This is a genomic window from Labedella gwakjiensis (assembly GCF_003014675.1).
In the GTDB taxonomy this organism is placed as follows: Bacteria; Actinomycetota; Actinomycetes; order Actinomycetales; family Microbacteriaceae; genus Labedella; species Labedella gwakjiensis.
This window is the reverse complement of record NZ_PYAU01000001.1, coordinates 2,201,922-2,258,938: the sequence shown is the minus strand read 5'-3', so window position 1 is coordinate 2,258,938 and position 57,017 is coordinate 2,201,922. Positions and strand designations below refer to the sequence as shown.

The 57,017-nt window shown below is 70.3% G+C and carries 55 protein-coding genes (2 of these 55 cut by a window edge); 32 read left to right on the top strand and 23 right to left on the bottom strand.

The genetic code is table 11. From position 1 onward, the window contains the following. From CLV49_RS10715 to CLV49_RS18180, 10 genes are all read right to left on the bottom strand, one after another. Nucleotides 1-38: the start of an adenylosuccinate synthase gene (locus tag CLV49_RS10715; protein ID WP_106563536.1), read on the bottom strand. 1,249 nt of this gene lie to the left of the window's left edge; 38 of the gene's 1,287 nt are visible here — the first part of the coding sequence; it begins with the start codon at nucleotides 36-38; the stop codon falls past the left edge of the window. 58 nt (nucleotides 39-96) lie between these two features. Beyond that, a complete protein-coding gene (locus CLV49_RS10710; RefSeq protein ID WP_106563535.1) occupies nucleotides 97-579 on the bottom strand; it encodes a DUF3151 domain-containing protein in 483 nt (160 codons plus the stop codon). 172 nt (nucleotides 580-751) lie between these two features. Further along, nucleotides 752-1,705 carry an ABC transporter substrate-binding protein gene (locus CLV49_RS10705; protein WP_106563534.1) on the bottom strand — a complete coding sequence of 318 codons (954 nt, stop codon included), beginning with the start codon at nucleotides 1,703-1,705 and terminating at the stop codon, nucleotides 752-754. Nucleotides 1,706-1,715: 10 nt separating this feature from the next. Next, nucleotides 1,716-2,516 (bottom strand): ABC transporter permease, encoded by an 801-nt coding sequence (locus CLV49_RS10700; protein ID WP_106563533.1) that lies wholly within the window; start codon nucleotides 2,514-2,516, stop codon nucleotides 1,716-1,718. Next, nucleotides 2,513-3,184 (bottom strand): ABC transporter permease, encoded by a 672-nt coding sequence (locus CLV49_RS10695; RefSeq protein ID WP_106563532.1) that lies wholly within the window; start codon nucleotides 3,182-3,184, stop codon nucleotides 2,513-2,515. Before CLV49_RS10695 ends, CLV49_RS10700 begins: the two co-directional genes overlap by 4 nt. Next, nucleotides 3,181-4,029: an ABC transporter ATP-binding protein gene (locus CLV49_RS10690; protein WP_106563531.1), complete on the bottom strand. Its 849-nt coding sequence runs from the start codon at nucleotides 4,027-4,029 to the stop codon at nucleotides 3,181-3,183. Before CLV49_RS10690 ends, CLV49_RS10695 begins: the two co-directional genes overlap by 4 nt. Before the next feature lie 136 nt (nucleotides 4,030-4,165). Further along, nucleotides 4,166-4,831: a TrmH family RNA methyltransferase gene (locus CLV49_RS10685; RefSeq protein ID WP_106563530.1), complete on the bottom strand. Its 666-nt coding sequence runs from the start codon at nucleotides 4,829-4,831 to the stop codon at nucleotides 4,166-4,168. A gap of 90 nt (nucleotides 4,832-4,921) precedes the next feature. After that, a complete protein-coding gene (locus CLV49_RS10680) occupies nucleotides 4,922-5,698 on the bottom strand; it encodes a cutinase family protein (protein WP_158261953.1) in 777 nt (258 codons plus the stop codon). Between the two features lie 130 nt (nucleotides 5,699-5,828). Further along, complete coding sequence (locus tag CLV49_RS10675; protein WP_127054327.1) at nucleotides 5,829-6,590, bottom strand: hypothetical protein; 762 nt, start codon at nucleotides 6,588-6,590, stop codon at nucleotides 5,829-5,831. A 70-nt stretch (nucleotides 6,591-6,660) separates the two neighbouring features. Then, a complete protein-coding gene (locus CLV49_RS18180; protein WP_127054329.1) occupies nucleotides 6,661-7,554 on the bottom strand; it encodes a hypothetical protein in 894 nt (297 codons plus the stop codon). Between the two features lie 126 nt (nucleotides 7,555-7,680). Between CLV49_RS18180 and CLV49_RS10660 the strand changes: the two genes are divergently transcribed. The 3 genes from CLV49_RS10660 (at nucleotide 7,681) to CLV49_RS10650 (ending at nucleotide 14,943) form a co-directional block, all read left to right on the top strand. Then, nucleotides 7,681-8,802, top strand: a complete 1,122-nt coding sequence (locus CLV49_RS10660) for a hypothetical protein (protein WP_106563525.1) — start codon at nucleotides 7,681-7,683, stop codon at nucleotides 8,800-8,802. A 67-nt stretch (nucleotides 8,803-8,869) separates the two neighbouring features. Then, on the top strand, nucleotides 8,870-13,189 hold the full coding sequence (locus CLV49_RS10655; protein ID WP_158261952.1) for a type VII secretion EssC family protein: 4,320 nt from the start codon (nucleotides 8,870-8,872) through the stop codon (nucleotides 13,187-13,189). Nucleotides 13,190-13,440: 251 nt separating this feature from the next. Beyond that, nucleotides 13,441-14,943, top strand: a complete 1,503-nt coding sequence (locus tag CLV49_RS10650; RefSeq protein WP_243696610.1) for an MFS transporter — start codon at nucleotides 13,441-13,443, stop codon at nucleotides 14,941-14,943. A gap of 12 nt (nucleotides 14,944-14,955) precedes the next feature. Here the strand turns inward: CLV49_RS10650 and CLV49_RS10645 are convergent, their stop codons facing one another. Beyond that, a complete protein-coding gene (locus CLV49_RS10645) occupies nucleotides 14,956-16,200 on the bottom strand; it encodes an MFS transporter (RefSeq protein WP_106563523.1) in 1,245 nt (414 codons plus the stop codon). A gap of 93 nt (nucleotides 16,201-16,293) precedes the next feature. On the opposite strand from CLV49_RS10645, the gene CLV49_RS18350 reads away from it, so the two are divergent. The 9 genes from CLV49_RS18350 (at nucleotide 16,294) to CLV49_RS10600 (ending at nucleotide 24,793) form a co-directional block, all read left to right on the top strand. After that, nucleotides 16,294-17,022 (top strand): FHA domain-containing protein, encoded by a 729-nt coding sequence (locus tag CLV49_RS18350; protein WP_158261951.1) that lies wholly within the window; start codon nucleotides 16,294-16,296, stop codon nucleotides 17,020-17,022. Nucleotides 17,023-17,202: 180 nt separating this feature from the next. Beyond that, entirely contained in the window at nucleotides 17,203-17,496 is a 294-nt protein-coding gene (locus tag CLV49_RS10635) for a WXG100 family type VII secretion target (protein WP_106563521.1), read from the top strand. A 68-nt stretch (nucleotides 17,497-17,564) separates the two neighbouring features. Continuing rightward, nucleotides 17,565-18,098: a WXG100 family type VII secretion target gene (locus tag CLV49_RS10630; protein WP_106563520.1), complete on the top strand. Its 534-nt coding sequence runs from the start codon at nucleotides 17,565-17,567 to the stop codon at nucleotides 18,096-18,098. Further along, nucleotides 18,091-18,399 carry a hypothetical protein gene (locus tag CLV49_RS10625; RefSeq protein WP_106563519.1) on the top strand — a complete coding sequence of 103 codons (309 nt, stop codon included), beginning with the start codon at nucleotides 18,091-18,093 and terminating at the stop codon, nucleotides 18,397-18,399. Before CLV49_RS10630 ends, CLV49_RS10625 begins: the two co-directional genes overlap by 8 nt. Nucleotides 18,400-18,408: 9 nt before the next feature. Then, nucleotides 18,409-22,071, top strand: coding sequence for a GH-E family nuclease (locus CLV49_RS10620; RefSeq protein ID WP_106563518.1), 3,663 nt, complete (start codon nucleotides 18,409-18,411; stop codon nucleotides 22,069-22,071). A 91-nt stretch (nucleotides 22,072-22,162) separates the two neighbouring features. After that, entirely contained in the window at nucleotides 22,163-22,552 is a 390-nt protein-coding gene (locus tag CLV49_RS10615; protein WP_106563517.1) for an ankyrin repeat domain-containing protein, read from the top strand. Beyond that, nucleotides 22,549-23,403 (top strand): hypothetical protein, encoded by an 855-nt coding sequence (locus tag CLV49_RS18480; protein WP_208019795.1) that lies wholly within the window; start codon nucleotides 22,549-22,551, stop codon nucleotides 23,401-23,403. The genes CLV49_RS10615 and CLV49_RS18480 overlap by 4 nt, the downstream gene beginning before the upstream one ends. 138 nt (nucleotides 23,404-23,541) lie before the next feature. Then, nucleotides 23,542-24,132 (top strand): immunity protein Imm33 domain-containing protein, encoded by a 591-nt coding sequence (locus CLV49_RS10605; protein WP_127054331.1) that lies wholly within the window; start codon nucleotides 23,542-23,544, stop codon nucleotides 24,130-24,132. Between the two features lie 13 nt (nucleotides 24,133-24,145). Next, nucleotides 24,146-24,793 (top strand): hypothetical protein, encoded by a 648-nt coding sequence (locus CLV49_RS10600; protein WP_127054333.1) that lies wholly within the window; start codon nucleotides 24,146-24,148, stop codon nucleotides 24,791-24,793. A gap of 145 nt (nucleotides 24,794-24,938) precedes the next feature. Here CLV49_RS10600 and CLV49_RS10595 read toward each other — a convergent pair whose 3' ends face one another. Next, nucleotides 24,939-25,715, bottom strand: coding sequence for a hypothetical protein (locus tag CLV49_RS10595; RefSeq protein ID WP_106563514.1), 777 nt, complete (start codon nucleotides 25,713-25,715; stop codon nucleotides 24,939-24,941). Further along, nucleotides 25,712-26,368 (bottom strand): hypothetical protein, encoded by a 657-nt coding sequence (locus CLV49_RS10590; protein WP_106563513.1) that lies wholly within the window; start codon nucleotides 26,366-26,368, stop codon nucleotides 25,712-25,714. The genes CLV49_RS10595 and CLV49_RS10590 overlap by 4 nt, the downstream gene beginning before the upstream one ends. A gap of 113 nt (nucleotides 26,369-26,481) precedes the next feature. Here CLV49_RS10590 and CLV49_RS10585 point away from each other — a divergent pair, with 113 nt between their 5' ends. Further along, nucleotides 26,482-26,811 carry a hypothetical protein gene (locus CLV49_RS10585; protein ID WP_106563512.1) on the top strand — a complete coding sequence of 110 codons (330 nt, stop codon included), beginning with the start codon at nucleotides 26,482-26,484 and terminating at the stop codon, nucleotides 26,809-26,811. A gap of 86 nt (nucleotides 26,812-26,897) precedes the next feature. Then, nucleotides 26,898-27,698, top strand: coding sequence for an HAD-IIA family hydrolase (locus tag CLV49_RS10580; RefSeq protein ID WP_106563511.1), 801 nt, complete (start codon nucleotides 26,898-26,900; stop codon nucleotides 27,696-27,698). A gap of 60 nt (nucleotides 27,699-27,758) precedes the next feature. Here CLV49_RS10580 and CLV49_RS10575 read toward each other — a convergent pair whose 3' ends face one another. Continuing rightward, complete coding sequence (locus CLV49_RS10575; protein ID WP_106563510.1) at nucleotides 27,759-29,852, bottom strand: hypothetical protein; 2,094 nt, start codon at nucleotides 29,850-29,852, stop codon at nucleotides 27,759-27,761. Then, nucleotides 29,853-30,401 carry an orotate phosphoribosyltransferase gene (pyrE, locus tag CLV49_RS10570; protein WP_106563509.1) on the bottom strand — a complete coding sequence of 183 codons (549 nt, stop codon included), beginning with the start codon at nucleotides 30,399-30,401 and terminating at the stop codon, nucleotides 29,853-29,855. A gap of 379 nt (nucleotides 30,402-30,780) precedes the next feature. Between pyrE and CLV49_RS10565 the strand changes: the two genes are divergently transcribed. The 3 genes from CLV49_RS10565 to CLV49_RS10555 all read left to right on the top strand — a co-directional run bounded on the left by CLV49_RS10565 (nucleotide 30,781) and on the right by CLV49_RS10555 (nucleotide 32,919). Then, nucleotides 30,781-31,731: a LysR family transcriptional regulator gene (locus CLV49_RS10565; RefSeq protein ID WP_106563508.1), complete on the top strand. Its 951-nt coding sequence runs from the start codon at nucleotides 30,781-30,783 to the stop codon at nucleotides 31,729-31,731. 64 nt (nucleotides 31,732-31,795) lie between these two features. Further along, nucleotides 31,796-32,671 (top strand): exodeoxyribonuclease III, encoded by an 876-nt coding sequence (locus tag CLV49_RS10560; protein ID WP_106563507.1) that lies wholly within the window; start codon nucleotides 31,796-31,798, stop codon nucleotides 32,669-32,671. Continuing rightward, complete coding sequence (locus tag CLV49_RS10555; RefSeq protein WP_106563506.1) at nucleotides 32,671-32,919, top strand: zinc ribbon domain-containing protein; 249 nt, start codon at nucleotides 32,671-32,673, stop codon at nucleotides 32,917-32,919. Before CLV49_RS10560 ends, CLV49_RS10555 begins: the two co-directional genes overlap by 1 nt. 186 nt (nucleotides 32,920-33,105) lie before the next feature. On the opposite strand, the gene CLV49_RS10550 is transcribed toward CLV49_RS10555, so the two are convergent. Then, nucleotides 33,106-34,026 (bottom strand): AEC family transporter, encoded by a 921-nt coding sequence (locus CLV49_RS10550; protein ID WP_106563505.1) that lies wholly within the window; start codon nucleotides 34,024-34,026, stop codon nucleotides 33,106-33,108. Nucleotides 34,027-34,163: 137 nt separating this feature from the next. On the opposite strand from CLV49_RS10550, the gene CLV49_RS10545 reads away from it, so the two are divergent. Then, nucleotides 34,164-35,294: a Glu/Leu/Phe/Val dehydrogenase family protein gene (locus tag CLV49_RS10545; protein ID WP_243696611.1), complete on the top strand. Its 1,131-nt coding sequence runs from the start codon at nucleotides 34,164-34,166 to the stop codon at nucleotides 35,292-35,294. A gap of 85 nt (nucleotides 35,295-35,379) precedes the next feature. Here the strand turns inward: CLV49_RS10545 and CLV49_RS10540 are convergent, their stop codons facing one another. Then, nucleotides 35,380-37,008 carry a fibronectin type III domain-containing protein gene (locus tag CLV49_RS10540; protein WP_127054335.1) on the bottom strand — a complete coding sequence of 543 codons (1,629 nt, stop codon included), beginning with the start codon at nucleotides 37,006-37,008 and terminating at the stop codon, nucleotides 35,380-35,382. Nucleotides 37,009-37,358: 350 nt separating this feature from the next. On the opposite strand from CLV49_RS10540, the gene CLV49_RS10535 reads away from it, so the two are divergent. The 8 genes from CLV49_RS10535 to CLV49_RS10495 all read left to right on the top strand — a co-directional run bounded on the left by CLV49_RS10535 (nucleotide 37,359) and on the right by CLV49_RS10495 (nucleotide 45,597). Then, complete coding sequence (locus CLV49_RS10535) at nucleotides 37,359-38,228, top strand: ABC transporter ATP-binding protein (RefSeq protein WP_106563503.1); 870 nt, start codon at nucleotides 37,359-37,361, stop codon at nucleotides 38,226-38,228. An 87-nt stretch (nucleotides 38,229-38,315) separates the two neighbouring features. Further along, nucleotides 38,316-39,362: an aliphatic sulfonate ABC transporter substrate-binding protein gene (locus CLV49_RS10530; protein WP_106563502.1), complete on the top strand. Its 1,047-nt coding sequence runs from the start codon at nucleotides 38,316-38,318 to the stop codon at nucleotides 39,360-39,362. Nucleotides 39,363-39,424: 62 nt separating this feature from the next. Further along, nucleotides 39,425-40,303, top strand: coding sequence for an ABC transporter permease (locus CLV49_RS10525; RefSeq protein ID WP_106563501.1), 879 nt, complete (start codon nucleotides 39,425-39,427; stop codon nucleotides 40,301-40,303). A 225-nt stretch (nucleotides 40,304-40,528) separates the two neighbouring features. Further along, nucleotides 40,529-41,959, top strand: a complete 1,431-nt coding sequence (locus CLV49_RS10520) for a DUF6421 family protein (RefSeq protein WP_106563500.1) — start codon at nucleotides 40,529-40,531, stop codon at nucleotides 41,957-41,959. 116 nt (nucleotides 41,960-42,075) lie between these two features. After that, nucleotides 42,076-43,119 (top strand): Gfo/Idh/MocA family protein, encoded by a 1,044-nt coding sequence (locus CLV49_RS10515; RefSeq protein ID WP_208019796.1) that lies wholly within the window; start codon nucleotides 42,076-42,078, stop codon nucleotides 43,117-43,119. A gap of 68 nt (nucleotides 43,120-43,187) precedes the next feature. Next, nucleotides 43,188-43,505, top strand: coding sequence for a hypothetical protein (locus CLV49_RS10510; RefSeq protein WP_106563498.1), 318 nt, complete (start codon nucleotides 43,188-43,190; stop codon nucleotides 43,503-43,505). A 23-nt stretch (nucleotides 43,506-43,528) separates the two neighbouring features. Then, nucleotides 43,529-44,923 carry a sensor histidine kinase gene (locus CLV49_RS10500; protein ID WP_243696612.1) on the top strand — a complete coding sequence of 465 codons (1,395 nt, stop codon included), beginning with the start codon at nucleotides 43,529-43,531 and terminating at the stop codon, nucleotides 44,921-44,923. Between the two features lie 32 nt (nucleotides 44,924-44,955). Further along, entirely contained in the window at nucleotides 44,956-45,597 is a 642-nt protein-coding gene (locus tag CLV49_RS10495) for a response regulator (RefSeq protein WP_243696703.1), read from the top strand. Between the two features lie 42 nt (nucleotides 45,598-45,639). On the opposite strand, the gene CLV49_RS10490 is transcribed toward CLV49_RS10495, so the two are convergent. Further along, complete coding sequence (locus CLV49_RS10490) at nucleotides 45,640-46,059, bottom strand: NUDIX domain-containing protein (protein ID WP_106563497.1); 420 nt, start codon at nucleotides 46,057-46,059, stop codon at nucleotides 45,640-45,642. 187 nt (nucleotides 46,060-46,246) lie between these two features. Here CLV49_RS10490 and CLV49_RS10485 point away from each other — a divergent pair, with 187 nt between their 5' ends. Then, nucleotides 46,247-46,444 (top strand): hypothetical protein, encoded by a 198-nt coding sequence (locus tag CLV49_RS10485; protein ID WP_106563496.1) that lies wholly within the window; start codon nucleotides 46,247-46,249, stop codon nucleotides 46,442-46,444. A gap of 28 nt (nucleotides 46,445-46,472) precedes the next feature. On the opposite strand, the gene CLV49_RS10480 is transcribed toward CLV49_RS10485, so the two are convergent. Continuing rightward, entirely contained in the window at nucleotides 46,473-46,820 is a 348-nt protein-coding gene (locus CLV49_RS10480; protein ID WP_243696614.1) for a hypothetical protein, read from the bottom strand. Nucleotides 46,821-46,971: 151 nt separating this feature from the next. Between CLV49_RS10480 and CLV49_RS10475 the strand changes: the two genes are divergently transcribed. From CLV49_RS10475 to CLV49_RS10465, 3 genes are all read left to right on the top strand, one after another. Continuing rightward, nucleotides 46,972-47,856 carry an ABC transporter ATP-binding protein gene (locus CLV49_RS10475; RefSeq protein WP_106563495.1) on the top strand — a complete coding sequence of 295 codons (885 nt, stop codon included), beginning with the start codon at nucleotides 46,972-46,974 and terminating at the stop codon, nucleotides 47,854-47,856. Next, a complete protein-coding gene (locus CLV49_RS10470; RefSeq protein ID WP_106563494.1) occupies nucleotides 47,853-48,977 on the top strand; it encodes an ABC transporter permease in 1,125 nt (374 codons plus the stop codon). Before CLV49_RS10475 ends, CLV49_RS10470 begins: the two co-directional genes overlap by 4 nt. 107 nt (nucleotides 48,978-49,084) lie before the next feature. Beyond that, entirely contained in the window at nucleotides 49,085-50,161 is a 1,077-nt protein-coding gene (locus CLV49_RS10465) for a threonine aldolase family protein (RefSeq protein ID WP_243696615.1), read from the top strand. Here the strand turns inward: CLV49_RS10465 and CLV49_RS10460 are convergent. From CLV49_RS10460 to CLV49_RS10445, 4 genes are all read right to left on the bottom strand, one after another. Further along, on the bottom strand, nucleotides 50,158-50,646 hold the full coding sequence (locus CLV49_RS10460) for a hypothetical protein (RefSeq protein WP_127054337.1): 489 nt from the start codon (nucleotides 50,644-50,646) through the stop codon (nucleotides 50,158-50,160). The genes CLV49_RS10465 and CLV49_RS10460 overlap by 4 nt on opposite strands. A gap of 139 nt (nucleotides 50,647-50,785) precedes the next feature. Beyond that, nucleotides 50,786-51,106: a hypothetical protein gene (locus CLV49_RS10455; protein WP_106563491.1), complete on the bottom strand. Its 321-nt coding sequence runs from the start codon at nucleotides 51,104-51,106 to the stop codon at nucleotides 50,786-50,788. Nucleotides 51,107-51,359: 253 nt separating this feature from the next. Then, on the bottom strand, nucleotides 51,360-53,972 hold the full coding sequence (locus CLV49_RS10450) for a helix-turn-helix transcriptional regulator (RefSeq protein ID WP_106563490.1): 2,613 nt from the start codon (nucleotides 53,970-53,972) through the stop codon (nucleotides 51,360-51,362). 63 nt (nucleotides 53,973-54,035) lie between these two features. Further along, a complete protein-coding gene (locus CLV49_RS10445) occupies nucleotides 54,036-55,085 on the bottom strand; it encodes a zinc-dependent alcohol dehydrogenase family protein (protein ID WP_106563489.1) in 1,050 nt (349 codons plus the stop codon). Between the two features lie 153 nt (nucleotides 55,086-55,238). Between CLV49_RS10445 and CLV49_RS10440 the strand changes: the two genes are divergently transcribed. Together CLV49_RS10440 and acs are read left to right on the top strand one after the other, a co-directional pair. Next, a complete protein-coding gene (locus CLV49_RS10440) occupies nucleotides 55,239-55,646 on the top strand; it encodes a hypothetical protein (protein ID WP_106563488.1) in 408 nt (135 codons plus the stop codon). A 145-nt stretch (nucleotides 55,647-55,791) separates the two neighbouring features. Beyond that, nucleotides 55,792-57,017 carry the 5' portion of an acetate--CoA ligase gene (acs, locus tag CLV49_RS10435; RefSeq protein WP_106563487.1) on the top strand. The gene runs 817 nt beyond the window's last position, so only the first 1,226 of its 2,043 coding nucleotides appear in the window; its start codon is at nucleotides 55,792-55,794; its stop codon lies beyond the right edge, outside the window.

The window sequence follows — 57,017 nt, the reverse complement described above, 5'->3', positions numbered from 1 at the left end:
TCGCCCCACTGGGCGCCGACGATCACGATTCCTGGCATGCTCGATGCCCTTTCCTTCGGCCGGGCGGGTGCCCGGTCAGCTCACTGCGCCGCCCGGTCAGTCCAGGCCGCGGATGACGAACGCCTCGGTGGACGGAGACGGTTCGTCGCGGTTCTCGCCGAGCGACTCGATACGGGCGACGGCCGTCTCGTCGGCACCACGGAGGAACTCGTCGAGACGAGTGACCTCGTCCGTCTCGCCGATCGCTGCTGCCGCCTTGCGGAGCGCGTAGAGCGAGCGGAGGACGCCGCGATTGGGCTCGTGCGACCACGGGACGGGCCCCTGGCCGCGCCATCCCGCCTTGCGGAGGGAGTCGAGGCCGCGGTGGTAGCCGACCCGGGCGTAGGCGTACGCCTGGAGAGCGGACGCCGGGTGGAAGGTGTGCTCGGCGAGGAGCGCCCAGGCGAGGGACGACGTGGGGTGCGCGCGGACGACAGCTTCGATGTCGTCGATGGTGGACGCCGATGCGAGCGCGTCGACGACCTCGGGCTCGGCGGGGAGCCGCGTCTCAGGGATCCCCAACAGGTCGTGTCCAGTCACCCGTCCAGCCTACCGCTCACGCCTGCGCGCCACATCCGAGTGCGCGAGCCGCCCGATCCGTCGCCGAGGGCTCGGCGTGTTGACGGGTTGGGGAGCGGGCGCTGAGGGCTGTAGATACGAGTCGAGGGCGCCAGGTGTACCTGGCGCCCTCGCTCGGGAGTAGCCCTTTGGGTTACTGGAAGAGGCCCTTGTCGGCGAGCCAGTCGGTGGCGAGGGTGGCCGGCGCGGCCTTCTCGTCGCCCTGGTTGCGTCCGTTGAGCTCGATGAGGTCCTCGGTGGTGAGCTCGGCGGACACCGTGTTGAGGATCTCGGCGACCTCGTCGGTGGCCGAATCGGAGTTGATGAGCGGCACCACGTTCTGCGGCAGGATCATGTTCTCCGGGTCCTCCAGCGTCACGAACCCGTTGTCGGCGATGGCCGGCGTCGTCGAGTAGATGTTCGCGATGTCGACGGTCCCGTCGAGGAGCGCCTGCACCGTGAGCGGCCCGCCCGAGTCGCTGATCGGCTCGAACTGGATGTTGTCGGGCGAGACGCCGTAGATCTCCTGCAGACCGGTGGGTCCGTAGGGACGCTCGGCGAGCTCCGGGTTTCCGCCGATGACGAGCGGGCCGTCGACCTTGATGAGGTCGGCGAGACTCTCGAGACCGTACTGGTCCGCGAAGTCCTTCGTGACGTTGTAGCTGTCCTTGTCCTCGGCGGGGGCCTGGTCGAGAACCTCGTATCCGTCGGGCAGCACGTCGCCGAGAGCCGAGTACACCTCGTCGCTCGTGACGGCCTCGTTGCCCGCATCGTAGAACTGCAGGAGGTTGCCGGTGTAGTCGGGGACGAGGTCGATCGAGCCGTCGTCGAGGGCGGCGATGTACGCGTCGCGCTGACCGATCTGCATCGTGCGCTCGACCGTGTAGCCGTTGGCCTCGAGGGCCTGTGCGTAGATCTCGGCGATGATCTCGGACTCGGCGAAGCCGGCCGAACCGATCGCGATGGTCTGCGAGTCGCCGGACCCGCCGTCGTCGCTGCCACCGCCGCTGCCGGTGATGGGGTCGCCGTTGGAGCACGCGGCGAGCGTGAGGACCGCGCCGGCCGCGAGCAGACCGAGCGCGACGCCGTGACGTCGTTTCGTGAACATGGGTGATTCCTTACTGTGTGGGATGTTGCTGCATGTGATGGGCAGGAGGGGGAACGGGGTCCGACTCGTCTGACGACGATCCGGTGGGCGACGCATCGGGTTCGATGCGCGCGGCGCGGCCTGCGCCGTACGGAGCGGGCGATCCGCGGAGGATGCGGACGCCCTTCGGGACGGTCAGACGCTGGATGCCGGCGAAGACGCCCTCGAGCACGAGGGCGAGGACCGTCACGAGGATGGCGCCGGCGAAGACGGGCTCGAAGCGACGCAGGCTCAGGTTGTCGAAGATGTAGCGACCGAGCCCGCCGATCGGCAGGTATGCGGCGATCGTCGCCGTGGCGACCACCTGGAGCACGGCCGAGCGCAGCCCGCCGACGATGATCGGCAGTCCGAGGGGGATCTCCACGCGCGTGAGGATCTGCCACTCCGTCATCCCGACGGCTCTCGCCGCGTCGATCGTGCCGCGGTCGACGGATTCCACGCCCGCGTAGGCGCCCGCGAGGAGCGGCGGGATCGCGAGGATCACGAGGACGATGATGACGGGGGCGAGACCCACGCCGAGCCAGAGCGCGAAGAGCACCAGGAGCCCGAGCGTGGGAAGCGCGCGAAGTGCACCGGTGGTGCTCACGACGAGGAACGACAGTCGTCCGGTGTGGCCGATGAAGAGTCCGAGAGAGATCCCGATGACCGCCGCGATGAGGACGGCGATGCCCGTGATGGCGAGGTGCTCGAGGAGCCGGATGGGGATGCCGTTGTCGCCTGCCCAGTTCGCGGGGTCGGCGAGCCAGGCGAGGGCGCCGAGGAAGGAGTTCATGCCGTCGCCCTCCGTCCGCGCCCTTCACGCTGCCGCGCGACGTGCGCCCACGGCAGCAGGAGCCGTCCGATGAGCACGAGGATGAGGTCGAACACCACGGCGATGACGATGACCCCGACGATGCCCGTGAAGATCTCGGTGGGGAAGCGCCGGTTGAGGCCATTGAGGAAGAAGTAGCCGAGGCTCGAGACACCGATGAGCGAGCCGATCGACACGAGACTGACTGTGCTCGCCGACACCACGCGGAGCCCCGAGAGCAGCACCGGTCCCGCGAGCGGCAACTCGACCTCGAAGAAGCGGCGGATCGGCCCGTAGCCGACGGCGATCGACGACTGTCGGACGTCTCCCGACACGGCGTCGAATGCATCGGCCGCGGTGCGGACGAGGAGTGCGACGGCGTAGATGGTCATTGCGACGATCACGTTCACGGGGTCGAGGATGCGCGTGCCGAGGATGACGGGGAGCGAGATGAACAGGGCGATACCCGGGACCGTGTAGAGCAGTCCACCGGCCGTGAGGAGGATCGCCCTCGACGGCTTGTAGCGGTGCGCGATCCAGCCGAGCGGCACGGCGAGGAGGAATCCGAGCAGGATCGGCGGGACACTCAACGCGATGTGGTCGAGAGTCAGGCGCCAGATCTGGCTGAAGTTCGCGATGACCCAGGTCATTCGGCGGCCGACCCCGCTGCCGTGCCGGTGGAATCCTCCGTGAGCACTCCCGCCACGCGCCCCGTGCCGTCGACGAGCACACGCTCGCCGTGCTGACGATCGATGTGAAGCGCCCGCCGACCACGGTCGGCGCCGACGAAGCTCGCGACGAACTCGTCAGCCGGGTTCGCGAGGATCTCGGCCGGTGTGCCCGCCTGCGCGACGATGCCGCCGGTGCGCAGGATGACCACCTGGTCGCCGAGTAGGAACGCCTCGTCGATGTCGTGCGTGACGAAGACGATGGTCTTCGAGAGCTCGCGCTGGATGCGGAGGAGTTCCTGCTGGAGTTCGTCGCGCACGAGTGGGTCCACGGCGCCGAACGGCTCGTCCATCAGCAGGATGTTGGGGTCGACCGCGAGTCCACGAGCCACGCCCACGCGCTGCTGCTGACCGCCCGAGAGCTGGGCGGGGTAGCGGTTCGCGAGGGAGCGGTCGAGCCCGACCGTGTCGAGGAGCTCGAGGGCTCGGGCGTGCGCCGCAGCCTTCTTCGTGCCCTCGAGGATCGGCACCGTGGCGACGTTGTCGAGCACGGTGCGGTGGGGCAGGAGCCCCGAGTTCTGCATGACGTAGCCGATGCGACGCCGCAGCTTCACCGGCTCGAGCTTTGCCACGTCGTCGCCGTCGATGCTGATGCGTCCCGCCGTGGGGTCGACCATGCGGTTGATCATCCGGAGCAGCGTGGTCTTTCCGCTGCCGGACGACCCGACGAACACCGTGGTGGAGCGGGATGGGATGGTGAGTGTGAAGTCGTCGACGGCGAGTGAGCCGTCGGGGAATCTCTTCGAGACACCGTCGAAACTGATCATTCTTACCGGGCTCCCCTCGTGTGGATCGACGTCCGGTCTGGAGTACAGAGCCTAAGCACAACCACCGACACTGCGCCACGGGGTGCCGACATAGGACGCAACGCGCCTCCGGGTTTGGCATTCCCGATGCGGTGCGCTAAATAGGGCCGAGTGCGTGGGTCCTGATCCACTCGTGCATCACGATGGCGGCGGCCGCCGACGCGTTGATGGACCGAGTGGAGCCGAATTGCCGGATCTCGACGACCCGCTCGGAGGCGGCGACGGCCTCGTCGGAGAGCCCCGGGCCTTCCTGCCCGAAGAGGAGGATGCAGCGTTCGGGCAGCGGGACCTCGTCGATGGGGCGCGACCCCTCCACGTTGTCGACGCCGATGATCGGGATGCCCTGTTCGGCCGCCCAGGACACGAGCGCAGCCACATCCTCGTGGTGCACGACGTGCTGGTACCGGTCGGTCACCATCGCGCCGCGCTTGTTCCAGCGTCGGCGGCCCACGATGTGCACGGTCTCTGCGAGGAACGCATTGGCGCTCCGCACGATCGAGCCGATGTTCATGTCGTGCTGCCAATTCTCGATCGCCACGTGGAACGGGTGTCTGCGCGCGTCGAGGTCGGAGACGATGGCCTCCATCGACCAGTACCTGTACGCGTCGACGACGTTGCGGGTGTCGCCGCGCTCGAGGAGCTCCCGGTCGTAGCGGGGGTCGTCCGGCCAGTCCCCGATCCACGGCCCCACGCCGTGCGTGGTGTGCTCGGGGCTCGGGTTCTGCTCGGGGCTCGGGTTCTGCTCGTCGCTTGGGCGCTCCACCCGTCCACACTAGGCCCGATGGAATGCACGACGTCCGCCGCGTCGGAGGGGGTGCTCGGACGCGGCGGACGTCGTGGGTGCTGCGGGGTCCTAGCTGCGGCGCAGGACGCCGTAGCTCCAGTTCGCCGCGGCGGACGAGTTGTAGCCGTTGTGGATCGCGACAGACCGCTTGTTCATCGGCGCGGCCTGGCACGCCCAGTCGCCCGCTGCACACGTCGAGCGGATCCGGGATCGCGTCGCACCGTCGGCGTCCCTGAAGGTGTAGGTCCGGAGCACCGTCCGCTCTTTCGCGCTGCGCGGGATGATGCCGTTCGCCTTCCCCGAGCCGGGCGCGTTGTACGTCTGGCCCGCCACGTAGCTCGGGTCGCCGAAGACCGACGCAGAGACGACGAGGTTCTTGCCCGTCGCCGGGGTCAGCGCCACGAGCGTGTCGAGGACCACGTCCGCTCCCTGCGAGTGGCCGGCGAGCACGATCTTGGTCTTGCCGCCGCACGTCCTGTTGATGTAGCCGATCTCGGCTCTCAGCTTCTTGACGCCGGTGGCGACGCTGGTCGCGTAGGCGGAGGACGCCGGGTAGGCCAGGCTCTCGACGTAGATCGGGAAGCTCTTCTGCGTGCTGTAGTCCCGAGCGAGATTCGCGACGAGACCGTGCCCGCCGGACGCCCAGGCATTACCGCTCGCCGTCATCGCGCTCCCGGCGGGGGCGCCTGTGCCGCGGACACCGATGAAGACGGCTTTGGCCGCGCACGGATTCGTGACGGCTGCCGCCGTCGCGGGGGTGGCCGCCCCCGCGACGACGGTGAGGGCGATGGCGGCCGTGGCCGCGGCGAAGAGGGCGCGGCGGCCCCAGGAGCGTTGTGATGTCATGAGTGGACTTTCCCGGTACGAAGTGACGGATGGGCGCTCGGGTAGTCCACACGGTAGGTGCGGGGTCCCATCCGCCACGCGGAAACGTCGCCCACCTGTGGAGAACGTCGCTCGGGCCGCCGGTGGCGTCCTACGGGCAGGAGACGGCGATGTCCGTCGGCGCGGCGATCTGCGGGTCGGCCGACCAGTCGAACGCGACATCGATGTCACCACGCGGATCGGCGGCGACTAACTGCAGGGGCACGGCGGGGCCCGTCGTCGCGACCGTGAGCGAGCCGATCGGAGAGCCGCCGGCCCCGACGATGAACTCGAGGGACTCCGCGGCGGCGTCCGGTTCCACTGCGGGGTCGAGCGTGACGGAGTCCGAGTCGCCGAGGATCGACTCGACGAGCCCCGCCGGGGAGAGTGCGGGCGCCCACGCCGTGATTCGGCGATCGTCGGAGGCCAGGCACACGATGCCGCCGTCCGCCTCCGGCACCCCGAGGAGAGCGGCGAAGCCCGCATCGCCGGTCACGTAGGCGCGCCCGTCGACGACGACGGCTCGGAGGGACACATCGGCCGCGGTGATGTTCGCACGGAAGCGGGTGTCCGTCCCCTCGAAAACGACGTCGAGGCGCCGGGTGGTGCCACCGCCGTCCTCGTCCGGCCGCTCCTGGAAGGAGCCCGTCATCGCGACGGGCCCCGCGTCGCCCATCGCGGCGAGCACGGCCTCGACCACGTCCCCGCCGGACAGGTACTCGATGCCGTTGCGGTCGACGTCGGTGATGTCGACCTGCGAGAGGTCGACGTTGGTGGGCGTCGTCGTGGGCACCGGCTCGACGTCCGCGGTGCAGCCGGAGAGGGCGATGGCCGCGGCGACCACGGCAGCGACGAACGCCGGGCGCTTGCTCATCGCCACGTCCGCAGCTCCACGGCCGCAGCGACACGTCCGCGTCTACTCATCCGCGTCTACTCATTCGCGTCTACTCATCCGCGTCGGACACGCAGATGCTCGCCGCGCCCTGCGCGTCGAGGGCGTCAGCGCCGAGTGAGACGTCGCCGGTCACCGAGCTGGCGCGAACCACGAAGCACGAGTCGTCGTCGAAGTACTGGAACGTGCGGGATATCCACGCGTCCCGGCCGCGCACGAGCTGGGAGATGTCGGCGACCTCTCCCCCTCCGCCCACGACGTAGAGGTCGTACGGGGTGTTCGGTCCGCTCCACGACAGGGCGACGCCGCCACTGCCCGTTGTGATGTCGAGCCCGGACACGCGGGGCGGGCCGCCAGAGATGGCGGCGAGCACGATGAGCGTGCCACCCACACCGAGCGCGAGCACCGTCGTGATCATCGAGACGATGAAGGCCGGGTGCTTCCAGAGCTTCCGTACGGCCGGAGGGGCCTCGGTGATCTCGGGGAGCACGGTGGCACCCGAGACGAGACCGCGCTTGACGGGAGTGGAGGCCGGCGCCTCCCCCGCGTACAGCGAGGGCTGGCCGGCGTCCCACCCGAGACGCACGCTCTCCCCTCCTCTGGAGGGGTCGACGGGAATCGCGGCGGCCGGGGAGGCGGACGACGGGCCGACGGCAGGCGGGGACGAAGCGGGGAACGGAGCGGCCGGGGGCGCCTGGGCCGCGTCGACGAGCGGCGACGGAGTCCGACCCGCCGGCTGCGGCTCGGACGGCTCACGCGACGGAGCCCACGTCGCCTCGACCGCTGAGGGGATCGCGGACGCGGACACAACGACCTCCCGCTCGGGGTCCCATCCCATGGTCTCGCCGCTCACGGCGGTGGCCGGCGCATCGGTCGCGGAATTGCTCGACGGCGCGTTCTGAGCGTTCCGGCGATCCCGGCGGAACTGCGAAGCGGCGCTGTCCATGCATCCCCTCGGCCCACCGGGCGGCGACCGATCTGGTCGCCCCTGACTGTCCCGGCCGGACGGCACGACCTAGCATAGTGGCGACGGACCGCACTCCCCCGGTGGTCCGGAGGGGTGGATCGACGCATGAGCGACCAGGCGAGGACGCTGCCGCGGCTCGGCCGCGCGCTCTCCGTTCCTCTCCTCGTCTGGACCCTGCTCTCGGGCACTGCGCTCTCGGGCGCCTCTGCGACGACGGCGGTCGCGGCGGTCGATGCCGCCGCGGAGCCGAGCGGCATCACCGTCGTCGACATCCCCTACCGCTCGGAGATCGACGTGTCACCGGCCGAGGGGTGGACGATCGCCGACTGCGGCGCCATCACCGCCCCGGAGGGCGTCGGCATCACGTGCGAACCGACCACACTCACCTTCTCGGCCCCCGAGTTCGACCCGGAGTTCGAGCGGCAGGACGTACCGGTCACCCTCACGACCGGCCGCACAACGCTCGCGGTCGTCTATCGGGTGGGGCTCGCTCCTCCCGAACCACCGGCGATCGAGTCGCGCACCTACCCGACGCCCTTCGCTCAAGGATCCCGGGTGCTGATCCCCCTCTCCGATCTCGGCATCTCGTGCACGCTGTGCGGCGCCGAGAACGGGCCGAGGGTCGTCGCCGGGAGCGTGGAGCCCGCGAGCGCCGGCACCCTCGGTGTCACGTCGACCCACCTCGTCCTGGCCGCGGCCCCCGACTTCACCGGCGACGCCGAGCTCACCGTCCGAGCGGTCGACGACCTCGGACAGGAGTCGACGGACGCGACGCTCACGGTGTCGCTGTACGCGACGGGACCGTCGACCCTCGTCGCCCTGCACACCGTCGTGAGCGCGGGGCGCGAAGGCTCGACGGAGATCGATCTCGCCTCGCTCGTCGCGACGAACGGCGAGGACGACCCCGTCGTCTCCGGGTGCGGCGCCGCCGTGCTCGGAACGGTCGTCTGCCGCGGCGACGGCACGGCCGAGTTCCGCTCGTCCGGCGCTCCCGTCGACCAGTTCTCCTTCTCCGTCGTCACGAAGGACGGCGAGCAGGCAACCGGAAGCGTGACGCTCGTGACGGGTTCGCTCGCGACGGCCCCGCTGCCCGGCCCCGCCGACGCGCGCGGCCGGGGAGAGGCGCAGACCGTCGTCCCGGCACGCATCCCCGTCGAGGACGCCCCGGCGGACGAGACCAGTCCCTTCGACTCCCTCATCCGTCTGCTCGATCGGGCCGACGGATGATGCGGCGTCTCCCCCCTCCTCTCCTCACAGCCCACACGGATGGAGCACCCTCCCGATGACCCTGCGCTTGAGCGTCCAGAATCCCCACTCGGGCACCGCCGGCTCGTGGCTCCTGAAGGTGGACGAGTCCACGACCGTCGCCGAGATCGCCGAATCGCTGCAGATCGCGCCGGGCGAACTCGTGAACACGGCTCCCGATACGGCGATCGCGCAGGCCGGCGTGCTCAACGGCGCGCTTCTCACGGGCACATCGCTCCCCCGGGCGGACGCCGGCGATCTCCCCGCCGGCTGGCCGCGCCTCGAGGTCGTGGGCGGGCCGTTCTCGGGCGAGACGATCGCGCTGCGCCCCGGCGGTTCCCTCACGATCGGAAGCGGCGCGACCGCCGACGTGCGCATCGCCGACCCGTGGCTCGCCGAGCAGCACGCCACGATCACCCTCGACGCCGGCGACGGCGAACGCCGCGGCGCCCTCACCGCGTCCGTCTCCGCCGCTTCCCCCGTGTGGGTCAACGGGGAGGAACGCGCCGGCGCCGTGACGGTGGTCCCCGCCGACCTCGTGCAGATCGGCAGCGGCCTGTTCCGCATCGGCGTCGCCCCGGCCTCCGACGCGGACATCGCGCCCGACGGGCGGGGCATGCGCGCGTTCAACCGCCCCTCCCGCATCCAACCGCAGCGGCCCCAGCCGGCCGTGCAGCTGCCGGGTGACAAGCCAGAGGAGTCTGACGCGTCGCCGCTGCCGTGGCTGTCGGCGGTGATCCCCGTGATCCTCGGCGTCACGATGGCGTTCCTCTTCCAGCGTCCCGTCATGCTGCTCATGGCCGCGGCGTCGCCCGTGATGGTGATCGGCTCGTTCATCACGAACAAGCGTCTCCAGAAGCGGAAGGGCGAGCGCACCGAGGCGCAGTGGATCCAGGACGTGAAGGACACGAAGGCGCGCATCGACCTGCTCGTGAAGGAGCAGCGCCTCGACTCCTGGTACCGGCGTCCGGACCCCGTGATCGTGCGCGACATCGCGAACCGGCCGCTCTCGCGGCTGTGGGAGCGCCGCATCGGCGACCCGGACGCGCTCGAGGTGCGGCTCGGCGTCACCGAGGTGGACCTCGACGTCCGCTTCGAGGGCGGCTCCCAGAAGGACAGGGTCGCGGAGCGGAGGGTCGGCGTCTCGCCCGCTCCCGTCTCGGCGGACCTCGCCGCCGGGGTGGTCGGGATCGCCGGACCCGACGACGTGACGCGCTCGACGCTCCGTGCCATGCTCACGTCGCTCGCGGCGCTGCGCTCGCCGCGCGACCTGCAGCTCGTGGTGCTGTGCGACGCCGATGGCGCCTCCGAGTGGGGCTGGGCGCAGTGGCTCCCGCACCTCCAGCTCGGCGAGAGCGTCGTGTCCCTCATCGGCAACACCGACGACACGCGTCGCGAGCGCCTCCGAGAGGTCACGGCGATGCTCGACGCCCGCATGCGCGCCGGCAACCGGACAGCGTTCGACTCGCACGTCGTCGTCGTGATCGACGGCGCCCGCCGCTACCGCATGCTCCCGGGCATGGTGCAGCTGCTCGCGTCCGGAGCCACGTACGGGATCCACGTGATCGCGATCGACTCCGACCGGTCCCGCCTGCCGGAGGAGTGCGCGACCGTGGTCGCCGTCGATCCCGGCGACCACAGCCTCGCGCGGTTCGAGACGGACGACGTGTACTACCCGAGCGTCCTCCTCGACGGCGTGTCCCTCGGCAGCGCCGAGACCATCGCGCGCAACCTCTGCTCGATCGTGCACGTGAGCGGAGCGGGCGACGAGGGACTCCTCCCCACGAGCGTCCGATACACGGAGCTGCTCGGCGTGGACCTCGAGGATCCGAGCGTGCTCGTGAACCGCTGGACCGTGGCGCCGCGGCAGACGTACGTCGTCGTCGGGGCAGGGGCAGAGGGCGAGTTCGCGCTCGACATCGTGACGGACGGCCCGCACGCCCTCGTCGCCGGCACGACGGGTTCCGGAAAGTCGGAGTTCCTGCAGGCTCTCGTCGTCTCGCTCGCGATGGCGAACCGGCCGGACGCCCTCAACTTCGTCCTCGTCGACTACAAGGGCGGGTCGGCCTTCGCGGACTGCGAGCGGCTCCCCCACACGGTCGGCATGGTGACGAACCTCGACGCGCGCGAGACGGAGCGAGCGCTCGCCTCGCTCGATGCTGAGCTCAAGCGACGCGAGCGGGTGCTGCGCGATCTCGGTGCGAAGGACATCGACTCCGCCTGGTCGAAGGACGCCGACGCGGCGGCGCGCAACGGCCTCGCGCGCCTCATGATCGTGATCGACGAATTCGCCGAGCTCAAGACGGAGCTGCCCGACTTCATCAACGGGCTCGTGCGCATCGCGCGCGTCGGCCGCTCGCTCGGCGTCAACCTCGTGCTCGCGACGCAGCGGCCGTCCGGCGTCATCACGCCGGAGATGCAGTCGAACATCAACCTGCGCGTCGCCCTTCGCGTGACCGACCGGAGCGACTCGGCTGACGTTCTCGGCAGCGGCGAGGCCGCGCTCATCAGCGCATCCACCCCGGGACGCGGCTACGTGCGCACGGGCGCGGGCACCGCTCCCGTGTCGTTCCAGACGGCGCGCGTCGCGGGCATCCGCCCGGGAGTCCAGCGCAGCCGGAAGGTGCTGCCGCCGCACGCTCCCCTCGACTGGTCGACCCTCGGTTTCCCTCCGCGCTTCGCGTCCGACTCCGCGTCGCCGCAGGCGATCCTCGACCAGGACGACACCGACCTCCGCGCGCTCGTGAACCTCATCGGGGAGGCGAGCGCCACGATGGGCGTGAAGAAGAACCCGTCTCCGTGGCTCGTCCCGCTGCCGACGCTGCTCACGCTCGACCGATTCGCGTCCGAGTCGCGGGCCGACGGCGAGATCGTGCTGGGAACGGAGGACGTGCCGGCGCAGCAGACGCAGCGCACGCTCACCTGGAACGTCGCGACGGACTCGCACCTCCTCTTCTTCGGCGGTGCCCTCTCGGGCCGCACGAGCGCGCTGCGCACCGTGCTCGCGCAGGCGATCCAGAACTTCACGCCGGCCGATCTGCACCTCTACATCGCCGACTACGGCAACGGTGCCCTCCTTCCCTTCGCCGAGTCCCCGCACACCGGGGCCGTCGTGACGGCCCTCGAGCAGGGTCGCCTCCCGCGCCTCATGGCCCGGCTCGTGGAGGAGCTCGGCATCCGGCAGAACACCCTCTCGCGCTCGGGCGTCGGCAACATCGTGGAGCAGCGGCGCATCGTCGATCCGGCCGAGGCGCTGCCGTTCGCCCTCGTGGTGGTGGACGGGTGGGAACGACTCGCCTCGACGCTCTCGGCCGACGAGCTCATCGCGTTCCGCGAGCAGTTCATGCGTGTGCTGCGCGAGGGTCCGGCCGTGGGTATCCGTGTGATCGTGTCGGCGGACCGCAGCGTCTCGGGCGACAAGGTGTCGAGCTTCATCGACACGCAGTATGTGCTCCCCATGCGCGACGTGAACGACTACCGCGCAGCCGGGATCATGATCCGCGAGGTGCCGCCGAACATGCCGCCGGGCCGTGCCCTGTTCGGCCCGAACGGCACGGAGGCGCAGCTCGCGCTCATCAGCCGCGACTCCTCCGGCGAGGGGCAGACGGCGACGCTGCGCGCGATCGTGTCGCACGTGACCGAGCACTTCGCGGCGTTCCCCGAGCTCGCGGAGCTGCCGCAGCCGTTCCACGTCGACCCGCTGCCGTCGTACGTCGCCCTCTCGTCGGCGTACGCGCTGCCGCGGGCGGCGGGATGCGCGGCGGAGCTGCCCGTCGTGGGTGTGGGCGGCGACACGCTCTCCCGCTACACGCTCGACTGGCCCGACGACGGTGGCTTCGTCGTGGTGGGAGACCGCGGCACGGGGCGCTCGTCCACGCTCGCCGCGATCGTCCACCAGCTGGCGTGGTCGTCGGTCCCCGTCGCGGTGGTCGCGACGAAGGCGTCGAGCCTCACCGAGGTCGCTGCCGGGCACTCCGTGACCGTGCTGTCCGACACCTCCGCTGGCCCAGAGGCTGTTGCTGAGCTCGTGGCCGGCGCCGGGGGAAAGCCGCTGACGGTCGTCGTCGACGACGTGGAGACACTGCGCGATTCGCCCCTCGAACACGCGCTGATCGGCGCGAAGCGGGACGTCGTGTTCATCGTGGCGCTGACCACCGAGGCGGTGTCGAGCATCTTCGGAGGGCCGTACGTGGAGGCGAAGAAGGCGCGCCGCGGCATCGTCCTGTCGCCGTCGAACTCGATGACGGGAACGCAGGCGTTCGCGTCGCAGATCCCGAAGTTCATGCTCGGCAAGACCCCGGCGGGCGGCGGCGTGCTCTTCCGCGACGGTGAGTACACCCCGGTCCAGGTCCCCGACATCCGCGCCTGACCCTGCCCCCCTCCTCCCTCTCCCAAGACCCCAAAAAGATCGCGATACGGCACGAAATTCCACGCTGTATCGCGATCTTTTTGGGGTATGGGGAGGGGCGGGGGAGAGCGACGACGGTTACACGGCGACAGGGGATCGGGTAGAATCGGGGAGTCCGACGTCGAGTCGGAGTGGTCGAACCCCGCGGCGGAAGCCGCGTCGATCCGGGCTGGAAACCCCGTCACCGTCCAGCCCCATCGAAAGGTTCCCTCGTGTCCGTCGCGCCTCCGCAGCCCGCACACCCCTCCACCGGATCGTCGCCCACGGTCTCCGCCCGGGCAGGCCGCGCCGCCCGCCCCATCCACCGCTGGTGGATCCTCGTCATCCTGTCGCTCACGCAGCTCATCGTGGTGCTCGACGGCACGATCGTGAACATCGCGCTGCCCCAAGCGCAGATCAGCCTCGGTCTCAGCGACACCGAGCGCCAGTGGGTCATCACCGCCTACGCCCTCGCGTTCGGCGCGCTGCTCCTCCTCGGCGGCCGCATCGCCGACTACTGGGGGCGCAAGCGCACCTACCTCGTGGGCATGGTGGGCTTCGGCCTCGCGTCCGTGTGGGGCGGATTCGCCCAGGGCGGCCTCGACCTCATCGCCGCTCGTGGCGTGCAGGGTCTGTTCGCCGCGCTCATGGCACCGGCAGCCCTCGCGCTCCTCACGGTGACCTTCCCCGGCGGTCGCGACCGCAACACCGCGTTCGCGGTCTTCGGCTCGGTGGCCGGAGCGGGCGCGGCTGTCGGTCTCGTGCTCGGCGGTCTGCTCACCGAGTTCGCCGACTGGCGCTGGTGCCTCTGGGTGAACGCACCCGTGGTGCTCGTCGGCCTCATCGCCGGTTCCCTCCTCCTCACGGAGAGCAAGGCGGAAGGCGACAACCGCTACGACGTCCTCGGGACGATCACGGTCGTGGCGGGCCTCGGCAGCCTCGTCTACGGCTTCACCCTCGCGGAGAACGGCTGGGCGCGCGCCGACACGATCGGCTTCATCGCGGCCGGCGTCGGGTTCCTCGTGCTGTTCGTGTGGATCGAGTCCCGCGTCGCACAGCCGCTACTCCCCCTCCGGGTCGTGGCTCACCGCGTGCGCGGGGGCGCCTTCCTCCTGCAGGCCGTGGCCGGCAGCGTCATGATCGGCGCTCTCCTCTACCTCACGTTCCACCTGCAGATCGTGCTCGGCTTCGCCCCGCTCATCGCGGGTCTCGCGACCCTGCCCCTCACCGTCGCCATTGCGGCCGTCGCGCCGTTCGCGACGCGACTGCTGCCACGGATCGGCCCCCGCCCGCTCATGATCGCCGGTCCGATCGTGGGCGCCGTCGGGCTCCTGCTGCTCAGCCGCATCACTCCGGGCGGGTCGTACCTCGTCGAGGTGCTGCCGGGACTCGTCGTGCTCGGCATCGGTATGGGGCTGCTGTTCGTCCCGCTCCAGAACGTGGCGCTCTCGGGCGTCGAGCCGCACGACGCCGGCGCGGCGAGCGCCACGGCGAACGCGTCGATGCAGATCGGCGGGTCGCTCGGTCTGTCCATCTTCACGACCATCTACGCGACGGTGTCCGGCCATGCGACGGGCGCGACGTCGGCCGTGGATCTTGTGAACGGATACTCAGCCGCGTTCGTCGCGGCCGCCGTCGGGATGGTCATCGCCGCCGTCGTCGCGATCGTCTTCATCCGCGGCCCGAAGGAGCAGCTCCTCCCCTCCGGCGACCACGCCCCCATCCACGCCGGCTGACCCCGCTCTCGGTCAGGGTCGACGGGTCCAGTCGTCTTCGAGGAAGCGGGGGCGCGCGACGAGCGCCCCCGTCACCGTGATGGTGCAGACCGTGGCGACGAGGAAGACCATGGGCGCCGTCCACCCGTCCGTCGCCTCGTGCAGCACACCGAAGACGAGCGGGCCCACGGCGCCGACGAGATACCCGACCCCCTGCGTGAATCCGCTGAGCGCGACGGCACCGGCGCTCGACCGCGTCCGCAGGTTGATGAGCACGAGCGTCAACGGGAACAGCAGCGGTCCGGCGCCGGCGAGGGCCACCCACACCCACGTACCCGTCGCCGGCCACAGGATCAGCCCGAGGTACCCCGCGAGGTAGAAGGCGATCCCCGCAGCGATGAGCGGCACCACGCTCCGGAGACGTACGGCGAGGATCGGCACGATGATCGATGCCGGGAACCCGACCGCGGCGTACAACGCGAGGAGTGTGCCGGCCTCGGCATCCGATACTCCCGACTGGTCGACGAGCAGCTGCGGCAACCACGCGAAGAGGGCGTACACGTTGAGCGACGTGGTGCCGAAGAGCAGGGCCATCCCCCACGCGAGCGGTGAGCGGATGGTCCGACCGGCCGACGCGGGCGGCAGGGTCGCGATCGACGCGGTGTCGTCTGTCGGGGCGGCCGGCCGGCCGCGCCCCGCGCGCTCGCGCAGCAGAAGTCCGATCCAGGGCACGAGGGCGGCGACGGCGAACACCGACCACAGTCCGAGCGATATCCGCCATCCCGCAGCGTCCGCGACGGGCACCGCGACGAGCGGCGGTACGAGCGTCATGAGCGACATGACCGTCGCGTACACGCTCGTCATGAGACCGATGCGGTCGGGGAAGTACTTCTTGACGAGCGGTGGGAGCGCGACGTTCGCCACCCCCATCCCGGCGAAGGCGAGCGCGCTTCCGACCGCGAGGAGGAGGTACGACGGCGCCGCGGCACGCAGGAGGTGTCCAGCGAGGATCGCCACGAGCGGGAGCACGATGAGCATCTCGAGACGGAGTCGTCGCTGCAGCACGGGAGCGAGCAGCCCGAAGATCGCGAAGCAGAGCGGCGGCAGGGTGCCGAGGAGACCGAGACCCACGGAGTCGAGGGGGATGTCCTCGCTCACCGCCCCGACGATCGGCGACAGCGCCGCGACGGCGGTGCGGAGGTTCGCGGCGGCGATGACGACACCGAGGAGGACGAGGGTGCGACCGGCCCAGAGCGGGGCTGCGGGGGTCGACGTCACTCCCCGAGTCTACGAGCGGACCGGGTGCCGCACGGGCGTCTAGACTCGGAGTCGCCGAGCCTGCTCGCACACCGACCGGGGGTCTTTTCACACATGTCAGCGCGCTGTCAGTTCTGCGACGAGGAGTTGCGTCCCAACAGCATGTTCTGCGCGAACTGCGGTCAGCTCGTGGCGTCCGTCCCTCCGCCGTTCGGCGCACCCGCCGCCGCGCCCGCCGCGCCGCCGGCCCCTGCTCAGCCGCTCGCCGATGCTCCCGAGAAGAAGAAGCGCCGCATCGGCCGCGTCCCGCTGCCCGGTGCGTTCGGCGCCAAGGCCCCGGAGAACCGAGACGCCGTTGCGACGGACGGGCCTGCCGCGTCGTCGTCTCCGGCGCCCCCAGCCCCCACGGGCTCGGCCCCGGCCGCTCAACAGACGCCGAGCCCCGCACCCGGTCAGGCTCCCACGCCGCCGTCCGTGGCCGCGGCGGCGCAGCCGACTCCGTCGAACGCCCCGACGACCCTGCACGTGAAGCTCAGCACCGGTCGCACCCTCGCGATCGGAGCCCCCGCGATCGTCGGCCGGAACCCGGGTGTCGCGGCGACCGACGCACGGGTCGCGGCCGTCCAGGTGGACGACCCGTCGCGTTCCGTCTCCCGCGCGCACGTGCGTATCGAGCAGAGCGCACAGGGCCTCGCCGTCGTCGACCTCGGCTCGGCCAACGGCACCGAGGTCGAGCGCAGCGATCGGACCACACCGCTCGTCACCGGTCGCGCCGTCCCCCTGGCCGTCGGTGACCGCGTGTGGATGGGCGCCGACTTCTACTTCGACGTCATCGGATTCTGACCCGCCGGGTGCCCGGCACCCCCAGTGAGGGGCCGATGGGTACCTCTCCACCTTGTCGGTGTACGGGGTCCACCTTAGGCTCGACCCAGTTGGAGAAGCCGAACTGGCGGTGAGGGGCCCAACGCCTTCGTCGTCGCCGCGCCGGCACTCCCCCATCATTCGAGAACGTGGAGGATCGCCATGGCCGACATCAAGGTCACATCAGAATCGCTCGCCGGCGTCGCGGGCCAGCTGTCGTCCGGCTCGCAGTCGATCGAGTCGCAGCTGCAGAACCTCAAGGGCCTCGTCGACGGCCTCGTCGGCGGCGACTGGTCGGGAACGGCCTCGCAGAGCTTCAACGAGCTCTACAGCCAGTGGGACCAGTCGGCCCTGCAGCTGAAGGAGTCCCTCCAGGGCATCAGCGACCTGCTCAACCAGGCCTCGCTCACCTACGAGGACTCCGAGCAGTCCATCTCCGGTCTGTTCCGGGCCTGATCCGGTCGGGCGCGGACATCCTGGTCCGCGCCGTGCCCCTTCCCGTCACGAAAGCTGAGGACTGAGACATGGTGCAGTACCGCGTCCGAGCGAATTCGCTCGGCGAAGTGTCCACCCTTCTGGACAGCGTCGTCGCCACGTTCGACAGCAATCTCGCCACGGCGAGCGCGACCGTCTCGAGTGTCGCGGGAAGCACATGGCAGGGGGCCGACGCCGACAAGTTCGTCGAGCTCTGGGGCCAGTACGAGGAGGGCGCGCTGCTCGTCCGCGCGGCCCTCAGCGGCCTGGCCGGCCAGCTCCGCATGGCGGAGGCCGGGTACATCAGCAACGAGGCCGGGCTGTCCGGCGGGTTCGCCAACCGCCGCCAGTCGACGGTGAGCCAGGCCGGGGGCGCCTCGGCGTTCGCCCAGCGAGTCGCCGCATCGCAGAACTCGTCGGCGCCGCGCGAGGAGGCCGGGGCCGACGCCGAGCTGCAGTCGGAGGGCTACGCGTCCTTCGTGGGCGGCGGGATGATCGCGGCCAAGACCACCAACGGCAAGGGCGAGCCGACCACGTCCGCCACCGCGGACGGTGCCGAGGACGGGGAGTCGAGCGATGTCTGAGCAGCAGGTCGACCTCGCGTCCCTCCAGCAGCTGGTCACCCAGATGGAGACACTCGTCACGTATTGCGACGCCCTCAAGCAGGGCGCAGGCGGATTCGCGTACATGCTCCCCGCCGACTGGCAGGGTCCCGCCATGATGACGTTCCTCTCGAGCTTCGAGGCCTGGTCGGTGGGCGCCCAGGGCCTCAGTGACAGCGCAGCCGGCCTGCATGAGCTCGCCAAAGCCGTCCACACCGCGTACTCGACCACGGTCGAGAACCTCGACACCGCGTGGTCCGAGACCGCCGCGAGTCTGGCCTAGGGGGTCACCGTGTCCGTGTTCGTCCGCGTCACTCCGTCGCGCCTCGCGCTCGACGGCGACGATCTCTACCGCGTCGCCGTCAAGCTCGACTCCGCCGCCCGCACCGCCCAGTCGGCCCTCGCCGGCACCGGCGGCATGGCCGGCAACGAGGAGTCGGCCCAGGAGTTCATCGACGGCTACAACGACGGCGCCGTCAACACGCTCAACGCCGCCGGATCCTACGCCCAGGCGCTGCGAGCCCTCGACACGCTCCTCGGCGACACCGCCAACGCCTATAAGGACGCCGGCACGATCGGCACCCTCGAGCCCGTTCCCTCCCGCTCCCCGTCTGCGACCCCCGCCGCGGCCTCCACGTTCTCGGTCCCGAGCGCCAAGGCGCCCGGCCCGGAGGGGCCCCTCGGCGAGTTCGGCGAGTTCGTCATGGACGCCCTCGCCCAGATCGGCGTGGTCCTCCCCGACGCCGACACGGGCAAGCTCAGCGACGCCGCGTCGGCGTGGTCGGAGTTCAGCACGTCCATCTCGAGCGCGAAGAGCGAGCTCGAGGGCACGCTCACGAACCTGGCCTCGATGGACATCCCGCAAGCGGAGGACATCCGGGCCTCCCGCGACAAGATCGCCGACAAGCTCGACCAGATCGCGAAGGCCGCCGGCACCGGCGAGGGGCTCAGCTTCGTCTGCTCGGAGCAGCAGAAGGCCGTCGACAAGATGTGGGAGGAGATCGCGTGGTTCCTCGGCCAGATGGCCGCGGAGATCGCCGTCGACCTCGGACTCGGCGCCCTCCTCTCGATCGCCACGGGAGGCCTCGGCGCCCCGGCCGTCGTCGCGAAGATCGCCGTGACCGTCATGAAGTGGGTCCTCAAGATCGCCGAGCTCGTGAAGAAGCTCGTGACGCTCACGCGGATGAACGCCATGGCCGCCAAGATCCTCCTCAGGGCTCTCGCCGAGGGCACGCAGAGCGCGATCGCCACCGTCACCGTCCAGGCCGCCGTGAACGTGGCGAGCCCGGAGCGCGCCCAGAACCTCCTCACCGTCGGCCTCGGCTCGTTCGCGGGCGGCGGCATCAGCGGTCGCGTCGGCGACGGCGGTGCGCACATCCTCCGCGTCGGTTCCCGTTCCGGCACCACCCGCGTGGCCATGAACACCGCCCTCGGCGCCGGAGAGGGGGCCGTCGACGGCCTCACGGACGGTCTCGTCCAGTCCGGTGTCGGCGGCGTGCCGTTCGACCCGATCTCGTCAGCCGGCCTCGGAGCCCTCATCGGCGGCGTGGCTCGCCCCGTCGGCGGCGGCACGCGGCCGGGCTCCCCCTCGACCGGCGGTGGCAACACCTCGAGCCCGAGCACCGTCGACGTGCCCGCCTCGAGCACCCCCGATTCCCCCACCGGCCCGTCCGGTGCGGACGCGCCGAGCGCCCCCGACATGAACACTCCGGCGGCCCCGCAGGGCAGCGGCGGCGCTCCGTCGAGCTCAGCCCCCGCTGCCGGCGGCGGCACGAGCCCCGACGCTCCAGACGCCCCCATCGTGGACGGCGCGGGCGACGCCTCGACATCGGTCGACTCCTCGACCTCCGTCGACATCCCCGCGGGCGACGCCCCCGACGGTACCGGCGTGGACATCAGCTCCACCGCCGACGGGCCGAGCGTTCCCGACGTGTCCTCCCCGTCGAGCGACGGCGGAACGCCGTCCATGCCGGACTCGACGCCGTCCACCCCTGATGCGTCCACGCCGGACGCTTCGACGCCGGACGCTTCCACACCGGATACGACGCCCTCCACACCGGACACGAGCACGCCGTCGACTCCGGACACGAGCGCCCCCTCGACGCCGGACTCGAGCACGCCGTCCACGCCCGACACGAGCACCCCGTCCACCCCGGACGCGACGCCGTCGACTCCGGACGCGAGCACTCCCTCGACGCCCGACGCGACCCCGTCGACACCCGACACGAGCTCCCCGTCCACCCCGGACGCGAGCACTCCGGACACGACCACCCCGGACACGACTCCGTCGACCCCGGACTCCACGCCGGGCAACGGGTCCCCGTCGTCCGCGCCGGCGGCCGGAGCCGCTGTGGCCGGTGGCGCGTCGGCCACGCCGTCCTCCCCCTCGACGAGCACCCCCGACGCGAACACCGCTGTCGATACGAGTGCCTTCGAGTCCGCCGTCGCCGCCGACGCGGCGACCCCGGACGCCGAGACTCCCGACTCCAACACGCCGGAGTCGGACGCGGCGAACCCCGACCAGACGGTCGACCCCGATGTGCTCGACGCCGGCGATGCCGCTGCGGCGGGAGCCGTTGCGGCCGGAGCCGCCGGCGTGGTCGGTCTGCACGCCGGCGCGAGCGGCGGGAAGGCCCCGAGCACCCCGACGTCGCCGACCGGCCCCGCCTCGCCTGCGACCCCGTCCGCACCGTCGTCGAACGCACCCTCATCCCCGAGCTCGAACACCCCGTCGTCGCCGACGCCCGACGCGAACACGCCGGCCGCTCCCGGGACGCCCGACGCGACCTCCCCCGACGCGAACACGCCGGAGACTCCGGAGGGCAGCAACTCGACCGAGCGGACCACCGCGGAGATCGACACGGCCCTCGCCGAGATCAACCCGAACTTCGATCCGTTCGATCCCGCCAACGGCTACGCGACGAACTGCGGCAACACCTCGGCGATCCTCAACGATTTCCTCAACGGGAACCCGTCGAGCGAGGCCCCCACCGGCACGCTCGGTGTCCCCGAGATGGAAGCGCGCACCGGAAACCCGCAGACGCCGATGACCCCGGACCAGATCGCGGACTCCCTCCGCGAGATGGGCGCCGGATCCCACTGCGTCGTCGGCATCGACCGCTCCACGGGAGACGGCCACTGGTTCAACGCCTACTTCGACGGCGACACGGTGTGGTCCATCGACGCCCAGACAGGAACCCGCTCCGCCTGGCCCCCGAACGAGCCCAATGCCACCAACTGGGACGCCTCGATCCGCCCGGAGGACGTCGCCGACCCGAAGACGCCGGAGGCAGATGCGTCGTCAGGCGATACTCCGTCGACCGACTCACCCGTCACCTCACCTCCGTCGCCCGACAAGGCTGGCCAGGACGGCGCGGATGCCAGCACTCGGGGCACGGCCGATGGCTCCACGAGCCGTTTCGACCCTTCCATCGTGGAGACCCTCTCACCGGAATCGCAGGCGATCATCTCTGCGGTCGAAGCCGAGGGCCGACAGGATTTCCGTTCGGACGAGTTGGACGCCCTACACGCGGACCCTGCGGTTCGAGACGCGGTCGACGCCAACCCGGATGTCAAGCGACGAGTGAAGCTGCGCGTGCAGGTGGCGCGAGACATCATCGCGGGGGCCGATCGAAACCGGGAGGGGGACTTCGTCACACAGCCGAACGACACGGTCGTCCCCTGCCGACGCTATCCCGATGGGACGCCCATGCGATTCGACCCCGAGACGGGAAAGCTCGTGCCGCCGGGCACGCCGGGAATGACCATGCCGGTCCGACGCGCCTTCGATTTCGGCCACATCCCCGACCACCAGTGGCGTGACACCCGCATCATCGCGACGCTCGAGAACGGGTGGAGTCGCCGCGACATCCTCGAGTACGAGAATGAGGAAAGCCACTATCGGATCGAGGACTTCAGGGAGAATCGAAGCAACCGTTACAACCGAACTCCGTGACCCACTCCGAGGAGAGCCCCTGATGCCCGAAAAGCCGTCGAGACCATACCTCGGACCCGTATCCATCGGCGACCTCCAAGGAATCCGTGACGTGGCGGCCCAGGGAGTCGAGATCAATGGTGCGATGAACATCGGCAAGCCACGGCACGACTACTCGCCCCTCACCCTTGCGATCGAGCGCGGCGACCTCGACAGTGTAAAGACCCTCCTCGAGGTCGGCGCGGACCCCGATCGTGTCGACCCCATGGGCCGAACGCCCCTCCGGGCCGCGCTGACGACGGTGACGCTCGGCACCGGACCCTCGGTCGAGGCGATCTGTCTCGCCCTCATCGCGGCTGGAGCAACCGTCACCCCCGACGTCGTGACTCGCGCGCACGATTCTTTCAACTGGATGGGCGAATCGATGTACTCGGATCAGTTCCTCGCCCGCTTGACCGAGCTCGGAACGACATCCACGACAACGAGTGAGGACTCCGAATGACCCGCCCCATCCTCGACCACGTCCGTTCGTTCTTCCCCGACGGTGTGATCACTCAGCCTGTCGGCGATGTCGACGGGATCACGCTGCACCTCATCATCTCCACGAGCCCCGCGGTGAACCTCGTCTTCACGGACGGGCTCGCCGCCCGCGTCGAGGCACTCGTGCCGCAGGAGATCGCAGTGTTCGCCCTCCCGGGGCAATGGCGGCAGGCAGCCGAACTCGTGAGCGCGACCGCCGTCAATCTGCTCGAACGAGGGAGCGGGCTGAACCTCGGGGACATCATCGCCTCCCCCACCCCCATCGTCGAGGGGACGGCCATCGGCGGGGTGCTCGCGTCGACGAACCCGTTCCTCGATGACGGTTTCGACGTCGAACCCGATGAGGACGGCGGGTACAGCCGGCAGATCGTCACTCTGTTCCCGCTCACCGTTCCCGAGGCGGCCGAGCTGCGGGGCCGTTCTGACGACGACGCGGTCGAGGAGTTTTTGGAGCGACTCGACGCGGCGGGGATCGATGAGACCGACCTGACCAGGCCGGCCGCTGGCGACGCTGGTCCGTCCGCCGTAGGCGACGAGCTGCCTCCCGTCGCCCCCGACATCGACCGGCTCACGGCGGTCGCGACCGGCTACTTCGCCCTCCTCGCACCGAATGCCGAGCTGCGCACCATCCCCCTCGAGAACGGCGCGGGCATCTGCGTCGTGCACACCGTCCGCGGCGGCGGCAAGATCTACGTCGCACCGGACGAGAGCGTGCTCTTCGTGGGCTCGGCGCTGGACTTCGACGCCGGCCTCGCCGCGTTCCTCGCCGGAACCCGCACCCCGCCGGAGAAGTTCGTCCGACCAACGTCCTGACGCGGCACGCCACCACGTGATCTCCCGGTCCCGGCTCTGGCAGGCTCAGCAGAGCAACGGCAGGCAGCCGAACGGAATCAACCGGGGAGAGAGGCCGACATGCTCGAGACGGTGACGATCGAAATCGACAGAGCTCGGGTGAGCGGAACGGCCGCGAACGAGTTGTCCGCCGAGGTCGCTGGGATACTCGAGGCCTTCCGCCCGTATCGTGCGGAATTCCGTGACGGGCTGAGCATCCGGATCGGGTGGGGGCCCTTCGTCCTCCGCCGAGACGCGAACGACGTCTACACGGTGGTCGCCCCTCAATACGACGAGCGGCCGATCGACGGCGTCACCGACGATCTGACCCTCGCGCTGCGGACCCTCGTCGGCCAGACCCTCGTTCTGTCCCGGGCGGGGATCACCGAGCCTGTCCCGACGAGCTTCGATCAGGACCTCATCATCGCAAACCGGGCGAAGGGCGCCGCGCGCTGGGCGCTCGCGCGGACCGAGCCCCGCCCGCATGACAGTGGCTGGTACATCGACGTCTACCCCACTCCGCCCGGCTCGGAGGCACTCGCCCCAAGCGAGATGACCCGCTACCCCGCCGCGCAACTGCTCCAGATGAAGAAGCATGCGGTCCGGGCGCTGTTCCTTCCGCCAGGCGTTGCCGCGGTCGTCAGCGACGACGGCGTGGAGGTCATCTTCCGCGAGGGCGACTTCTCCATCCTCGCTCAGGGACCGCTGTGAGGGGCGTGCGCGAATGACGAGCCCCAAGCGGGTGACGATCAATCACCGCATAGCCGGAGCGGACGTCCGCGCGACGATCCGAGAGGACATGGTCCCCCTCGCAGTGGCCGCGCTTCAGCGTTTCGAGCACGACGCGATCGCGGACGGCGCCGTCGTCGACCTGGGGTGGGCACCCATCCGGCTCCGTGAGGACGGCCTCGGCTTCGTGGCCGTCGCACCGGACTTCCGGTCGATGTTCCCGCGACGGCGCATCACCGAAGACCTGACGGACGTGCTGTGGATCCGAGCGATGCAGGACGACTTCCACGAGCGCAGCGGCATCCCGCGTGGCCCTCGGACGAACTTCGACAACTCCATCTACGCGATCGAGGGCGCATGGCGGGCCGACACCGTCTGCCTCCGCCGGGAGGAGCTCGACGGCTCCCCGTTCTCGGGATGGCTCGTCGACGTGGTTGTCCCGCCACAGCCCGCGTCGGATGTGGACTCGGGACACATCGCGAAGGCCTACACGGTGTTCCTCGAGCGGCCGGCCCTTCTCGCGACCGTCAACCTGCCGCCGGGATTCGTCGTCGCCGCGGACAAGAACTCCGTACTCGCCGTGCACGATGAGTCAGGTCGGATCGTCTACGACGGCCCGTTCTCGGAATCCACCCTTCCCTGACCATGCCGATGAGGGGATTGGGAGGCTGTCGCCGGTGCGACATCCTTCTTCGGTCTCCGCGTCAGTGGGTTCGGCCACGCTCCCACGTCTGTCGAGACACCAGGAACGAGACTGAGCCCAGATGATCGATTTCGTTCAGGGCCGACTACGCCGTCGGGAACGTCGGGTCGACCAGGCGGCCGAGCGTCTGGAGGTAGTCGGCTGCCGACCGCGGGTGGTGCACGGGAACGCCGTTCATGAGCGCGCCCACGACGATGGCCTCGAGGAGCTGACGGACACCGGCCTCGTCGAGGAACGAATCCATGATGATCGCGATGTCGCCGGGACGGGTCGGGGACGACTTCGGCCCCCACAACCGCACGAAACCACGTGCGTTCTCGTGGCTGATTCGCGCCTGCACGGCCGAACCGTCGCGGAGGGCGATGGTGAGACCGCGCGAGCCGTTGCCCGCCTTCTGCGAGAGTCGGGCGCCCCAGCCGATGATCGGAATGCTCGCGCTGGCCTGCGCGCGAGCAGTGGAGTCGTACTCGATGACCCCGACCACCTCGTTCCAGGCGATCGGACCCACGAGGCCGAAGGACACACCGGCGCCCGACACCCGCGCGAGTGTGCCGTTGCCGACGGCCAACCGGCGCATCCCACGTCCCACGTTCAGGATCGTCGGGAGCGTCGCGAACATCACGACCAGCCCGAAGACGCCGAGCACGATGAGGAGCCGGGTGGCCGCGCCGCCGAAGATCAGGAGTAGGAGGCAGAGCAGGAGGCTCACGCCTCCGACGATGGCGAGCACGGTCGCGGTTCGGCGGTTGCGCGTCAGCACGGCGTCGGCCGCCGCGCGGTCGTAGACGGCGTCGTAGTGGTTCCCGGCCTCGAACGCGCGAGCCCAGTGCTGGAGCTCCGCGGGGACGGCCGCGGCGCTCACGACGCGGGCGGGGTCGACCGAGACGAGGTGCCCGGGACGGCCGGCGGTGACGCCTTCTCGTCGAGGCCCTTCGCGAGCGCCGCCTTCAGCGCGTCGTACGACGCCCCCTCGAAGGCGATCGGCTCGGAGTAGGTGAGGTCCTTGCCGTTCTTCCCCTCGTGGAGGACGAGCGTGCCGAACCCGATGCGGTCGGCGTCGGCCGTCCAGAACTCGATGTCCACGTCCGCGTGCGACGGCGGCTTGGGCAGCGGCGTGAACGCCGAGGGGTCGCCCGTCCGGAACCGCGCGTCGAGGTCGGTGAAGAGCTGGCGCCCGCCGGAGAGGCCGCGCCAGTGGCGCTTCCGCAGCGGTGTCCCCGACGGGGCGAGGCTCCACACCTTCCCCCAGCGGATGGCCGCGAACACGCACGCCGCCGCCACGAGCACGAGGAGGATCGGGGAGACGAGGAGGCCGATCCGCTGACCGGCGACGAAGCGCACCGACCCGGTCGCGTCGGCGGCCTGATCCTGCAGCTCTCCGAAGTTCAACGCCCGGTAGACGAGCGCGACGAGGGCCGCCACGGCGAGCACGAGGAAGATGATCGTCCGCGGCCACGACCGACCGCGACGGAATCGCTCCGGATAGCGGGCGAACCCCTTGTCGAATGCGGCCATGACCTGTCCCCTCGGCGTCGATCCGGGACCGTCGTCCCGACGGTCGATTCTACGGGAGGGGCGGGGGCGGGCCGATAGGCTCGGAGCACGCCGACAGATCCGTGGAGGGGCCCATGACCGACGTACTCGCCGACCGCTGCGAACAGCTGCGCCAGACCGTGCTCGAGCTCACGCAGGCCGTGATCGAATCGCTCGGCGCACCGGCCAAGCTCAGCCGCGTCGTCCCGATGATCTCCCAGATCAGATCCGTCGTGTACCTCGGCGCCGACGGGATCGACGACCCCGCGTACATCGCCTGGGTCCGGGGCGCCGCCGCGAACCTCGATCGCATGGAGGAGGCCGCCCTCGCGGGCGACGCGAAGGCCACCCACGCCGCCTTCGCCGACCAGCAGTCGGGCGTCGCCCTGCTCGGCACCGCCTGCGCGGGCAAGCCCGGCTGGTAGACGCACAGCAGGCACCGATGTCGCTCATCGGCGCCGGTCCTACACTGAAGATCGACACACCCGTTCGATCGATTTCAGGAGGATCCATGTCCGACCGCAGCGAGATCGAATGCTGGCTCACCGACATGGACGGCGTGCTCGTCCATGAGAACCACGCACTGCCCGGCGCCGCCGCCCTGCTCCAGCAGTGGACGGACCTCGGGAGCCCGTTCCTGGTGCTCACGAACAACTCGATCTTCACGCCCCGCGACCTGAGCGCGCGCCTGCGCGCGTCCGGTCTCATCGTCCCGGAGGAGTCGCTCTGGACCTCGGCGCTCGCGACAGCGGACTTCTGTGCGAGCCAGGTTCCCGGCGGATCCGCCTTCGTGATCGGCGAGGCCGGGCTCACGACGGCGCTCCACGAGGTGGGCTTCGTGATGACGGAGACCGCGCCCGACTACGTCGTGGTGGGCGAGACGCGCAACTACTCCTTCGACGCGATCACGAAGGCGATCCGCCTCATCCTTGACGGCTCGCGGTTCATCGTGACGAACCCCGACGCCACCGGGCCGAGCGCGCAGGGCGTGCTCCCCGCGACAGGCGCGATCGCGGCGCTCATCTCGAAGGCGACGGGCCGCGAACCCTACGTGGTGGGCAAGCCCAACCCGATGATGTTCCGCTCGGCTCTCAACCGCATCGGCGCGCACTCGGAGAACACGGCGATGATCGGCGACCGCATGGACACCGACATCGTCGCGGGCATCGAGGCCGGCCTCCACACGATCCTCGTCATGACGGGCATCAGCGACGAGGCGGAGATCCGGAAGTACCCGTTCCGCCCCGACGAGATCCTCTCGGGCGTCCACGAGCTCCTCATCGACGCCCCGATCGAGACCGACGCCCTCTGACACCAAAAAGATCGCGATACAGCATCGAATTTCGTGCTGTATCGCGATCTTTTTGGGGTCTTAGGGGGTGGGGGTGGCGACGGAGGTCGTGAGCGGTTCGCCGGAGGAGCGCGAGGCGAAGCAGAAGTAGTCGCGGTTACCCGCTGCCCACTGCTCGCCCGAGACCGGGTAGGAGCCCTGCACCTGGAGGTCGGTGAACGGCGCGGCCGCCCCGAAGTCGACGACGCCGGGCGCACTGCACAGCAAGCCGATCTCGGACGCGATCACGTCCTCGCCGGGGAACGGGTCCGCCGGGTCGTCCGTGTACGGGGCCGCGAACACGAGCTGGCCGGCGTGCGGCTGCGAGCAGTCCACGACGGTGAACTCCTCGGCCCACGGCGACGAGTACGGGTCGAGGCACTCGCCTCCACGCAGCTCGTCCCACGCGTATGTACCCGGGGCGAGCGGTCCGGAGGCAGGCTGCTCCGCAGTGGGTTCCGGCGTCGCGGTCGGAGTCGGTGTCGCCGACGCCGCCGCGCCCGACGATCCGGCGAAGATCAGCGGAAGGCGGGTGCCGAGGTAGAAGAGTCCCACGAGCGCGAGGACGATGACGACGCCCGCGGCGACGAGTGGAAGACTGCCGCGCTCTCCGCCGGACCCGAGGCCCCCGGAGCGAGACCGGCCTGCGACTCGGTCCGGACGCACGTGCGACGTCTGGGCATCCGACTCGGCGACGAGCCCGTCGGGGAACACGGAGTCCGAGGACTCGGCGCGCGCCCTCACGGACGGCGTCGGCGTATGCTCCGCCGCACCGGCGGCCGCGCTCGCGGCCGAGACCGGCATGGCCGCGGTTCCGAGAGCGGAGAACCGGTCGGCCGCATCCAGTTCGTCGTCCGGATCGTCGGGATCCTCGTCGGCCGGGAGGGTGGACATCGCCGCGGTGGCGGGGAAAGCGTCGTCGAGGTCGGGACGCGACCACGTCGGCGCCTCCGCAGGAGGCCCCGCGTCGGCGGAGGGCGTCTCCGGCTCGGCAGCGGAGAGGCCCGCAGCGGAGTCGTCCGAGGAGGAACCTCCCGAGGCGGAAGCGTCGGAACCCTCCCGCTCGTCGTCGTCCGTCGCCGCGACCGATCCCGGCACGGCGGACGGTGCGGCAGCCCCTGCGGCAGCTGCGGCGGCCGCGGCCTCCGCAGCGAGTCGTGCGGTCTCGGCCTCCTCGGCGGCGCGCTCCTCGGCTTCCCGCCGTTCACGGACGATGCGCGGGTCGTCCTCATCGTTCGCGACGAGCGACCAGGAGAAGCTCCCGAAATCGATCTCGCCCGAGTCCTCGGGGATCCCCGACCGCGGGGCCGGGGTCGCGGCCGGCATAGCCGGGTTCTCGACCGCGGTCGGCGTCGGCTCATCGGCGGGCTCGTCCCGGGTGGCGGAGGCGGACGAGTCGGGCGTCGACGCGTCTGCCGCGCCCGTCGCCCGCTTCGGCAGTCCGGGCAGGACGATCGCGTTCGGATGAGCGCGCCCACCCGCTGAAGAGGCGGGCTCCGGCTCGACTGCGCCGTCGACCGTCCGGCCGTCGGAGGTCGCGTCGCCCTGAGTGTTGCCCGAGGCCGGGACGTCGTCGCTGCCCTCCGCGACCGCGGACTCGTCGCCGGAGTCCGCCACGGGAGCGGCGGACTCGTCGTCCTCGACCTCATCGGCAGCGGCTGGAGTCGGCATCGGGGGGCGTGGGGGCGGCGGGGACGAGGGTGCGAACCATCCGGGCATCGGCTCGGGAGCGCGCGGACGAGTGAGCGGCGGCTCGCTCGGCGTGGTCGGCGCAGGCTCCGACGAGCGTGCGGAGACGGGCGCCGACGCGGCGTCGTCCGGCAGGATCGGGAGTCGCTGGGTGGCGGGTGACGTGTCCTCCGGGCCGTCATCGCTGAGACCGTCGTCCGTGTCGTCGTCCGCGTCGGGCGAGCGCTCGTCCTCCGCGCGCACGACGGGGATGTCCGTCGTATCCACCGGCAACGCGGCGAGCTGGATCGCGAGCCAGTCGGCACCGTCGTCGAGGATCTCGACGCCCTCGGTGTCGGGATCCGACGCGCCGCTCGCGTCCGCGGCGTCGTCGCCCGCGTTCGTTCGGGCCCCCTCGACCGGCTCGTCGCCGTCCGTGGGGAAGCCTCCACCGGTGCCGTTCGTCATCTACTCGAGACCGAGATCGTGCAGGTCGAGAGCGGCGAAATAGGGGTAACCGGCGGACTCGATGATCTCGCGCGCGCCCGTGTTGCGGTCGACGACCACGGCGACGCCGGCGATCTCGGCGCCCACCTTCTTGAGGGCCTCGATCGCGGCGAGGGGCGAACCGCCGGTGGTGGAGGTGTCCTCCACGACGATGACGCGCTTCCCGGCGAGGTCGGGCCCTTCGACCTGGCGTCCGCGTCCGTGGTCCTTCGGCTGCTTGCGCACGACGAACGCGTCGTACGCGTGTCCGGCTGCGACGCCCTGGTGGAGAATCGCGGAGGCGATCGGGTCGGCACCCATCGTGAGCCCACCGACGGCGACGACGTCGGGCACATCCGCGATGAGGTCGAGCATGACCTGACCGATGAGCGGGGCGACGCGGTGATCGAGACTCACGCGGCGCATGTCGACGTAGTACGTCGCCTTCTTGCCGCTCGTGAGGGTGAAGTCGCCATGGAAGACGGCGTCCTTCTTGATGAAGTCGATCAGTCGCTCGCGTGCATCGGTCACAGAAACCGAGTCTAGCGGGGCGTTCTTCCGCGGATCGGCGGCTCGCGGAGCCCCACCCTCCGATTCATCAGGCATCGGCACGCCCCGGAAACGACGAAGGCCGCGCCACCGATGGGTGACGCGGCCTCGGGGTCGCAGTGCGGACGGACCTCAGACGAGGTTGTACGTGCGCGCGGGCTCGCGACGGTAGCCGTCGCGGAGCACGGTGACGATCGTTCCCGCGATCGCGGAAACGGCCGTGAGACCGAGGATGGTGAGGAAGACGGTCATGAGAGGGTCCTTTCCTGATCGGGGACGAGAAGCTGTACCTCTTCATTACATGCCTCCCGACCATGAACGACAAGCGAATAAAACTACCGTGACTGTGTAGCATCACTACATGGATGTGCGCCGCCTCGATCTCCTCCGGGAGCTCGCCGATCGCGGCTCCGTCCATGCCGTCGCGGCGGCGACCCATCGCACGCCCTCCGCCGTCTCACAGCAGCTCAAGCTCCTCGAACGCGAGGCCGGCCTGCCCCTCACGGAACGCAGCGGGCGCGGCATCGTGCTCACCGACGCAGGCCGCGCTCTCGCGGCGAGCGCCATCGACGTGGCCGCGGCGATCGCGCGCGCGGAAGCGACGTGGGACGAGTACATCGGTGATCCCACGGGGCACGTCTCGGTGGCCACGTTCCCCACGGCGGGTCAGACGTTCGTCCCTCCGGCCGTCGCGGCGCTCGCCCGCCTCCCCGGCCTCACCGTGGAGCTGACGAGCCGCGACGCCGACATGACCGACTTCCCGAGCCTCACCGCGGACTACGACATCGTGATCGCCTACTCGCTCCCGGGCCAGCGCTCGTGGAGCGGGCGCGGCCTCCGCAACATCTACCTCCTGAGCGAGCCCCTCGACGTGGTCCTCCCTCTCGGCCACCGGCTCGCGGGGAAGAGCGAGCTGACCCCGCACGACCTCGTCGGCGAGCCCTGGATCGGCGTCCCCGAGCAGTTCGCGTTCGACCTCCTGCTCCACGAGCTCGAGGCCGTCACGCAGAGCGAGATCGAGGTGGTGCAGCGGGTGTCGGACAACCTCATCACGGAGGCGCTGGTGGCGCAAGGCATCGGCGTCGCCTTCACGCCGCGCTTCACCGCGTCCGGGCCGGAGAAGGGCATCGTGACGAGGCCGCTCACGGGCGTCGAGGCCTCGCGACACGTGCTCATGCTGCTCCGCCCCGACAAGGCGGAGCGGCTCGCGGTCCGCACGGTCGCCGACGAGATCCGGCGACAGGCCGTCGCTCTCGAAGCGAGCCACACGCCCGCGGAGGAGCCGCCTCTCGTCGGACCGCGCTGGGTCTGAGCCGCACCATGCCGAAGCCATGCAGACCGCCGAGCGTGTCGGCGGTTGCCGGTAGCGTTGGATCATGCGCATCGCCACATGGAACGTCAACTCGATCAGGGCCCGATCGGGGCGTGTCGTCGACTGGCTCGTGAACAACGAGGTGGACGTGCTGGCCATGCAGGAGATCAAATGCCGCCCGCATCAGTTCCCCCTCGAGGCGTTCGAGGCGGCGGGATACGAGGTGCACCTCCACGGACTCAACCAGTGGAACGGCGTCGCGTTCGCGTCCCGGCTCCCGATGACGGACGTCGTGACGAGTTTCGAGGGCATGCCGGGCTTCGGCAAGCCGGCCACGCCGGGCCCCGGCGGCTCGGGGCCTGAGTTCGACGCCGCCGGCCTCCCCCTCGAGGCGCGCGCCATCGGCGCCACGGTGGACGGCATCCGGCTCTTCAGCCTCTACGTTCCGAACGGCCGAGCCATCGGAGACCCGCACTTCGTCTACAAGCTCGAGTGGTACGCCCGGCTCGAGGCCGACGTCCGCACGTGGCTCGCCGCCGAGCCCCATCTGCCGCTCGCGCTCATGGGCGACTTCAACGTCGCGCCGTTCGACGAGGACATGGGCGACCCCAGCCACATTCCGGGCGTCTCCACCCACATCTCGCCGGAGGAGCGCGCGGCGTTCGCCTCGCTCGAGGGCGCCGGCCTCACGGACGTGGTGCGCCCACTCGTCCCCACGGGCTACACGTTCTGGGACTACAAGCAGCTGCGCTTCCCCCGCAACGAGGGCATGCGCATCGACTTCGTGCTGGGATCACCGGCGTTCGCCGAACTCGTGGTGGGAGCGTCGATCGATCGCGAGCAGCGCAAGGGAGACGCCCCGAGCGATCACGTCCCCGTCGTCGTCGATCTGGACGTGGAACCCGCCGAGGACGACGACCGCCCCATGATCTTCGGCTGATGCTCATCCTTTTCGGCACCCGGCGTCAGGCCACGGTCGTCGCCCTCGTGTCCTTCGTCTGCCGTTTCTGCTCGAAGGATGTGCCCCAGCGGGTGCTGAGGGTCGTCAATCGGTTCACACTCTTCTTCGTCCCGCTCTTCCCCGTGTCCACGCGCTTCGCCAACGAGTGCTCGAACTGCGGCGGCACCACCGACATCTCGCGGGAGCAGGCGGACAGCGCGATCGCCTGGGCGCAGGCGAACCGCTGAGGCCGACGCCCACGGACGGAACGCGCGCGCCGCGAGCTCCTCGTGGTCTCCCCTCAGATCACCCGAGTCCGGCACGAGCACCGCACCGGTCTTGTCGGTGCTTCGAACAGGTGCGGATCGCCCTCGATCGCCGTCGCGCCGACTACGCGGTGGACCCGCGCTACCCCGTCGATCGGCGCGAATGACTCACGCGAGGAGCGCCGCGATCACCACGATGACGGGCACGGACGCGAGCGTGGTCGCGAGCACCGTGTCGCGAGCGAGCACGACACCCGTGTTGTAGCGGCTCGCGTAGTTGAAGATGTTCTGCGCCGTCGGAAGGGCGGCGAGCGTGACGACGGCGAAAAGCTCCGGGCCGTGGAGGCCGAAGCCGAGCGACGCGACGAGCCACGCGACGCCCGGCATCACGACGGCCTTGAGGATCGATGCGACGACGATGCGCGAGCGTCCCTCGTTCGCCGCGAACGGCTTCTGCCCGTAGAGCGACATGCCGAACGCCATCAGGATGAGCGGCACGGCGGCACCGCCGAGAAGCTCGAACGGCGCGAGGACGGCGTCCGGCAGGTCGATGCCGAGCAGCGCGATCACGAGACCCGTGAGCGACGCGATGATGAGCGGATTGCGGATCGGCTGGGACAGGATCCCACCGACCGACGCGGATCCCCTCGACTCGATGTCGAGGAGAGCGAGACCGATCGGCGCGAAGATCACGAGCTGGATCACGATGAGCGGTGCCACGTAGTGCGCGTCGCCGAGCACGTACACGGCCACCGGGAGTCCGATGTTGTTCGCGTTGACGTAGCCGGACGCCATCGACCCGATCGTGGACCGGCCGAGCGGATCGCGCCAGAACACGAGGTTCACCACGAGGTAGACGGCGGCCATCGAGACGGCACTGATGAGGGCCACGAGGAGGGGCACGGAGAAGACGTCGCCGATGTCGGCCTGGGCGAGCACGGTGAAGAGCAGAGCCGGACCGGTGACGAAGAACGCGATGCGGTTGAGCACGAATCCCGCCTCGGGGCCGCCGATCTGCAGGCGTGCCGCGATGTAGCCCACGAGGATGACGAAACCGATGATCCCGAACCCCAGCAGCACTCCTCCCATGTGTTCAGCCTAGGGCGCGTCAGGATCTGGCCCCTCGCCTGGGCGTCATGGGAGGATGGACGGCGGCGACGGAGCCATCAGCTCCTCGCCGGAGCGCTCGCACCCGAGCGCGTTTCGAACACCCACGAGGAGAGACGATGACGACTGCCGCCCGCACGATGGAATCCACCGACCGACGCCCCGCACCATCGGCTGCGACGGACCGACAGGACGATGCGGGTCTCCGCGGGTCCGCTCTCGAGCACGAGCGCGTCGTCATCGCCACAGGTGAGCGTTCGCGGCTCACGATCGTCGTCGCGGTGCATTCCACTCGCCTCGGTCCTGCCCTCGGCGGCGCGCGCCTCTGGTCGTACCCCACGTGGAACGACGCCCTCGCCGACGCCCTCCGCCTCTCGGAGGGGATGACCTCGAAGAACGCGTGCGCCGGACTCGAGCACGGCGGCGGCAAGGCCGTGATCCATCTCCCCCTGGGCGTGACCCTCGATGCCGAGACACGCCGTGACGCCTTCCTCGATCTCGGCGACATCGTCGAGTCGTTCGGCGGGAGGTACGTCACCGCCGAAGACGTCGGGACCTCGTCAGCGGACATGGCCGTCGTCGCGGAGCGCACGGCACACGTCACGGGCCTCCCGCCCGAGCAGGGCGGCGTCGGCGAGCCGAGCGAGGCAACGGCCGACGGCGTGGTCTCCTCCATCCGTGCCACGGCGGATGTGGTCTTCGGAACGTCGGACCTCCGCGGCCGCCGCGCGACCATCTCCGGTCTCGGCCACGTGGGCTCCCTCGTGGCCAGGACGCTCCACGCAGAGGGGGTCGACCTCACCGTCACGGACGTGAACCCGGCCCGACGCGCCCTCGCGGAGGAACTGGGCGCCATGTGGGTGTCGCCCGGATCCGAGCACCTCGTGGAGACCGACGTCTTCGTGCCGTGCGGCGTCGGCGGCGCCCTCACGGAGACGGTCGTCGCGGAGCTCGCGTGCAGGGCCGTCGTCGGAGCCGCCAACAATCAGCTCGAGAACAGATCGGTCGCGGACCTCCTCGCGGCCCGCGGCATCCTGTGGGCACCCGACTTCATCGTCAACGCCGGCGGCGTCATCTACCTCGCGTCGGCAGCCGATGTCGCCGGACGGGCGGCCCTCGATCAGCGCGTCACCGCGATCGGCGAGACGGTCCGCGCCGTCTTCGACACCGCGGGTCGGGACGGCGTCACGACGCTCGCAGCGGCCGAGCGCCTTGCGGCCGAGCGACTGTCCGGAGGCTCGGAGGCCTGACCCGTCTCCACACGGCGACGGTCGCGGCGGAGCACCGTCGCGAGCGTCGCCGTGTCAGCGGTTCACGGCCGCTCGCCGGCAGGGGTCAGCCGGAGGTCGCCGTGAACGTGACGGTGTCGCCCAGGGTGGCGTTCCCGAACGGGTCGATCGTGCGGATGCGGTACCCGTAGCTGCGACCGGGGGTCAGGCCGGTGTCCGTCACCGTGACGTTCGGCCTCGTCCAGAAATTCGAGGTGACCGCCACCGTCGCGACCGGAGTCGCGGTGTTGCCGTCACGGATCACCTCGTACCGCAGCGCGCTGTTGTCGCGGTCGTAGTTGGCCGTCCACGAGAGCCGGGCCCGCCCGGAACCGGCCGCCACGATCGTGCTCTTCATGTTCGAGCCGGAGAGGCGTGGGCCGTCCGTGTTCGGCGCGACGGTCTTCGACGCGAAACGGACGAGGCCCTGCTGTGCCGTTCCGTTCACTGTCATGAATTCGCCACCGTAGAGCACGTAGCCGCCGGAGGCCGTCACGTCCCACGGCCCTTGGCCCAGCCCCGTGTAGGTACCGGGGGCGAGGTCGGGGAACCAGTGCTGCAGCGAGGGTGCCTGTTGGCCGGCGAAGTTCGCGTATGACGTGATCCTGTTCGTCGTGAGCGTCCCCGTCGCCGCAGTCGTGAAGGCGAGCGCGCGGTAGTGCTTGCTCGGTGGAGAGTAGTCGGGGAACCCTCCCGTCGAGATGTTGCGGCAGAAGTGCGCGTGACCAGCGGTGTACGCCGTGGTGCCCGCCGACGCGATCGAATAGGTGTCGCCGTGGCAGTCCTCCAACCAGACGGTCGCGCCGCCGCCCCATCCCGCTTTGAAGGCTCCCTCGAGGTTGCCGCCGCCGCCGTAGACGTAGCCGCTCCCGTAGACGCCGGTCGAATCGGCGGCGAGCGAGGTGATTCCCGCCGAGGTTCCACCGTTGCGCACGACCGTGTTCACGGCGAACGGACGGAGGGAACCCGTCGTCGCGTCGACCGACGCGAGGCCGTAGCCGGGATTGCTCGAGCCGTTCACCGAGGTGAAGTTGCCGCCGAGCACGAGCTCAGACCCGGACGGGGAGAGGGCGAGGGCCGCGATGTTCCCTCCAGCCGGCGACGGGGCGAACGGCAGGAGCTGGGCCGTCGACGCGGCGAGCGCCGCGACCTTCGAGCGCGCTGTGCCCTGCACGGAGGTGAAGCTGCCGCCGAGGAACACCGTGGTGTTCGTCGCGGCCAACGCCTTCACACCCGAGTTGAGCGTCGGGCGGAACGACGAGACGAGCGAGCCGTCCGCCACCGAGAACGCAGCCAGCCTGTAGCGGGTGCTGCCGTTCACCGCGGTAAACGTGCCTCCCACGTAGAGCCTGCTCCCATCCGGCGATGCGGCGAGTGCCCGGACCGGCGCGTTGAAGGTCGGCGCGAACGTGGTGACGAGCGCTCCGGTCGTCAGGTTGTAGGCGAGGAAGTTGGACCGGGCGACCGTTCTCTGTCCGGCGGGAGCACCGGACGGGCGGGCCGTGCGGAAATCGCCGCCCACGTACACGACGTTCCCGATCACCACCTGGTCCCAGACGACGCCGTCGATCTGCGGTGTCGGAAGGGGGTCGGAGGAGACGGTCTCGGGCGTGCCCGCGACCGGCGGCGCGGTGTCGGCGTATGCGGCGGGCGGCACGATCGCGACGGTGCTCGACAGAAGGATCCCTGCCAGCATCGAGCCCATCAGCATGAGCCGGCGGACGGGTCGCGACCGCGACGTTCTCCCTCCGGCGCCGGAGCGATCGGTGCGGAGAATGCCGGGACTGTGCTGCGATCTGCTCATCGGTATCCCTGGGTCGTCCACCGGGTCGGAGCGAGCCGGGAAGTGACGTTCCCTCGCCTCGTTGAGGGCAGGGTACGCGCGTATCCGCGGGAACGGAAGAGACAGGCATCCGATTGCGCGCCGGACGTCGCGGAGGGCCGCAATGTTACGGAACGTTTCACCGACGGGGAGGCGTGTGGCGGGAACGCCCTAGCGTTGGATGACCGCCAGACCATCCGTCCTCGAGCGACCCGAGAGCCCCCGTGTCCACGACCGTCCCGCGAGACCGCGCACGCGACGTCAGCCGCGCCGTCTCGATCGACTTCGACGGAGTGGGACGGTCGTTCGAGACGGAACGCGGCAACGGGCCGGTCCGGCCGGTGCTCCGCGACATCGGACTGCACGTCGAGCCCGGAGAGGTCGTCGCGATCCTCGGCACGAGCGGCTGCGGCAAGTCCACCCTCCTCCGGATCACCGGAGGACTCGACACGGCTTCCGCCGGCGTCGTCCGCATCGACGGGGCGCCGGTCGACGGCATCGATCCGCGCACCGCCGTCGGCTTCCAGGAACCGCGCCTGCTGCCGTGGCGCACCGTGCACGACAACGTGGCGCTCGGGCTCCCGCGCGGCACCTCCAAGGCCGACGGACAGGCTCGTGTCTCACGACTGATCGACCTCGTGGGCCTCGGGGAGTTCGCGGGTCATCGGCCGCGAGAGATCTCGGGCGGCATGGCGCAGCGCACGTCCCTCGCACGCGCCCTCGCCCGCAATCCCGGCGTCCTGCTCCTCGACGAGCCCTTCGGCGCACTCGACGCGCTCACGCGCCTCAAGATGCAGGACCTCCTACTCGAGATCCTCTCCGCCGAACCGACGACCGTCCTCCTCGTCACGCACGACGTGGACGAGGCGCTGCAGCTCGCGGATCGTGTCGTGCTCCTCGCCCGACAGGACGGCGGGGAGACGGGGGCCACGATCGCAGAGCTCCTCACCGTTCCGGGAACGCGCCCACGCGATCGCGGTTCGTCAGAGCTCGCCGAGCTGCGCGGCCGACTCCTCGACGGCCTGGGGATCGACCGCCACGGCAGCGCCCGCGGCATCGAGACCGGCACCTCCATCCCGCACTACCCGTACTGACCCGCACCACGCTGAGCCGCCCCGCCAGCGCCCCGCACCCCAGCACCCCGACCCCGGTCGGCCGAGCACCACAGCACAGGAGCCCCCATGAGCACGAACCGATCACGAGCGGCCACAGCCGTCGCCGCCCTCGCCGCCGCCACGGCCCTCGTCCTGAGCGGCTGCGCGGCCGGCGAGAACGCATCGACGGACGGCTCGACGAGCGATGCCGGCGGCCAGACCACCGGCGGCACGCTCAACATCGACTTCGCGACCTACAACCCGCTGTCCCTCGTCATCAAGGACCAGGGCTGGCTCGAGGACGCCCTCGCGGATCAGGACATCGAGGTCAACTGGGTGCAGTCGGCCGGATCCAACAAGGCGAACGAGAACCTGCGGGCCGGCGCGATCGATGTGGGGTCCACGGCCGGTTCCGCCGCGCTGCTCGCGCGCTCGAACGGGTCGCCGATCAAGACGATCGACATCTACTCGCAGCCGGAGTGGAGCGCGCTCGTCGTAGGCCCGGACTCGGACATCACGTCCGTCGCCGACCTCGCGGGCAAGAAGGTCGCGGCAACGAAGGGCACCGACCCCTACTTCTTCCTCCTGCAGGCGCTGGACGCCGAGGGTGTCGACCCCGCCGACGTGACGATCGAGAATCTCCAGCACGCCGACGGCTCGACCGCACTGTTCAACGGCTCCGTCGACGCGTGGGCCGGTCTCGACCCGATCATGGCCGGGGCCGAGGAGGACGGTGCGCAGCTCATCTACCGCAACGTGGACTTCAACAGCTACGGCTTCCTCAACGCGACGGAGGACTTCCTCACCGAGAAGCCCGACGTGGCGCAGACCGTCGTGAACGCCTACGAGAAGGCGCGCGCCTGGGCACAGGAGAACCCCGAGGAGACGGCGCAGATCCTGGCGGACGTCGCGGGCATCGACCTCGCCGTCGCGACGACGGTCATCGAGGACCGTTCCAACCTCGATGTGGACAACGTACCCGGTCAGGCACAGATCGACGTGCTCTCCGTGATCGGTCCGATCTTCGTCGAGTCCGGTGACGTGGCATCGCAGGACAACGTGGACGAGGCGCTCGACAGTCTCCTCGACCCCACCTACGCGGAGGATGCCGACCCGTCGGCGATCGACGGCTAGCACCAGTTCGCTCCCGGGACCGGGAGGGGACGGGGATCGACACGAGACGAGAGGAGGGACGGATGAGCTACCAGAGTGAGCGGGACGAGCGTGTTCCCGGCGTCGTCAGCGTCCAGGGCGCGTCGTACGACACGACCGAGGCTCGGCCCGGTCGCGCCTTCCTCGCGCGCGGAACCGGTCGGCTCACGTCGAAGACGTGGTTCGTGCTCGTCGCGGGTGCTGTGCTGCCTGTCCTCGTGCTGACCGTGTGGGCGTTCGTGAGCGCCAACGATCTCGTGCCGTCGTCGCGACTGCCCTCCCCCGTGGAGGTCTGGCTCGCCGGCGTCGACCTCGCTCAGCGCGGCCTGCTCGCGTCCGATGTCGCGATCTCGGTGCAGCGTGTACTCCTCGGCTTCGGCATCGGTGCGGGTCTCGGTCTCTCGATCGGCGCCGTGGTCGGCCTGTCGAGGCTCGGCGACATCTTCCTCTCCCCCACGCTCGCGGCGCTGCGGGCGGTCCCGTCGCTCGCGTGGGTCCCGCTCCTCATCCTGTGGTTCAAGATCGGCGAGGACTCGAAGGTCATCCTCATCGCGATCGGCGCCTTCTTCCCCGTGTACACGACGGTCTCCGCGGCGCTGCGGCACGTGGACCGGCAGCTCGTGGAGGCCGGTCGCGCCTTCGGGTTGAACGGTCCGCGGCTCTTCGCCACCGTGCAGTTGCCCGCGGTCATCCCCTCCGTGATCTCCGGGCTCCGCCTCGCCCTCGCGCAAGCGTGGCTCTTCCTCGTGGCCGCGGAACTCATCGCCTCGTCGATGGGTCTCGGCTTCCGACTCGTCGATTCGCAGAACAACGGCCGGATCGACCGCATCTTCTTCGTGATCATCCTGCTCGCCGTGCTCGGCAAGCTCTCCGACTCCCTCGTCGGCCTCTTCGAACGCTGGGTCAAGCGCCGCTGGTCCTGACCCCCACCCCACCCCACCCCACCCCAAAAAGACTGCGATACAGCACGAGTTTTCGTGCCGTATCGCCATCTTTTTGGGGTGGGGGGAGGTGGAAACGTGCGCCGTGGAAGCGGTACGCGCAGTGGGCGTGCGCAGGAGGCAAAGAAACGCTCCGACTCCCCCGGTTACGCTCAGCGAGAGGGCGATCGTCCTCGGCCACCCACGCGCGAACCCGAGGAGGGATCCATGACCATCGAACGCACTTCACAGGCGATCATCGGCGAGCCCGAGGTCGTGGAAGACGCAACGCTCACCGGTGAGGAGATCGCCGCGACCCCCGCATGGCAGCGCCTCAAGGCGGCCGCGACCGCGATCCAGGCCCACCAGATCAAGGACGGGTCGATCCCGGAGACCGACGCCCATGCGGCGGCCCGCGAGCACGTCGCCGACATCGTGTCCTCCATCCGCGAGCTCGCCCCGCAGTTCCCGAGCGACGCCGCCTACCTCTCGGCCGTCGTCACCGACTTCGAGCGCTGGGTCGATGCCGGCTTCGGTGTGCCCGACTTCTACGACTCGCTCGTCGAGTTCCAGCCGCAGCAGTCCCGACGCAACGGCGAGCTGCACCTCGTGGTGTTCCCGATGTACACGCAGAACGGGTCGACGAACCGCCTCGTCGAGGCCGTCGTCATCGAGGTCGTGTGGCCCGAGTTCATCGGCTCCCTCGAGGCCGGCGACTACTCGAACGCCCTGTTCGTTCCTATCCGCTTCGTCGACTTCACCCCCGGGTACGACAGCAACTCGGCCGTGCTCTTCCCCGAGACGGTGGCGATGCGCCAGATCCCCACGTTCACGTGGGGCGCGATCTTCGCCGATCGCGAGGCGGCCCGGTTCCGTCGTGTCGTGAAGAAGGCGGCCGAGATCACGAAGCTCGACCTTCCGGACGACGCCCTGGAGCTGCTCGAGGACCAGCAGCTCGCGGAGGAGACCTTCGTGATGTGGGACCTCATCCACGACCGCACCCACATGCGCGGCGATCTGCCGTTCGACCCGTTCATGATCAAGCAGCGCATGCCGTTCTTCCTCTACTCGCTCGAGGAGCTGCGCTGCGACCTCACGGCGTTCCGGGAGTCGGTGCGTCTGCAGAAGGAGCTCTCCGCGCGCGACGCCGGCGAGCTCACCGAGGCGGAGGCGGAGACCCTCCGCCACGCGAAGCTCGTGCAGTACGCGGTGATCTTCGACCGCATCTTCCGCTTCACGCTCACCGGTTCGCGCGTGCGCAACTACGACGGGCTCGGCGGGCAGCTCCTGTTCGCCTGGCTCCACCAGCACCGGGTGCTGCACTGGACGGACACGTCGCTCGCGATCGACTGGGACGAGGTTCCCGGCGTGGTCGTCCAGCTCGGCGACGCGATCGACGAACTGTACTGGCGCTCGATCGACCGGCCGAAGGTCGCGCACTGGCTCGCCGCGTACGAGCTCGTGTCCTCCGTGGTCGAACCGCACCCCGCCTCGGCATGGAAGCGCGGACTCCCGGACGAGACGCTGCTCGGCGCCCCGAAGGGGATGACGGACGCCGTCCTCGACGACGAGTTCCCGCTCTCGATGTTCTACGAGGCGCTCTCGAAGAAGATGGGCGACGTCATCGCGTCCACGTCGGGCATCACGGGCCACGCGTAACCCGGACGCGCGCGTCGGGGACCGGAGACCACGAGCCCGAAGAGGCCTCCGGTCCCCCGCCGACACGATGCGTCGTGTGTCAGGATGAGGACGACCCCGACCCGGAAGTGACGACGATGTCGACCGTTCTCCCCTCTCCCCGTTTCACCGATCCGCGAGACGCACCGATCCTCCGCTGGGGCATCCTGGCTCCCGGTGCGATCGCGAACGACTTCGTGGACTCGCTCGTGCGGCACACCGACCAGCGTGTCGTGGCAGCCGGATCGCGCACGTTCGAGAAGGCCGAGGAATTCGCCAGGCGCCACGGGATCGACCGCGCATACGGCTCGTACGCCGACCTCGTCGCCGACCCCGAGGTCGACGTGGTCTACGTCGCCTCGCCGCACAGCCACCACGAGGAGCACGCACTCCTCGCGATCGCGGCCGGCAAGCACGTGCTGATCGAGAAGCCGATCGCGCCGACCGCGACCGCCGCCCGCCGGATCGTCGCCGCCGCCCGCGCGGCCGGCGTCTTCGCGATGGAGGCGATGTGGACGCGCTACCGCCCGCAGAGCGACGTGGTGCGCCAAGCCGTCGATGGCGGGCTGCTCGGCGACATCCAGCTCGTCACGGCCGACTTCGGTGGGCTCGCTGCCTTCGATCTGACCTCACGCATCTATGACCCCCGCCTCGCGGGTGGCGCACTGCTCGACCTCGGCGTCTACGTGACGGCGTGGGCGACGTTCGTCCTCGGCGACGATCTCGACGTCACCGCTCGTGGCCGCCTCGCGCCGACGGGAGTCGACGCGCACGCCGCCCTCGTGCTGTCGTCTCCGCGCGGGTCGCACGCCCTCGTGAGCGCGAGCGTGGACGCCCCCACCCCCGTCCGCTCCGTGATCGCGGGAGACCGCGGCCGCCTCGAGGTCTCGTCGCCGTTCTGGACCGCCGACACGGTCGCGTTCATCGACGCCGACGGATCGCTCGTGGAGGAGTGGACGGATTCGTACGACCGCCCCGTGCGACAGTCGCTCTGCTACCAGGCCGCCGCTCTCGCCCGCTTTGTGGACGCCGGGCTGACGGAGTCGCCGCTGCACACCCTCGACGAGACCGTACGCGTGCTCGAGATCCTCGACTCCGCGCGCGAGCAGATCGGCGGGGTGGAGCCCGGCACGGGGGCCTGAGCCGGCGATGCGGTGGAGTCCGTCGCACGACGGAGGCGCGTGTCACGGCGGATGCATAGGCTCGAGTCATGGTTGACCAACGGGACGGACGCGACGGAACGGGTGGCGGCGGGTTGGGGCCGGCCTCGTACCTACCGCTCGGTATCGGCATCGGCCTCGCGATCGGCGCCGGCCTCGGGCTCACGGTGTTCGACAACCTGGCCATGGGGATGGGCATCGGGCTCGCGATCGGTGCGGCGATCGGCGCCGGGGGCTACGCCACCGCCTACGCGACGGGCACCCCCACGGACGGGAGCGACGACGACGTCGAGAGCGACGACCCCGACGGGCTCGATCCCGACGGCCATTATTCCGATGGCCCCGACCAGATGGGCCCCCGATCGTGACCACATCGACGACAGCATCAACCGTGGATCCCGACGTCGTCGATCCCGACGTCGTCGATCCCGACCTCGTCGCGCCGGAGGACCTCGACCCCGACGACCCCCGGTGGCGCCGGTCCGCTCCCTCGCGATCCGCCCTGCGCGTCGACATGATCGTGGCGGCCGGTTTCTTCGTCGCCGCCCTCCTGAGCCTCATGCTCTACCGCACGGCGGGCTTCTACGCCGAGCCGGCTCCGATGGGCGTGAGCCTCGTATGGGCCGCCGTGATCTCGTTCCCCCTCGCGTTCCGGCGTCGCTTCCCGTGCACGGTCGCCCTCGTCCTGTCCGTCGCGTTCATCGCCGGACAGGTCATGCAGGTGCCCGAGCTGCTCATGGCGAACATCACGCTCTTCCTTGGCATCTACAGCGTCGGCGCCTGGGTGGTCGACCGCCGACGCGCGTTCCTCACGCGCGCACTCATCGTCGTGAGTATGTTCGTCTGGCTGCTCGTCGCGATGTTCCAACAGGCGACCGACCCCGACGCCCTCGGCGGGTTCTCGCGCGCCGGGGCATTCTCTCCGCTCGTGGCCTACCTGCTCATCAACGTGCTCACGAACCTGCTGTACTTCGGCGGTGCGTGGTTCTTCGGCGACCGCGCGCTCGCGAGCGCGCGGTCCAAGGCGCTTCTCGAGCGACGGAGCCGCGAACTCGAACTCGAACGGGAGCGGACGGCAGCACAGGCCGTGAGCCTCGAACGTGTACGGATCGCTCGCGAACTGCACGACGTGGTGGCGCATCACGTGTCCGTGATGGGAGTGCAGGCTGGAGCCGCCCGGATGGTCATGCAGAGCGACCCGACGGCCGCTCGCGACGCGCTCAGCAACGTGGAGATCAACGCCCGCAGCGCGATCGACGAACTGCACGGACTGCTCAAGACCCTCCGCGAGCCCGACGGCCGCGCCGTCGACCCGGCGGCCACGAGCGCCTCGACCCTCGGCCTCGACGCCCTCCCCGCTCTCGTCGACGACTCCACGGCCGCCGGCCTCCCGACGACGCTCGACGTGGTGGGTACCCCGCGACGTGTGCCGGCCGGTGTGGCCCTCAACCTCTACCGGATCGCGCAGGAGTCACTCACGAACGCCCGGAAGTACGGGGGAAGCGCGGCCACGGCAGACGTGCGCGTGCGGTACCTCGACGATGCCGTCGAGCTCGAGGTGAGCAACAGCGGGCGGGCCACGAGCGGCACGCCGAATCCCGGGGGACTCGGCCACGTGGGGATGAGGGAGCGCGCGTCGGCCTCCGGTGGCACCGTCGACGTCGGTCGTGCGGGCGACGGGCGGTACGTGGTGCGGGCCCGCGTGCCGGTGGCGCCTGTCGCGACCGCGTCGGAGTCGGAATCGACCGATGCCCCCGTGGTGTCGGGAAGCGGAGAACGATCGTGACCACCCGAGTGCTGCTCGTCGACGACCACGAGATGGTGCGCGCGGGCTTCCGCATCATCCTCGGCGCACAACCGGACATCGAGATCGTCGGAGAGGCCGCGTCGGGGTCCGACGCGATCGATCGCGCCACCGAGCTCGACCCCGACGTGATCTGCATGGACGTGCAGATGGCGGGGATGGACGGACTCGAGGCCACGCGGGTCATCGTCGCGGATCCGGCCCTCCACGGCGCCGTGCTCATCCTCACGACCTTCGACCGCGACGACTACCTCTTCTCCGCGCTGCAGGCGGGAGCGAGCGGGTTCCTGCTCAAGAACTCGACGCCGGAGCAGCTCGTCGAGGCCGTGCGCGTCGTCGCGTCAGGCGACGCACTGCTCGCGCCCGCCGTCACGCGCCGCGTCATCGAACGCTTCGGTGGCACCGCCAATTCGGCACCGGGCGCGGAACCCCGCCAGCGCCCCGCCGAGGTGGACGAGCTCACGGAGCGCGAGTTCGAGGTGCTGGGCCTCGTGGCGCAGGGCCTCTCGAACGCGGAGATCGCCTCGCGCCTCTACGTGGGCGAGGCCACGGTGAAGAGCCACGTCTCGAAGGTGCTGCAGAAGCTCGGCCTCCGCGACCGCATCCAGGCCGTCGTCTACGCGTACGAGAACGGGATCGCCGTCCCGGGCGAGTGAAACTCCGCGCACGACGCTTCCGGGAAACCGGACGGGTCCCCTTCAGCGGCCATCGGTGAGGCTTTCCGCGAAAGCTCGAAGCACTACCGCTCGCGCCTCCTCGGGGAGGAGCGGCTCGTCGGCGAGCTCGGCCACCGGGACCCATCCGGGCCGATACCGGTTGTCCTCGCTCTCCGCGAGGGCCTCCGGCCCTCCCAGAGTCGGCTCTCCGGGCGTCGCCACCATCAGCAGGTAGTGCGCCCGCCGGTCGTCGTGATCGACGGTCACGAGGTCATCGGTCACGGTCGCGACGAGCCCGGTCTCCTCGGCCAGTTCTCGTACTGCAGCCTGGGCGGGGGTTTCGCCGGGCTCGATGCCCCCACCCGGAAGCACGGTGTACCGTCGCCCCTCCTTGAGGCGCCTCATCAGCAGCACGCGGGGGCCGTCGAAACACACGCATACAGCGCGTTCCCTCGGATTCATGGCATCCTTCCATCGCGCGTGGACGCATCGTTCTCACACACTACGGTGGGCGTCCCCACGAGAACGCGATCTCGATCGCAGCACGACTGCTCGGCGGAAGAACCGCGGGAACGCCGTCCCGGGTGAGGGGCGGCACGGGCGGCGCGACCCCGTTGCGGGTGGCCGAGCGATCCGCGAGGCTCGATCCGTGCAGAAGGCGTTCCCGAAGGTGCTGGCCGCCGTGCTGTGCGTCATCGCTTACGGCGTCGCCCTCGTCATCGCCCTGACGGGCACCGGATACGCGAGCGAGAGACTCTGGGTCGTGGTGGTCGCCGTCCCACTGCTGCTTGTCTTCTTCGTGCTGCGAAACAGGTGGCGACGGAACCGACGCGGGAACCGTCCCTGATCGGAGTGACGACCGAAGCGCGGTGCGGCTAGCGAAGCTCCGCCGGCAGGTCGTCGCCCGAGACGAACGGGGCCGCCACGAGGAGGGACGCCGGTATCTCGGCGGACTCGCGCGGGCCGGTGCCGTCGGGCCGGTACTGGGGCTCGTCGAAGACGACCTTCCACACCTGGCCCTTGAGCCGCGGGATGCCCACGACGCCGTCGGGGCGGGAATCGCCGAGCGAGACGATCACGCCCGTCGGTTCACCCTCCCAGTGGTCGTGGGTGCCGGGTGAGCCCTCGAGCACGTAGACCTGCACGCCCACACCGAGCAGTCCGCTCGCGCCGGGCGTCGCCGCCGCCTGTCCGTCCGCCGCGTCCTGTTTCCGTCTCCACACGCACAGCATCATCCCACGCGCGCCCGACGAGCGGCAGGGCCGATGCGGGTTGCTCCCCCGTGAGGAGGACGGTCGATACCCGCCCGGCGGGGGATGTCGGTCGGACTCCGGCGACCGTACCGTTGGACCAACGATCAGGAAGGCCCTCCAGATGCTCACACTCACGGATGTGACCAAGACGTACGGCACGCGCCGTGCGCTCGACGCGGTCTCGTTCGACGTCGCACCGGGCCGCATGACGGGCTTCGTCGGCGGCAACGGCGCCGGCAAGACCACCGCGATGCGCATCATCCTCGGAGTGCTCTCCTCGGACTCGGGAACGGTCACCCTCGACGGCCGACCGCTCTCCCCCGAGGCCCGGCGCCGCTTCGGCTACATGCCGGAGGAGCGCGGCCTCTACCCGAAGATGAAGGTCGGCGAGCAGCTCGTCTACCTCGGACGGCTCCACGGCTTCACGGCGAGCGCCGCCCAGAAGAACGCCGACACGCTCCTCGATCGGCTGGGCCTCGGCGAGCGCCGCGGCGACCTCGTCGAGAGCCTCTCCCTCGGCAACCAGCAGCGTGCGCAGATCGCGGCGGCGCTCGTCCACGAACCCGACGTGCTGGTGCTCGACGAGCCGTTCTCCGGCCTCGACCCGATGGCGGTCGACACGGTCGTCGGCGTGCTCGGCGATTATGCGGCGTCGGGCATCCCCGTCCTGTTCTCGAGCCACCAGCTCGACATCGTCGAGCGCCTCTGCGACGACCTCGTCATCATCGCGGGCGGCACGATCCGCGCGAACGGTCCGCGCGAGGGGCTGCGCGAGCAGTACTCGTCGCTGCGGTACGAGCTGCACCTCGCGGGCGACGCCGGCTGGGTGCGAGATGTTCCGGGCGTGACCGTCGTCGACTTCCACGGGGGCGACGCGATCTTCGACGTCGACTCCGAGGACACCGCGCAAGCGGTCCTCCGGGACGCCGTCTCACGCGGCGCCGTCACCTCGTATGCGCGGCAGCGACCGACGCTCGCCCAGATCTTCAAGGAGGTCGTCGCATGAGCACGACACAGACCCGGCCGGCGCGGGCGACGACCGCCCCCGCGACGCCGAGCTTCGCCCAGAGCTCCTGGCTCGTCGCCGAGCGCGAGGTGCGGATGAAGCTCCGCAGCAAGGCGTTCCTCATCTCCACGGGCATCCTCATGCTGGTGGTGCTCGGCTCGATCCTCATCGGCGGGTTCATCGGAGGCAACACCGAGGCGACGAAGGTCGCCGTCACGAGCGACACCGCTGCGGCCGTGCAGGGTCAGTCGGGAATCGACGCGACCGAGGTCGCCTCGGCGGAGGAGGCGGAGGAGCTCGTCCGCTCGGGCGACGTCACCGCGGCGATCCTCCCGGACGATTCGACGCCGCTCGGCATCGTCGTGGTCGCCGACTCGGAGACCCCCTCCGGCCTGCTGCAGCAGTTGAGCATCACGCCACCCGTCACGCTGCTCGACGGTGACGCGCAGAACCCCTTCCTGGCCTACCTCGTGGCGATCGCGTTCGGCGTCGTGTTCTTCGCATCGGCGATGACGTTCGGCTCGACGATCGCGCAATCGGTCGTGGAGGAGAAGCAGACGCGCGTCGTCGAGATCCTCATGTCGGCCGTGCCCGTCCGTGCGCTCCTCGCAGGGAAGGTGATCGGCAACTCGATCCTCGCGTTCGCGCAGATCGCGGTGATCGCGGCGCTGTCGATCATCGGGCTCACGATCACGGGCCAGAGCGACCTGCTCTCGCTCCTCGGGGCGCCCGTGCTGTGGTTCGTGGTGTTCTTCGTGCTCGGATTCGTGCTGCTCGCGTCACTCTTCGCCGCGACCGGCTCGATGGTGTCGCGCGTCGAGGACATCGGCTCGACGACCACGCCCGTGACGATGCTCGTGATGATCCCCTACTTCCTGGTGATCTTCTTCTACGACAACCCGCTCGTGCTGGGGATCATGTCGTACGTGCCGTTCTCCGCCCCCGTGGGCATGCCCGTGCGCCTGTTCCTCGGGGATGCGCAGTGGTGGGAACCGCTCGTGTCGCTCGCGATCCTCGCGATCACGGCGCTCGGCACGATCGTGCTCGGCTCGAAGATCTACGAGAACTCGCTCCTGAAGCTCGGCGGCACCGTGAAGTGGCGCGACGCCCTCTCCCGCTGACCGCACCCGCCCCTCCCCGACCACCCCTCCTCACCCCAAAAAGATTTCGATACAGCACGGAAACTCGTGATGTATCGAAATCTTTTTGGGGTGGTTGGATGGAGGGTGTGACCTCCGTTCTGCATGATCCCCGCTTCCGCGCCTTCGCCTCCGACAACTACGCCGGCATCCACCCCGAGATCCTCGAGGCGATCGGTGCGGCGAACGGCGGCCACCAGATCGCGTACGGCGAGGACGCGTACACGGAGCGCCTCCAGGCGGTGATCCGCGAGCACTTCGGGGAGCGGGCCGAGGCCTTCCCCGTCTTCAACGGAACGGGCGCCAACGTCACGGGGCTGCAGTCGATGCTGCCCCGCTGGGGCGCTGTCGTCGCCGCCTCCACCGCCCACATCAACACGGACGAGAACGGCGCTCCCGAGCGCATCGGCGGGATCAAGATCCTCACCGTCGACTCCCCGGACGGCAAGCTCACCCCCGAGCTCGTCGACCGCCAGGCGTGGGGCTGGGGCGACGAGCACCGTGCGCAGCCGCTCGTCGTGTCGATCACGCAGTCCACCGAGGTCGGAACGGTCTACTCGCCGGACGAGATCCGCGCGCTGGCCGATCACGCGCACGCGCACGGCATGCGCCTGCACATGGACGGGTCACGCCTCTCGAACGCGGCCGCCGCCCTCGGCGTGCCCCTGCGTGCGATCACGACCGATGCCGGCGTCGACGTGCTCTCCTACGGCGGCACCAAGAACGGCCTCCTCCTCGGAGAACTCATCGTCGTCCTGGACCCGGCCGCCTCCGACGGGCTCGTGTACCTCCGCAAAATGAACATGCAGCTCGCGTCGAAGATGCGCTTCCTCTCGGCGCAGTTCATCGAGCTGCTGAGCAACGACCTGTGGCAGCGGTCGGCGGCCCACGCGAACACGATGGCGGCACGTCTCCGCGCGGGCCTCGAGGCGTCGATCGCCGACGGTTCGGCCCCCGGTCTCGCCTTCACGCAGTCGACCGACGCGAACGCCGTCTTCGCGACGGTCCCGGCCGCGGCGGCCGCACGCCTCCACGAGGCCTTCCGCTTCTACGACTGGGACATCTCCACGGGCGAGGTCCGCTGGATGTGCTCGTGGGACACCACGGAGGACGACGTGGACGCGTTCATCGACGGCATCCGTGCGGAGCTCGCCTCCTCCGTCTAGGAGCCGCGCCGCACACGGTCCGGTCTCGACGCCGTCGAGGGCCTGACCCCCGCGCGCACGAGCCCGGTCGCGACGGACTGCGCGAGGCGCATCACCGCCGCGTAGGAGCCGAGCCGCACGACGAGCAGGGTCACGATGAGCGCCGGACCCACGACATCGGCGGGGATCACGACGAAGGAGATCGCGAAGATCACGAGACCTCCGCACAGCGCTCCGACGTAGAGGCCGAGCCACCCGCCGCGAGGCCGGGCCAGCAGCACGACGACGTCGATCGCGAGGGCCGGGAGCACGAGGGCGGGAACGAGGAGCGCACCGAGCGTCGAGAACGGCATGGCGATGAGCGCTGCGAGGAACGCTGTGAGCGAGGCGGCCCACGGCAGCCGGGTCCAGCGCAGGGCGATCATGGGCCCCAGCATGTGCAGAGAGGCGACGGCCGCGTAGACCGGTGCGCTCAGCACGGCGAGCCACGACGTCAGGGGCGTCATCAGGACAAGCCCCACGGCGCTCGCGGCCGCGATCGCCGCACACTGCAGCAGACTCCTCGTCGAATACGTCGACATCCCTCTCCCAGACCTCGGTGTCGCTACGCGTCGGTGGCGACGCACCTCAGACGTTACCGGTCGGTCAGTGTCGCTCGAGGCGGCGACGCCGACCGGCGACCACCACCGGGAAACAGCCGCCGAGAGCGAAGGTGACGACGAGGAAGAGTGCGACACGCTCAACGAGCGCGCCGCCCATCATGATCGTGTCCACCGCGATCGGCACCGTCCACAGCACGGCGAGCACGGCGACGAGTACCAGCAGCGGACCGCCCCACGAGCGGCCGGCTGAACGGGAGGATGCAGAGACCGCGGACCCCGAGCCGGTCGAGGCTGAGACCACCGGGACGACGGCGGCAGGGTCGCGGAGCAGGAGCGGGCTCGGCTGACGGCGGGTGGCGTGCACGGGTGTTCCTCGGGAGGGAGAACGACGCGCGTCCGGGCGAGAACGGCTCGCCCGGACGGCGTTCGTACGGAGAACGGCCGATGTCGTTTCGGGTCGACGGCGGCGCGTTCGCGGGGAGGGCCGTCCGCCGCTTCGGGTACGGCAGGGGCCCGCACGCCAGCCTATGAGCGCTTCCGAGGGCGCCGGCATCTGTCACCCGCGCACGTCATCCGCCCGGATGGGGGTCATCGATCCGTGGGCCCCCGGCGTGGGCTCAGAGCAGATCGTGTTCGAGGGCGACGCGCGCGGCATCGGCGCGGTTGTCCACACCGAGCTTCCGGTAGATCCGCGCACGCTGGGTCTTCACGGTGTTGGACGACACCCCCGATGCCTCGGCGACCTGTGGGATCGTGTCCCCCGCCACGAGCCGTGCCAGCACGTCGCGCTCCCTCGCCGTCAGCCTCTCCACCCGCGCGCCGTCGAGATAGACCGTGGGCATCCGCTCGGCCGCGGCGACGACGTCCGCGCCGGCCAGCTCCGGCCCGACGAGGGCCAGAAGGGTCGAACGTTCCGAGGGGGTGAGGACCAGCCACGGCGTCGCGAGGCCCGTCGCGGTCATGAGGGTGACGGCCTCGCGCGCGGCCCGCGCCGCCGCATCGTCCTGCGAGACCGCCGACGACGCCGCTGCGCGGACGAGGAGGGCTGACGCCCTCACTCGGGGTGACGTCGACGCATCACCGAATCCGCGGCCGACGAGCCCGAGTGCCGAGACCGGTTCGTCGGCGCGCAACGCGATGACGGCCTCGGCGAGAGCCACGGCCGGGCCGCGCCGGGAGACGTGCCGCAGGATCCCTGCTGCTCTCCCCGCCGGTCGGCCGGCGACGCACAGGAGGGCATGGAGGACGACCACGACGTCGCGCGTCGGCGCGGCCTGACGGGGAGGCGCATCCGATTCGAGCACAGCCTCGAGCACACGGATCGCGCCGTCCACACGACCGTCGCCGACCTCGGCGAGCGCCCGGATCACGGCATCGACCGGCCAGTATTCACTGGCCCCCATGTCGTGGTCGATGGAGTCGATGAGCGGAACGGCGCTCGCGAAGTCCCCGTCCTCGATCGCCGCGATCGCGGCCGTCGTCCGCTCCCAGACGAGATAGAAGTCGCTCGAGCGGGCCGGGTGGACGAGCGCCTCATCGAGCGCGGCGCGCGCCTCCCCCATCGAGCCGACGACGGCGGACACCGCCGATACGACCGACAGAGCCGGGCGCAGGCCCGTGTCCGCCTCACCGTCGGACAACGGCACCGGGACGGCGAGCATGCGCTGTGCCGCTCCGACGGCCGTCTCCGTCTCTCCCGCGAAGAACAAGGTGTGCGCCGCCTGCCACAACAAGGGGCGACTCACGCTGCTGAGTCGATCCTGCTCCTCGGGAGAGAGTCGATCGAAGCGATCGAGGAACTCGCGTGCCACGGGGACGGCCCGATCGAACTTCCCCTGCATCCTCATCGCGGCCCCGCGCACCCCGACCATGATCGCGCGGTCGTCGGCCGCCCCGCTCGACTCGGTGGCCCGTGCGAGCCGCTCTGCGAGTGCGAAGTGGAACAGCGCGGCCGCGCGGCCCCTCGGCGACTGTGCGTGCAGCATCGCGATGAACAGAACGAGGAGCGGCTGTCTCCGCAGCTTCGTCAGGGGGATGCGCCGCAGCCGCTGCAGCGTCCCCGGGGTGTCGTCGCGGATGAGCTGGAGGTACGAGCGCTTGCCGATCGCGACGGCCAGGTCGTAGTCCTCGGCATCGAGCGCGAGACCGAACGCGGTCATGGCCTCCCCGCGCTCGGCGAAGACCTGCGCGAAGCGGGCAGCGACCCGCCGGCGCTGATCCGCCGTGCCGAAACGCATGACGGCGGATCGAGCGGCGATCGACGCGATCCGCGCGAACGTGAACTGCGCGGGGCCGCCCGTCTCCTCCCACCATCCGAGCCCGTGATCGCTCCCCGCCTGGAGGACGCGCGCCGCCTCGTCCGGCGACATGCCCGTGATACGGGCGGCCTCATCGGCTGTCGCGCGACCGAGTGCGGCGATGAGGTGCGCAGGGGGGATCCCCGCCGCGGCGAGGTCGGTTACCCCGTTCCGCGGGTCGCCCGTCGATGGTCCGATCGCCTCGGTCCACGGCTCGAGCAGCTCGCCACCACTCTCGGGATGCGGCCCGGGCGTCACCACGACACGGCGGGCGAGACCCACGATCCCGCCGGTGAGTCGATGCACCTCCGCGGGGGACACACGGTTGCGCACCCGAGTGCCCAGGCCGTCGATCAGCCGGGCGATCTCGTCGGGAGAGAGCACGAGATCGGGGCCCGTCAGGCGGGTCTCCTCCACGTCGGAGGCGAGCAGAGTGGGCCGGAATCGGCGATGACGGTCGGACACGATGAGCCTCGACCCGTCGGCGAACCGGGAGAAGCCGACGAGATCGGACGCGATCGCAGGCAGATCGATCATGTGGGCGTTGTCGATGATGAGCACGAACGGCGAGCCGAGACTCCGCGCGAACGCGGCGACAGCCGGCGTCACGCCCGCCTCGACGAGCGAATCGAAGGACGGGATCACCGCGGTGCGCAGCACCTCGCTCCCGGTCCGCTCGCCGGCCTCAGCGATGAGGGCGAAGGCGTTGCGCCAGAACGAGACGCGGTCACCTGCCGCCGTCGACCCGTCGATCCACACGCCCGTGTGCTCGCGCGACGACGCCCAGCTCGCGAGCAGGACGGTCTTTCCGAATCCGGCACCGGCGGTGAGCGTGGTGATCGCAGCGGCATCGTCGAGGCGCGACTCGAGCGCCGACCTGTCCACCAGTCCCGGAGCGCGGCGCGGAACACCGAAGAGCGCTCGTCCGCTCACGTCGCCTCCATACGGACCAACACGGGAGACAGGCTATCGGCTCGCCATGAACGACGACGAGCGTCAGGGGCGGAGCAGCACCTTGATGGCGCGCCGCTCGTCCATCGCGGAGTAGGCCTCCGCGACCTCCGAGAGCGGCAGCTCGAGATCGAAGACGAGACCGGGCTCGAGGCTGCCTGACAGCACCTCGGGGAGGAGTTCCTCGATGTAGTTCCGCACGGGGGCGACACCGCCGCGCACGCCGACGTTCGTTCCGAACATGCGGCGCATCGGCAGCTCGGGGCCTCCGTTCGGCACTCCGACGAAGCCCACCTGGCCACCCGGACGGGCCGAGCGGAGAGCCTGGTCCATCGACTCCTTCGTTCCGACGCACTCGAGCACGCAATCGGCGCCGACGCCGTCGAACATGGCGTGGATCGCGTCGACGCCCTCGTCGCCGCGTTCCGCGACGATGTCCGTCGCGCCGAAACGCGTTGCGAGGTTCTGGCGCGACTCGTGGCGCGACATCGCGACGATGCGCTCAGCTCCCAGACGCTTCGACGCGAGCACGGCGCACAGTCCGACAGCGCCATCGCCCACGACGACGACCGTCTTCCCCGGGCCGACGCCGGCCGAGACGGCCGCGTGGTGCCCGGTCCCCATCACGTCGGCGAGGGTGAGGAGATGCGGGATGAGCTCGTCTGACGGCTGCTCCGGCGTCGCGACGAGGGACCCGTCGGCGTGCGGGACACGCACGAACTCGCCCTGGCCGCCGTCGGCGAAGGCACCGGAGCGGTCGTCAGCACCCCACCACCCGCCCTCGAGGCACGACGTGCTGAACCCGTTGCGACAGTTCACACACGTCATGTCGCAGTCGTAGAAGGGCGCGATCACGAAGTCGCCGACCTTCACGCGGCTCACGTCGTCGCCCACCTGCTCCACGATCCCGACGAATTCGTGGCCGATGCGCTTCGGCTCCTCGGTCTCGGTGACGCCGCGGTACGGCCACAGGTCGGAGCCGCACACGCACGATGCGACGACCCGCACGATGGCGTCGCCCCCGGTGGACAGGACGGGATCCGGAACGGACTCGAAGCGGACATCGTGGGCTGCGTGGATGACGGCTGCATGCATAGGACGAGCCTACGACTCCCGCGGGGTGCACCCCGATCGATCTCCGCACCTGTCACGCCCGGCCCCGGTCGTCAACCGTCTGTCCGCTCGGGCGGTCCCTTCGTACGCTGAGCGGAGTCGAGACCACTCTCGACCCGAGACGAGGAGGACCACATGGCTCCCGAGGACACCCAGGACGCACCCATCATGGACGGCGCCAAGGAGGAGTGGGCGGCCAAGCGCGCCGAGGACGAGAAGAAGGGGCCGGGCGAGCACCTCGGCGGCTCCGGCGGTCTCTCCGAGCACATCGGCGAGGACGGGAGCGACGGCGCCCCGATCTACGACAGCCGGTCCACTCAGCACACGTCGAACCACGCCGACACCGACGGCCTCGAGCCCACGGACCCGATCGAGGCCGCCCGCCTCGACCAGTCGACGCCTGGCGCCCAGGAGTCGGACGACCACGAACCCGCGCGACCCGGACCGGGCGACGAGCACTCCGACGACACGCACGCCGTGGAATCGCACACCGTGGAGAACGAGACCGACCCGGACATCGATCCGGAGCCGCGTCAGGCCTGAACCGCGTCAGGCCTGAACCGCGTCGGGCCTGGGCCGTTCGATCGGCATTCGGCACCCGTCGTCCACAGGGGCGGCGGGTGCCATTGTTTACGCAGAGTTGCGCGGGGACCGTCGGGCGTCCGCGTCGCCCCGTAGCGTTGACGACGTGACCGACGCACCCCCTCCTCCCTCCGCCACGATCGCGAACCTCCTCGACGAGATCCGCTCGTTCCCCGCGCCCGCTCACATCGCGGCGACCGCCAATGTCGGCGCATCCTGGGCCGAACGGGCCGCGGCCGACCCTGTGGCGTTCTGGGAGGAGCAGGCACACCGCCTCGACTGGCACACGCCGTGGCACACCGCCCACACATGGGAGCCCGTGCGCCGTGCCGACGACGGCTCGCTCACCGTCCCCCACACCGAATGGTTCTCCGGCGGCCGCCTCAACGTCGCCGTCAACTGCGTCGACCGTCACGTGGCCGCCGGCCGTGGAGACAAGGTCGCGCTCCACTTCGAGGGCGAGCCCGGCGACAGGCGCAGCATCACCTATGCGGAACTCGAACGCGAGGTCGCCAGGGCGGCGAACGCTCTCACAGCGCTCGGCATCGGGAAGGGCGACCGGGTGGTCGTCTACCTCCCGGTCATCCCCGAGACCGTCATCGCCACTCTCGCGATCGCCCGCATCGGCGCCATCCACTCACTCGTCTTCGGCGGCTTCTCCGCCGAGGCGCTCGCGTTCCGCGTGCACGACACCGGGGCGAAGCTCCTCATCACGACCGACGGACAGTTCCGACGAGGCAAGGCCGTCGCCGTCAAGGAGAACGCCGATCGTGCCGTGGCCAGTGCCGACGCGATCGAGCACGTCCTCGTGGTCCGACGAACGGGGCAGCAGACTCCCGACATCCCGTGGACGGACGGCCGCGACGTGTGGTGGCACGACGCGCTCGATGCCGCGCCCGCCGAGCACTCCCCCGAATTCTTCGACGCCGAGACGCCGCTGTTCATCATCTACACGTCGGGCACCACGGGGAAGCCGAAGGGCCTCGTGCACACGTCCGGCGGCTATCTCACGCAGGCCTCGTTCACCCACTGGGCCGTCTTCGACGCGAAGCCCGACGACGTGCACTGGTGCACAGCCGACCTCGCGTGGGTCACTGCCCACACGTACGAGATCTACGGCCCGCTGTCGAACGGGCTCACCCAGGTGATCTACGAGGGCACGCCAGACACCCCGCAGCGCACGCGGCACTTCGAGATCATCGAGCGGTACGGCGTCACCACCTACTACACGGCCCCCACGCTCATCCGCACGCTCAGCTCGTGGTTCCCGAGCGGGGTGCCGTCCGAATTCGACCTCTCGAGCATCCGGCTCCTCGGAACGGTGGGCGAGGC

Bases quoted from the DNA above. Each gene is read 5' to 3' on its own strand.
- CLV49_RS10705 (WP_106563534.1), bottom strand. From the start codon at position 1,705: ATGTTCACGAAACGACGTCACGGCGTCGCGCTCGGTCTGCTCGCGGCC.
- CLV49_RS10700 (WP_106563533.1), bottom strand. From the start codon at position 2,516: ATGAACTCCTTCCTCGGCGCCCTCGCCTGGCTCGCCGACCCCGCGAAC.
- CLV49_RS10695 (WP_106563532.1), bottom strand. From the start codon at position 3,184: ATGACCTGGGTCATCGCGAACTTCAGCCAGATCTGGCGCCTGACTCTC.
- CLV49_RS10690 (WP_106563531.1), bottom strand. From the start codon at position 4,029: ATGATCAGTTTCGACGGTGTCTCGAAGAGATTCCCCGACGGCTCACTC.
- CLV49_RS10680 (WP_158261953.1), bottom strand. From the start codon at position 5,698: ATGACATCACAACGCTCCTGGGGCCGCCGCGCCCTCTTCGCCGCGGCC.
- CLV49_RS10675 (WP_127054327.1), bottom strand. From the start codon at position 6,590: ATGAGCAAGCGCCCGGCGTTCGTCGCTGCCGTGGTCGCCGCGGCCATC.
- CLV49_RS18180 (WP_127054329.1), bottom strand. From the start codon at position 7,554: ATGGACAGCGCCGCTTCGCAGTTCCGCCGGGATCGCCGGAACGCTCAG.
- CLV49_RS10660 (WP_106563525.1), top strand. From the start codon at position 7,681: ATGAGCGACCAGGCGAGGACGCTGCCGCGGCTCGGCCGCGCGCTCTCC.
- CLV49_RS18350 (WP_158261951.1), top strand. From the start codon at position 16,294: ATGTCAGCGCGCTGTCAGTTCTGCGACGAGGAGTTGCGTCCCAACAGC.
- CLV49_RS10635 (WP_106563521.1), top strand. From the start codon at position 17,203: ATGGCCGACATCAAGGTCACATCAGAATCGCTCGCCGGCGTCGCGGGC.
- CLV49_RS10630 (WP_106563520.1), top strand. From the start codon at position 17,565: ATGGTGCAGTACCGCGTCCGAGCGAATTCGCTCGGCGAAGTGTCCACC.
- CLV49_RS10625 (WP_106563519.1), top strand. From the start codon at position 18,091: ATGTCTGAGCAGCAGGTCGACCTCGCGTCCCTCCAGCAGCTGGTCACC.
- CLV49_RS18480 (WP_208019795.1), top strand. From the start codon at position 22,549: ATGACCCGCCCCATCCTCGACCACGTCCGTTCGTTCTTCCCCGACGGT.
- CLV49_RS10600 (WP_127054333.1), top strand. From the start codon at position 24,146: ATGACGAGCCCCAAGCGGGTGACGATCAATCACCGCATAGCCGGAGCG.
- CLV49_RS10590 (WP_106563513.1), bottom strand. From the start codon at position 26,368: ATGGCCGCATTCGACAAGGGGTTCGCCCGCTATCCGGAGCGATTCCGT.
- CLV49_RS10585 (WP_106563512.1), top strand. From the start codon at position 26,482: ATGACCGACGTACTCGCCGACCGCTGCGAACAGCTGCGCCAGACCGTG.
- CLV49_RS10580 (WP_106563511.1), top strand. From the start codon at position 26,898: ATGTCCGACCGCAGCGAGATCGAATGCTGGCTCACCGACATGGACGGC.
- CLV49_RS10575 (WP_106563510.1), bottom strand. From the start codon at position 29,852: ATGACGAACGGCACCGGTGGAGGCTTCCCCACGGACGGCGACGAGCCG.
- CLV49_RS10565 (WP_106563508.1), top strand. From the start codon at position 30,781: ATGGATGTGCGCCGCCTCGATCTCCTCCGGGAGCTCGCCGATCGCGGC.
- CLV49_RS10560 (WP_106563507.1), top strand. From the start codon at position 31,796: ATGCGCATCGCCACATGGAACGTCAACTCGATCAGGGCCCGATCGGGG.
- CLV49_RS10555 (WP_106563506.1), top strand. From the start codon at position 32,671: ATGCTCATCCTTTTCGGCACCCGGCGTCAGGCCACGGTCGTCGCCCTC.
- CLV49_RS10550 (WP_106563505.1), bottom strand. From the start codon at position 34,026: ATGGGAGGAGTGCTGCTGGGGTTCGGGATCATCGGTTTCGTCATCCTC.
- CLV49_RS10545 (WP_243696611.1), top strand. From the start codon at position 34,164: ATGACGACTGCCGCCCGCACGATGGAATCCACCGACCGACGCCCCGCA.
- CLV49_RS10540 (WP_127054335.1), bottom strand. From the start codon at position 37,008: ATGCTGGCAGGGATCCTTCTGTCGAGCACCGTCGCGATCGTGCCGCCC.
- CLV49_RS10530 (WP_106563502.1), top strand. From the start codon at position 38,316: ATGAGCACGAACCGATCACGAGCGGCCACAGCCGTCGCCGCCCTCGCC.
- CLV49_RS10525 (WP_106563501.1), top strand. From the start codon at position 39,425: ATGAGCTACCAGAGTGAGCGGGACGAGCGTGTTCCCGGCGTCGTCAGC.
- CLV49_RS10520 (WP_106563500.1), top strand. From the start codon at position 40,529: ATGACCATCGAACGCACTTCACAGGCGATCATCGGCGAGCCCGAGGTC.
- CLV49_RS10515 (WP_208019796.1), top strand. From the start codon at position 42,076: ATGTCGACCGTTCTCCCCTCTCCCCGTTTCACCGATCCGCGAGACGCA.
- CLV49_RS10510 (WP_106563498.1), top strand. From the start codon at position 43,188: ATGGTTGACCAACGGGACGGACGCGACGGAACGGGTGGCGGCGGGTTG.
- CLV49_RS10495 (WP_243696703.1), top strand. From the start codon at position 44,956: ATGGTGCGCGCGGGCTTCCGCATCATCCTCGGCGCACAACCGGACATC.
- CLV49_RS10490 (WP_106563497.1), bottom strand. From the start codon at position 46,059: ATGAATCCGAGGGAACGCGCTGTATGCGTGTGTTTCGACGGCCCCCGC.
- CLV49_RS10475 (WP_106563495.1), top strand. From the start codon at position 46,972: ATGCTCACACTCACGGATGTGACCAAGACGTACGGCACGCGCCGTGCG.
- CLV49_RS10470 (WP_106563494.1), top strand. From the start codon at position 47,853: ATGAGCACGACACAGACCCGGCCGGCGCGGGCGACGACCGCCCCCGCG.
- CLV49_RS10460 (WP_127054337.1), bottom strand. From the start codon at position 50,646: ATGACGCCCCTGACGTCGTGGCTCGCCGTGCTGAGCGCACCGGTCTAC.
- CLV49_RS10445 (WP_106563489.1), bottom strand. From the start codon at position 55,085: ATGCATGCAGCCGTCATCCACGCAGCCCACGATGTCCGCTTCGAGTCC.
- CLV49_RS10440 (WP_106563488.1), top strand. From the start codon at position 55,239: ATGGCTCCCGAGGACACCCAGGACGCACCCATCATGGACGGCGCCAAG.